This is a genomic window from Desulfocicer niacini, assembly GCF_054657595.1.
Map to the genome: position 1 here is coordinate 1 of NZ_BAAHYK010000046.1, position 42,336 is coordinate 42,336.

Annotated in this window: 33 protein-coding genes, 1 pseudogene and 1 riboswitch; of the genes and pseudogenes, 17 read left to right on the plus strand and 17 right to left on the minus strand. The window is 50.2% G+C overall.

Features of this window, described 5'->3' with window-relative positions:
* Positions 1 to 113 precede the first annotated feature (113 nt).
* The 7 genes from ACYQ2M_RS20065 to priA all read right to left on the minus strand — a co-directional run bounded on the left by ACYQ2M_RS20065 (position 114) and on the right by priA (position 7,941).
* Positions 114 to 1,136, minus strand: coding sequence for a glycosyltransferase family 2 protein (locus ACYQ2M_RS20065; RefSeq protein ID WP_459918163.1), 1,023 nt, complete (start codon positions 1,134 to 1,136; stop codon positions 114 to 116).
* 160 nt (positions 1,137 to 1,296) lie between these two features.
* On the minus strand, positions 1,297 to 2,790 hold the full coding sequence (locus ACYQ2M_RS20070) for a sugar transferase (protein ID WP_459918164.1): 1,494 nt from the start codon (positions 2,788 to 2,790) through the stop codon (positions 1,297 to 1,299).
* A 159-nt stretch (positions 2,791 to 2,949) separates the two neighbouring features.
* Positions 2,950 to 3,672 carry a sugar transferase gene (locus tag ACYQ2M_RS20075; protein WP_459918165.1) on the minus strand — a complete coding sequence of 241 codons (723 nt, stop codon included), beginning with the start codon at positions 3,670 to 3,672 and terminating at the stop codon, positions 2,950 to 2,952.
* Between the two features lie 314 nt (positions 3,673 to 3,986).
* Complete coding sequence (locus ACYQ2M_RS20080; RefSeq protein WP_459918166.1) at positions 3,987 to 4,319, minus strand: anti-sigma factor antagonist; 333 nt, start codon at positions 4,317 to 4,319, stop codon at positions 3,987 to 3,989.
* Between the two features lie 31 nt (positions 4,320 to 4,350).
* Entirely contained in the window at positions 4,351 to 4,764 is a 414-nt protein-coding gene (locus ACYQ2M_RS20085) for an ATP-binding protein (RefSeq protein WP_459918167.1), read from the minus strand.
* Between the two features lie 94 nt (positions 4,765 to 4,858).
* Positions 4,859 to 5,497 (minus strand): anthranilate synthase component II, encoded by a 639-nt coding sequence (locus ACYQ2M_RS20090; RefSeq protein ID WP_459918168.1) that lies wholly within the window; start codon positions 5,495 to 5,497, stop codon positions 4,859 to 4,861.
* A 5-nt stretch (positions 5,498 to 5,502) separates the two neighbouring features.
* A complete protein-coding gene (priA, locus tag ACYQ2M_RS20095) occupies positions 5,503 to 7,941 on the minus strand; it encodes a replication restart helicase PriA (protein ID WP_459918169.1) in 2,439 nt (812 codons plus the stop codon).
* Positions 7,942 to 8,407: 466 nt separating this feature from the next.
* Between priA and upp the strand changes: the two genes are divergently transcribed.
* Together upp and ACYQ2M_RS20105 are read left to right on the plus strand one after the other, a co-directional pair.
* On the plus strand, positions 8,408 to 9,034 hold the full coding sequence (upp, locus tag ACYQ2M_RS20100) for a uracil phosphoribosyltransferase (protein ID WP_459918170.1): 627 nt from the start codon (positions 8,408 to 8,410) through the stop codon (positions 9,032 to 9,034).
* Positions 9,035 to 9,039: 5 nt separating this feature from the next.
* Positions 9,040 to 10,296, plus strand: a complete 1,257-nt coding sequence (locus ACYQ2M_RS20105) for a uracil-xanthine permease family protein (RefSeq protein WP_459918171.1) — start codon at positions 9,040 to 9,042, stop codon at positions 10,294 to 10,296.
* A 253-nt stretch (positions 10,297 to 10,549) separates the two neighbouring features.
* On the opposite strand, the gene ACYQ2M_RS20110 is transcribed toward ACYQ2M_RS20105, so the two are convergent.
* Positions 10,550 to 11,872: a citrate synthase gene (locus ACYQ2M_RS20110; protein WP_459918172.1), complete on the minus strand. Its 1,323-nt coding sequence runs from the start codon at positions 11,870 to 11,872 to the stop codon at positions 10,550 to 10,552.
* Positions 11,873 to 12,054: 182 nt separating this feature from the next.
* Positions 12,055 to 12,306: an FmdB family zinc ribbon protein gene (locus ACYQ2M_RS20115; protein WP_459918173.1), complete on the minus strand. Its 252-nt coding sequence runs from the start codon at positions 12,304 to 12,306 to the stop codon at positions 12,055 to 12,057.
* A gap of 346 nt (positions 12,307 to 12,652) precedes the next feature.
* Between ACYQ2M_RS20115 and ACYQ2M_RS20120 the strand changes: the two genes are divergently transcribed.
* From ACYQ2M_RS20120 to ACYQ2M_RS20130, 3 genes are all read left to right on the plus strand, one after another.
* A complete protein-coding gene (locus ACYQ2M_RS20120) occupies positions 12,653 to 13,303 on the plus strand; it encodes a GntR family transcriptional regulator (RefSeq protein WP_459918174.1) in 651 nt (216 codons plus the stop codon).
* 90 nt (positions 13,304 to 13,393) lie between these two features.
* Complete coding sequence (locus ACYQ2M_RS20125; RefSeq protein WP_459918175.1) at positions 13,394 to 14,731, plus strand: efflux RND transporter periplasmic adaptor subunit; 1,338 nt, start codon at positions 13,394 to 13,396, stop codon at positions 14,729 to 14,731.
* Positions 14,728 to 17,946: an efflux RND transporter permease subunit gene (locus tag ACYQ2M_RS20130; RefSeq protein ID WP_459918176.1), complete on the plus strand. Its 3,219-nt coding sequence runs from the start codon at positions 14,728 to 14,730 to the stop codon at positions 17,944 to 17,946. The genes ACYQ2M_RS20125 and ACYQ2M_RS20130 overlap by 4 nt, the downstream gene beginning before the upstream one ends.
* Before the next feature lie 591 nt (positions 17,947 to 18,537).
* Here ACYQ2M_RS20130 and ACYQ2M_RS20135 read toward each other — a convergent pair.
* Together ACYQ2M_RS20135 and ACYQ2M_RS20140 are read right to left on the minus strand one after the other, a co-directional pair.
* Positions 18,538 to 19,527: a sirohydrochlorin cobaltochelatase gene (locus tag ACYQ2M_RS20135; RefSeq protein WP_459918177.1), complete on the minus strand. Its 990-nt coding sequence runs from the start codon at positions 19,525 to 19,527 to the stop codon at positions 18,538 to 18,540.
* A 129-nt stretch (positions 19,528 to 19,656) separates the two neighbouring features.
* Positions 19,657 to 19,839, minus strand: a riboswitch (cobalamin riboswitch).
* A 156-nt stretch (positions 19,840 to 19,995) separates the two neighbouring features.
* A complete protein-coding gene (locus tag ACYQ2M_RS20140; RefSeq protein WP_459918178.1) occupies positions 19,996 to 20,688 on the minus strand; it encodes a GntR family transcriptional regulator in 693 nt (230 codons plus the stop codon).
* Between the two features lie 360 nt (positions 20,689 to 21,048).
* On the opposite strand from ACYQ2M_RS20140, the gene ACYQ2M_RS20145 reads away from it, so the two are divergent.
* From ACYQ2M_RS20145 to ACYQ2M_RS20180, 8 genes are all read left to right on the plus strand, one after another.
* Positions 21,049 to 22,164, plus strand: coding sequence for a transketolase C-terminal domain-containing protein (locus ACYQ2M_RS20145; protein WP_459918179.1), 1,116 nt, complete (start codon positions 21,049 to 21,051; stop codon positions 22,162 to 22,164).
* Positions 22,157 to 23,452 carry a thiamine pyrophosphate-dependent enzyme gene (locus tag ACYQ2M_RS20150; protein ID WP_459918180.1) on the plus strand — a complete coding sequence of 432 codons (1,296 nt, stop codon included), beginning with the start codon at positions 22,157 to 22,159 and terminating at the stop codon, positions 23,450 to 23,452. Before ACYQ2M_RS20145 ends, ACYQ2M_RS20150 begins: the two co-directional genes overlap by 8 nt.
* Before the next feature lie 218 nt (positions 23,453 to 23,670).
* Positions 23,671 to 24,834, plus strand: coding sequence for a glutaryl-CoA dehydrogenase Acd (gene acd, locus ACYQ2M_RS20155; protein WP_459918181.1), 1,164 nt, complete (start codon positions 23,671 to 23,673; stop codon positions 24,832 to 24,834).
* A 218-nt stretch (positions 24,835 to 25,052) separates the two neighbouring features.
* Positions 25,053 to 25,187: a hypothetical protein gene (locus ACYQ2M_RS20160; RefSeq protein WP_459918182.1), complete on the plus strand. Its 135-nt coding sequence runs from the start codon at positions 25,053 to 25,055 to the stop codon at positions 25,185 to 25,187.
* Positions 25,188 to 25,235: 48 nt separating this feature from the next.
* A complete protein-coding gene (locus ACYQ2M_RS20165) occupies positions 25,236 to 26,360 on the plus strand; it encodes a sodium ion-translocating decarboxylase subunit beta (protein WP_459918183.1) in 1,125 nt (374 codons plus the stop codon).
* 161 nt (positions 26,361 to 26,521) lie between these two features.
* Complete coding sequence (locus ACYQ2M_RS20170) at positions 26,522 to 26,737, plus strand: biotin/lipoyl-containing protein (protein WP_459918184.1); 216 nt, start codon at positions 26,522 to 26,524, stop codon at positions 26,735 to 26,737.
* A 258-nt stretch (positions 26,738 to 26,995) separates the two neighbouring features.
* A complete protein-coding gene (locus tag ACYQ2M_RS20175) occupies positions 26,996 to 28,729 on the plus strand; it encodes an acyl-CoA carboxylase subunit beta (protein WP_459918185.1) in 1,734 nt (577 codons plus the stop codon).
* A 149-nt stretch (positions 28,730 to 28,878) separates the two neighbouring features.
* Complete coding sequence (locus ACYQ2M_RS20180) at positions 28,879 to 29,229, plus strand: cupin domain-containing protein (RefSeq protein ID WP_459918186.1); 351 nt, start codon at positions 28,879 to 28,881, stop codon at positions 29,227 to 29,229.
* 122 nt (positions 29,230 to 29,351) lie between these two features.
* Here ACYQ2M_RS20180 and uvsE read toward each other — a convergent pair whose 3' ends face one another.
* Entirely contained in the window at positions 29,352 to 30,254 is a 903-nt protein-coding gene (gene uvsE / locus ACYQ2M_RS20185; RefSeq protein WP_459918187.1) for a UV DNA damage repair endonuclease UvsE, read from the minus strand.
* A 316-nt stretch (positions 30,255 to 30,570) separates the two neighbouring features.
* On the opposite strand from uvsE, the gene ACYQ2M_RS20190 reads away from it, so the two are divergent.
* On the plus strand, positions 30,571 to 31,413 hold the full coding sequence (locus tag ACYQ2M_RS20190) for an EamA family transporter (RefSeq protein WP_459918188.1): 843 nt from the start codon (positions 30,571 to 30,573) through the stop codon (positions 31,411 to 31,413).
* 72 nt (positions 31,414 to 31,485) lie between these two features.
* On the opposite strand, the gene ACYQ2M_RS20195 is transcribed toward ACYQ2M_RS20190, so the two are convergent.
* Entirely contained in the window at positions 31,486 to 32,859 is a 1,374-nt protein-coding gene (locus ACYQ2M_RS20195; protein WP_459918189.1) for an HD-GYP domain-containing protein, read from the minus strand.
* 369 nt (positions 32,860 to 33,228) lie between these two features.
* Here ACYQ2M_RS20195 and ACYQ2M_RS20200 point away from each other — a divergent pair.
* Positions 33,229 to 33,966 (plus strand): annotated as a pseudogene (locus ACYQ2M_RS20200) (RNA methyltransferase).
* 32 nt (positions 33,967 to 33,998) lie between these two features.
* Positions 33,999 to 34,430, plus strand: coding sequence for a cupin domain-containing protein (locus ACYQ2M_RS20205; protein WP_459918190.1), 432 nt, complete (start codon positions 33,999 to 34,001; stop codon positions 34,428 to 34,430).
* A 175-nt stretch (positions 34,431 to 34,605) separates the two neighbouring features.
* Here the strand turns inward: ACYQ2M_RS20205 and ACYQ2M_RS20210 are convergent, their stop codons facing one another.
* On the minus strand, positions 34,606 to 36,843 hold the full coding sequence (locus ACYQ2M_RS20210; protein ID WP_459918191.1) for a molybdopterin-containing oxidoreductase family protein: 2,238 nt from the start codon (positions 36,841 to 36,843) through the stop codon (positions 34,606 to 34,608).
* 17 nt (positions 36,844 to 36,860) lie between these two features.
* The gene (locus ACYQ2M_RS20215; RefSeq protein WP_459918192.1) at positions 36,861 to 38,864 is read right to left on the minus strand and encodes an FAD-dependent oxidoreductase; all 2,004 of its coding nucleotides are present in this window, start codon (positions 38,862 to 38,864) and stop codon (positions 36,861 to 36,863) included.
* Between the two features lie 312 nt (positions 38,865 to 39,176).
* Here ACYQ2M_RS20215 and ACYQ2M_RS20220 point away from each other — a divergent pair, with 312 nt between their 5' ends.
* On the plus strand, positions 39,177 to 40,163 hold the full coding sequence (locus tag ACYQ2M_RS20220) for a GlxA family transcriptional regulator (RefSeq protein ID WP_459918193.1): 987 nt from the start codon (positions 39,177 to 39,179) through the stop codon (positions 40,161 to 40,163).
* 3 nt (positions 40,164 to 40,166) lie between these two features.
* On the opposite strand, the gene ACYQ2M_RS20225 is transcribed toward ACYQ2M_RS20220, so the two are convergent.
* Together ACYQ2M_RS20225 and ACYQ2M_RS20230 are read right to left on the minus strand one after the other, a co-directional pair.
* Positions 40,167 to 40,733: a flavodoxin family protein gene (locus tag ACYQ2M_RS20225; protein WP_459918194.1), complete on the minus strand. Its 567-nt coding sequence runs from the start codon at positions 40,731 to 40,733 to the stop codon at positions 40,167 to 40,169.
* A 705-nt stretch (positions 40,734 to 41,438) separates the two neighbouring features.
* The coding region (locus ACYQ2M_RS20230) for an NAD(P)/FAD-dependent oxidoreductase (RefSeq protein WP_459918195.1) at positions 41,439 to 42,336 on the minus strand (898 nt) is incomplete at its 5' end.

Genomic DNA, 42,336 nt, shown 5'->3' on the forward strand with positions numbered 1-42,336 from the left:
GTCCGGTTCCTATTGCCCATCGGGGGAGGGGCTCTGCTGAGGTAGACTTGAGGACTCTGTTGTCGGCATCTTATGCGTAAGGATCTCCGTCCAGGATTCTATAATCATACGAATTATCTCGAAATATTAGTTTTCAGTGCCGCAGGTTTGTTCCGCAGCGGGCAGTGGAACAGTTTTCCCCAGAAAAACCGTTTGACCCCGAAAAACTGGGGAATCACCACAAAAGAGCAGTGCAGAGCATAGACCATGGCTGGTTTACGTTTCAGGTGTTTATTTTCCATGAACCATGAAATTTTAAATAAAAACGGGTAAAACAGCAGCACCAGTCCGGGGAAAAAAAGCATCAGAAACAAGGGGTCTACAAAGACAAGGAGGATACCCGCCAGTCCAGATCCCACAAACCCACCCCCCCGCACGCAGATACGAAGCAGTTCCCGAATCCAGAAACCACCTTCGGAAAGGCCATACTTGGCTGTGACGGCGGCATAACCATACCCTGTACGATGACCCCGTTTCCAATACTGGGAAAGGTGCATCATGGCAAGGTCATGGCCGCACATGGGGGTATCAATCTGCAGAATTTTCCATCCTTTTTTCTGGATGCGACGGCTCAATTCCGGGTCTTCCCCGGCCACCAGCACCTCGTCATACCCCCCGGTGTCTTCAAGGATACTGCGCCGGACCATCACGTCTCCGCCAAAGGCGTCACAGAAGCCCGGGGCTGCGTTCCATTCCATATCTCCGATCCAGTTGAACACCGATGCAAGGGGGTGCAGTTCATAGCGGTTGCCCCGCACGGCACCGATGGTGTCGTCTTTCATGAGGGCATCAACGGCGGTGTTAAGCCACTGGGGGTCCACCATGGCATCGGAATCCAGAAATTGCACCAGCGGGGAGGTACCGGCCTTCCAGCCGTTGTTTCTGCCCAGGCCCGGAGTGGGGTATCGGGGATTAAGGGCGATGACATTTACCCCGTCAAAGGCCTGGGCTTTACGTATGCTTTGGTCCGTTGAGCCTCCATCCACATAATAGATGTTCACGATTCCCCGGGAGTAATGGCTGGCCAGGAGGTTGCGGATGCATTGCTCAATGGTTTGTTCCGTATTGATACCGATAATCACGCAATCAATGTTCATAGGTGTCATCTCTTGAATTGTTTTCTGGGGGCTGATCCCCATGAATAATAAAGATCCGGGCTTCTTTACAGTATGCCCCATGTTGTGATTAAGCCCTGACAAAGCCCAAAGATCCCGATTGGGAGAATGGGTATCCTCATCAAGGAGCTTGGCAGTTTCCTTATTTGAAGGACTTTCCGGCAAAAAAAAGGCGTGTGAAATATTGTATTGCCAGCTTTATATCACGCAAAACAGAAGGTGATGCAATGTAAATAGCTTCGGCGGAGTAGCGTTCATCGGCAGTGGGATCAGGACCGAAATGGATCAGGGATTCGGTGATAAGTCCAAGTGTCCCCCGGATGTAGATTTCCCGCCAGTCTTGATCCAGGGCCTCCAGGTCTTCCCGGGTCCGGGGAGATACCCCGGTGATGGCCATCTTTCCCTTGATTACATTGAAAAGGCCCGGGAGAAACCGTAACAGAAAATCCTTCCACCAGAATCCAGCACCCCGGGATGGGTTTTGGGGGGACAGGGTAAAAAATGAAAGATTTACCGGGGTCCAGGCAAAGGCATCCGTTGCCGTGGGTAGCCGGATGACCTGGATTGTCTGCCATATGTTTCCCTTTCTAAACAGCTTTAAAACAAGGGCCGTGGCTGCCGTCAGTGGAAGAAAAAGTGTTGTCAGAAAAAGGGCGATCAGACGTGAAATTTGGGATGAAATCCATTTTTTAATATTTTGTTCGGCCATGTCCCCCAGGATGAACTGTTCGGAAATAAAACTTTCTGAATTAAATTCGGTGTTCACAAGGCAGTTTCGGTCAAGGACGGCGTTGGTTAGCTCAAGACCCTCCCCCACATAGGTGCCAGGAAACACAACGGCATTTTTAAGGCTGGAGTCCCGGGCCACCATGGTACCTTTTCCCAGGACCACGTTGGGGCCAAGGGTTACTCCGGCTTCTATGCGGATCTGTTCATCCAGATACACCGGTGCAATGAGGTGGGCATCGGGATGAAGGGCCACGTCCCTTGCGATCCAGATGCCTTCTTCCACCTCAGTGGCGGTGCGCATGAGAAAATCAAAATCATCCTGGGAGAGCACCGTTTTGTTGGCCTCAAGAACCTCTTCGCAGGAATCACAGGAGAGCACTTCCGGCGTGGACAGGATATGGGCATTGTTTTCCATGAGCCAGGTGAAAAACTCCTCATATCCATGATCCGTTGAAAGTACGGGGTACAGATGGGCGGAAAGGATGGCCCAGCCCGACCAACAGGGCACCTGGTCATCTTTCGGGGTGCTGATGGCGGTCAATGCATGTCGGGAGGCAAGTTCTGGGAGTTGCTCCCCGGGCAGGGCAGGCAGACGATCTCCCCGGGCAAACAGAAAAAAATTGTCTGCCTTCAGGGTGTTAAAGATCCGGGGAAACTGTGACGGATTTTTCAGGAGATGGTAGGTGATTGTAACCCCCCATCGGTCACCGTTTCCAAGGGCTGCCTCTATTTTTTCGGGGTGGGCGGAGATCAGAATATCAAAGGTTTCAATGCCGCCATTGACACACACTTCAATGACGTGCTGCAGAAAGGGGCGGTCCAGCACAAATGCCAGACAGCTGGGTACGCGACTGCCCAGCAGTTCATGGGTGTTAAAGAACATGCTTGCGTCGATGATGGCTCTCATATCTCATTTTCCTTTCTGAATGAATTACGCCACTTTTTGACTCAGCAGGCAATGGGCCCGGCCCGGAACCGTAGACGGCTCAATTGGCCGGTTCCTATTACCCGTCGGGGACGGCTCTGCCGAGGTAAACTTGAAGGCTACCTTTTCATATAAAAAAAATTAATAAGCCCCTTTGCCGGAGAGTACCGCTGGAATGGTCTTAAATAAAATGCGGATGTCTGTCATGATACTTTTACTCTCAATGTAGGCCACATCCAGCTTTACCTGTTCATCAAAGGGAATATCCGAACGGCCGGACACCTGCCAGGTACAGGTAAGCCCCGGGGTGACATCCAGCCTTCGCCGGTCTTTGAGGGTATACCTTGCCACCTCTTCGGGAAGGGGTGGCCGGGGCCCCACAAGGGACATGTCCCCCTTGAGGACATTCCACAGCTGGGGCAGTTCATCAATGCTGAGCTTGCGGATGATGCCGCCGATCCATGTGATTCGGGGGTCCTTTGCCATTTTAAAGGTTAAACTGTTGGCGTGGTGGCTCTGGTCCAGGATTTTCTGGCGGATTTCATCGGCATTGACCACCATGGATCTGAACTTGGGAAAGGAAAATTCTCGGCCCCACTTGCCCACCCGTTTCTGGGTGTAGATCACGGGTCCCCGGTCGGTGAGATAGATGATAAGGGCCACCAGAAAAAACAGGGGGGACAGCCCCACAAGAAAGATCACCGCCACCAGGATATCCATGGTGCGCTTTATCAGGCTGGTGGTCCGGGTGACGATGAGCCAGGCATATTTTTTTCTCAGGTAGTTCAATGACCCCCGGGAACCGGAACGGTCATATCGACGGGTCAGTTCCTCAAGAAGTGCTTTTCGTGTATAGTTTTTCATGCTTTTTTTCCTGATACGCGATGATCCCGTTTTGTCCTGCACTTTTATAAGAAATTCCGTCCAACATGCTGCAATGATGAGCGTTTTAACTTTCGTTGTGGCAGGTGCTTATTGCCATGTATGTTATATGAAATGGCAGCCTTCAAGTTTAGCTCAGCAGAGCCGCCCCCGACGGGCAATGGGAAGCGGCCAATTGAGCCGTTTACGGTTCCGGGCCGGGCCCATTGCCCGTCGAGGGCGGCGGCATAATGCCATTTGGCTCCGCGTCTACGACCCATTGTTCGTTGTATCGGCAGGCCGACATGATCGCTTATTCAGAAACTGTCCATGGCCTCTTGCCGGGTATTGTGGATATCAACGATTTTGTGCATTCGGATCAGCTCAAATAATGTGCGGACCCGTTTGTTGGTGTTGCATATCTTCAGTTCCCCATCTTCGGCACTTACCTGACGGATGCAGGAAAGGATGGCACCGCAGCCGGAACTGTCCACAAAAGGCAGTTCTTCAAGGTCAAAGATTACCTTTTTCTGGTTTTTCAACAGGGGAAGGGTGGTTTCCTTGAACTCAGATACCTTGGAAACGTCCAGCATGTTGGCACATATTTTGATAATCAATACATCGTTTTCAGTGGTTTTTTCAATGTTCATGTGAATTGCCTTTTTTTTAAATTTTATCAGTTCAAACCCCAGGGGTTTTTATAAACAATTGGGTGCGGTTGTTGCCATTTTCATCCTGGTCATAGATGACCCTGTCCATTATTTTTTCGATGATGAAAAGACCAAATCCCCCCTCTTTGTCTTCAATTTCATCTGCTTCCGGGTTAAACAGGGTGGCATCCTCACGGTGGAACGGATGTCCCTGGTCCAGAAATTCTATGGAAATACCATTGGTTTCCTGAAGGGCAATGATCTCAAATTCACCCCCCTTGCTGTCTTTATATCCATGGCGGATGATGTTGGCTGCCACTTCATTGGCAGCAAGTTCAAGCATGTCCAGTGTCTCTTCCGGGGGAGGGGGGGCAAGGGCCAGGCAAAATTTTCTGACATAGTCCCTGACCCGGTGGAGGTTTTCGATATTGCTTGATATTTTCATGATACTCTCCTTCAAGCCGTGCAAAGCCACTTAACTTGCGTTTAAAAGGGGGGCATAACATGGTCCAGCTGTCACAATTGGCGGACCAATGGGGTCAGGCCTGTGTCAGTGAATGTTTCTCTTCCACGGGAGCACCGGTTTTTAGAAAATTTTCTATCAGGATGTCACCCCTTTCAGTTAAAAAACTCTCTGGATGAAACTGGACCCCAAATACAGGATGATCCCGAAGTTTGACGCCCATGATGATATTTTGGTCATTCCATGCCGTGGTGATCACATCGGGGTTTGCCGGCGCAATGACCAGCGAGTGGTATCGGGCCGCGGCAAAGGGCGATGGCATGCCCTTGAAGATATCCGTGTCATGGTGAAAGATGGTGTCTGTCTTGCCATGCACCGGCACCGGTGCCCGCTGGGTAGTGCCGCCAAAGACCTCATTTAAACACTGCATGCCAAGACACACGCCCAGAATGGGACAGGAGGTGTAACAGGTACGGATCATGTCCATGGACACACCGGCATGGGTGGGATCTTTGGGACCGGGACTGATGAGAAGGTAATCCGGTGCCATGGCCGCTGCATCTGATGTGCTTATTTTATCTGATCGTTTCACAATAATGTCAAGGTGAAACCGGGTAAACATCTGCACCAGATTGTATGTGAAGGAGTCATAGTTGTCAATCACGAGCAGTCTGGGAAGTAAATTATGGGATTTGGAAGGGCTGTTAGGCATCATTTTTCCTACAACATGAAATAGGGGTCTACATCAATGGAAACCTTTACCTCTTTGGATGCAAAGGCTTTCTTATCTGAGATCATCCGGGTGATCAGCTGATTGAGAGTGGTTGCCGAAGGGCTTTTCACCAGGAGCTGCCACCGGTATCGCAGGGCAATTTTAGGGATACCCGCCTCAATGGGACCAAGCATTTGAACAGCATGGGAGGGGGGTAAATTTTTCGGGATCAGGGCCTGGCACAGCTCTCCCACCATGATGGCGTGCTGTTCCACCTTGTCCTTGTTGATGCCGGAGATTTTCAACTGGATGATCCGGGAGACCGGAGGGTAGGAAAGGGCCTGGCGAAAGGGGAATTCCCGGGCGTAGAATTCCATGAAGTCCTGATTTTTTGAGGCTTCAATACTGAAATGATCCGGGGTGTAGGTCTGCATGATCACCTTGCCGGGCAGGTCTCCTCTGCCTGCACGGCCCGCCACCTGGGCCAGCAGCTGAAAGGTTCTTTCCCCGGATCGAAAATCGGGAAAGTTCAGGGACATGTCAGCACAGATGATGCCAACCAGGGTGATGGCGGGAAAATCATGGCCCTTGGCCAGCATCTGGGTGCCCACGATAATGTCAATGGTGCGGTTCTGCACCTGCTTGAGGATGTTTATGGTGGCCCCTTTCTTGCTGCCCGTGTCCTGGTCCAGCCGGGCCACCCGGGCTTCGGGAAACATCTCTTTAAGCATGGCCTCAATTTTTTCCGTCCCAAACCCCAGGGGCTTTACCCGGGAGGCACCGCAATGGGTGCATTTTTTAAAAATTGTGGTGGCAAACCCACACAGATGGCATCTGAATTCATCGGTATCCTTGTGCAGGGTCATGGTGACATCGCAGAAGCGGCACTTGATGGTTTCCCCGCAGGACTCACACACGGGAAAAGTGGCAAAGCCCCGTCGATTCAAAAAGATCAGGGCCTGTTCGCCCCGGGTGAGGCAGGCATGAATTTCCCGGGAAAGCTCCGGAGTGATTATTTTTTCTCTTCCCCGGAAATCCTTGTATTTTCTCAGGTCCACCATGTGAATTTCCGGCAGGGGGCGTTTATTGACCCTTTTTTTCAGCTGCAGCTCGGTGAATTTTCCCTGGCAGGCATTGTAATAGGACTGCATGGAGGGGGTGGCTGAACCCAGCACCACGGGAATGTCACACATTTTACCCCGGACCACGGCAAGGTCTCTGGCATTGTATCTAAGGCCCGACTCCTGTTTGTAAGAGCTGTCATGCTCCTCGTCCACAATGATGATGCCAATGGAGGCGAGGGGGGCAAATATGGCGGACCGGGCACCAATGACAATGGAAACATCCCCTTTAAGGATTCTATGCCACTGGTCCAGGAGTTCGCCCTTGGTCAGGGCGCTGTGAAGCACGGCAATGCGGTTGCCGAACCGTGCTCGGAATCTGCGTTCTGTCTGGGAAATCAGGGAAATTTCCGGCACCAACACAATGGCCCCCTTTCCCTTTGCCTCCGCCAGGCTGACAAGGCGCATGTAGACTTCTGTTTTTCCGCTGCCCGTGACCCCGGACAGGAGATAGGTGCGAAAGCCCAAGTTTATTTTGCCCTGGACCTGGTTTACCACGCTTTGCTGTTCATGGGTGAGGGGCGGCGGTGTGTCCGGGATTACGGGTTCACCCAGGGGATCTCGAAACACCTGTTTTTGAAAGCGTTTGATATAGCCCTGGCCTTCCAGGATTTTGGCTAGTTTCGGGGCAGTGGGTATCTCTTTTTTCAATTTTGAGAGGGCAATCTCACCGTCTTTTTTTACCATGGCAAGCAGCAGTTGCCGTTTGGTGGACAGCTTGACTGTATCTGGAACGCCTTTTACATGGCTGAAAAAGGTCTCCTTTTTCATTTGAATCTGATCTTTTTTCAGAGAGGAAGAAAGAAGAACAAGGCCTTGGCGGTCCATTTTTTTCACCAGGGCGTGGATACCGGTGCTGTTTTTTACGGTGGTGAATGTCTTGACGGGAAGGGGACCCTTTTCCTGCAAGGACGCCAGAATATCTCGTTCCCGGGGGGTGATGGTGTTCGCAGCAAGGGCATCAAGACCCGCTGGGGTGATGTTCAGAACGGACACATCGTATCGATTGAGTCCCACGGGCAGGGCGGTTTTAATTACCTCCCCCAGGGGGTGGATGTAATAGTTTGAGATCCATTTGAAAAAAGAGATCATGCCCGGGGGGAAAAGGGGTATGTCATCGGGGAAGTCCAGTATCAGCCTGGCCTGGTATCCGCCACTGTCCTTTCTGAACCCGATTATGTAACCTGTGATCCTGCGTCTGCCAAAGGGAACCAGCACCCGCATGCCGGTAAGGGCCGCATGTTTCAGGTGATCCGGTACTTTGTATACATAGGTGTTGTCCATGGGCAGGGCCACGGCCACATCAATATAAGTTGGCATTTCCATGGCTCTGTTTGACCACAAAACAGGAAAAAATTCAATACATGGTTGTTATTGTGTTGCTGGAAAGGCTGGCCTGCTCGGCCATTGGGGGCTTTGATGTCGGATTTTCATATAAACAGGCATGTCCTGGTGGACACAACAAATATAGGGTCGTAGGCGCGGAGCCAAATGGTATTATACCGCCGCCCCCGACGGGCAATGGGCCCGGACCGGAACTGTAGACAGTTCCTATTGCCCGTCGGGGGGCGGCTCTGCTGAGGTAAACTTGAAGGTGACCTTTTCATATAAAAAAACTCTTAGCCTGATCCCGGGCTACCAGGCAGAATCCCGGTCTATTAAAATCGGAAATACTGTTTTTTTGATCATTTCCCTTGACTAAAAGGCTTGATTTTTTCTATCTTTAAAAGATTTATCAATTGCTTTAAAACTTCAATACATAATCTAACAATTCAGCACAAGGAGACTTTCCATGGCAGTCCATGTTGCGGACCATCCCCTTATCAAGCACAAATTGGGCCTGATGCGGGAAAAAGACATTTCCACAAAAGATTTTAGAGATTTATCTTCAGAAGTGGCTCGGCTTCTCACCTATGAGGCCACCAAACACCTTGAAACGGAAACCCAGACCATCCAGGGATGGGCCGGGGAAGTTACCGTGGAGCAGATCAAGGGTAAAAAAATCACCATTGTTCCCATTCTCCGGGCAGGTCTTGGTATGATGGACGGAGTCATTGACATGATTCCCTCTGCCAAGGTCAGCGTGGTGGGTTTCTACCGCAATGAAGAGACCCTGCAGCCGGTGCAGTACTATGTGAAAACAGCCAGCGCCATGGAGGAGAGAACCGCATTGATTCTGGATCCCATGCTGGCCACCGGGGGCACCCTCATGGCCACCATTGCCCTCTTGAAGGAATCTGGCTGCACAAAAATCATGGGGCTTTTTCTGGTGGCGGCACCGGAAGGCATTGCAAAGGTGCAGGAGACCCATCCGGATGTGGATATTTATGTGGCCGCCATTGATGACCGCCTCAACGAAGTGGGCTATATTCTGCCGGGTCTCGGGGATGCCGGTGATAAAATATTTGGAACCAAATAGGAGGCATGATGTCCCAGGATTCTACTTTATCGTCCGATTATAATTTCAGACCCAAAGATTGCCTTCTGGGTGCCCAGATGCTTTTTGTGGCCTTTGGTGCCCTGGTACTGGTTCCCCTTTTAACGGGGCTTGATCCCAATGTGGCTCTCTTCACCGCCGGTGGTGGTACCCTAATCTTTCAGGTGGTGACCCGGGGAAAGATTCCTATTTTTCTGGCCTCTTCCTTTGCCTTTCTGCCCCCCATCATGTACGGCGTTAAAACCTGGGGGATCCCTGGTACCATGTGCGGGTTATGTGCCGCCGGTTTTGTTTATGTGATTTTAAGCTTTCTCATCCGGTGGCAGGGAAGCGGGGTTATAAAAAAAGTACTTCCACCGGTGGTGACCGGGCCGGTAATCATGGTCATCGGGCTGATCCTGGCCCCCGTTGCCGTTAATATGGCCATGGGCAAAACCGGGGACGGTTCCTTTGTGCTTTTTCCCCAAAGAACCGCCATGTTCATCTCGTTGCTTTCCCTTACCGCCACGGTACTTGTGTCCATCCTTGGCAAGGGCCTTCTTCGCCTGATTCCCATTTTGTGCGGCATTGTAACCGGCTATATCCTGAGCCTTTTGTTCGGCATAGTTGATTTTGGCCTTGTGTCCAAGGCTAGCTGGTTTGCCGTTCCCAAGTTTGTGTTCCCGGAGTGGAATCTCCAGGCGATTTTTTACATTGTTCCCATTGCCATTGCTCCGGCCATCGAGCATTTTGGTGATGTACTGGCCATCGGCGGTGTCACTGGCAAGGATTATGTCAAGGACCCGGGCATAGAGAATACCATGCTGGGAGATGGGCTTGCCACCTCCTTTGCCTCCTTCCTGGGGGGACCACCCAATACCACCTATTCCGAGGTCACCGGTGCCGTTGCCCTGACCCGGGTATTCAATCCCGGTGTCATGACTTGGGCTGCGATTACTGCCATTCTGTTGGCCTTTGTGGGTAAGATGGGTGCCCTGCTCCAGACGGTGCCAGCCCCGGTCATGGGCGGTATCATGCTGCTGCTTTTTGGCGCCATCATGGTCATCGGCCTGAACACACTGATGCAGTCCGGTGAGGATCTCACCGAGGCAAGAAATCTTTCCATTGTGGCCTTGATTTTGGTGTTCGGTATTGGCGGTATGACTTTTTCCGCCGGGGAATTTTCCCTCCAGGGCATTGGCCTTGCCGGTATTCTCGGGGTGGTGATGAATCTGGTTCTGCCCCGTCGTAAAGAGGAAGAATAAGGGCGTCGGAACATATCCGTTTACCGTTTTATATGAAAGTGCGATAGCAGAGACCTTCCAACGGGTGACTGTTGGGAGCGGCATCATGTCATTTTCATGCTTCGTCAGCTGTTATAAAGCCCCAAAAAAGCCATTGCCGGGGGGCACTGCCCCGGACAATGGCTTTTTATATAGAAAACCGGCACCCCCCCTGAGTCTTTAGCTCAGTTAGCTCAGGGGAGGTGACTACATGAAGCGACACAGCGGTGAAATATTATTGTCCGGTAAAAAGACCGCTCTCCGAATGGTGCGTGGGGGGTCTGTCATCAATGGGGACATAATCTCTGGTGGTTTCTCCGATGTAAATCTGCCGGGGACGGCTGATCTTCTGGTTGGCATCAAGCATATCCTCGCGCCACTGGGCAATCCAGCCCGGAAGACGACCAATGGCAAACATCACGGTGAACATATTGGTGGGAATGCCCATGGCACGAAGAACAATACCACTGTAGAAATCCACATTGGGATAAAGGTTTTTTTCCTGAAAATAGGCATCGGAAAGGGCTGCTGCTTCCAGTTCCATGGCGGTGTTGAGCAATGAATCAAGGTGTTTGCATTTAGAGAGCACCTTATCGCAGATGGTCTTCATGATTTTGGCCCGGGGATCATAGGTTTTATATACCCGATGACCAAATCCCATTAGTCTGAATGGATCATTTTTGTCCTTTGCCTTTTCAATGACCTGGGGGATACTCAAACCCTCCTGCTGGATGGACTCCAGCATCTGAATCACCGCCTGGTTTGCCCCGCCGTGCAGGGGCCCCCACAGGGCGGAGATGCCTGCAGACAGGGCCGCATATATATTGACTTTACCGCTGCCAACCACCCGCACCGCTGCGGTGGAGCAGTTCTGCTCATGATCGGCATGGAGAATCCAGAACACGTTCAGGGCATCCACCATATCGTCGTCCATTTGGTAGGGAATCACCGGGCTGTCAAACATCATGTGAAGAAAATTGGCACAATAAGAATAATCCGGCCTGGGATAAACCACCTTATGGCCCCGGGAGATCTTGTACGCCATGGCGGCCATGGTTCTTACCTTGGAGATGAGGCGAAGGAAGGTGTAATTGAGATCTTCATCCAGGTCCATGAGTTCCGGGTAAAAGCTTCTCAGTGCATTGACCATGGCAGACAAAATGCCCATGGGGTGGGCCTTTCTGGGGAAATTCTGGTAAAAGAATTTCATGTCTTCATGGAGAATGGAAAAATCACTGAGCATGACACTTGTGCGAGTGAGGGTTTTTCTATCCGGCAGTTTTCCATTGATCAGAAGGTAGGCTGTTTCCACAAAGGTGGAGTGTTTTGCCAGCTTTTCAATGGGAATACCCCGGTAGCGCAGAATTCCCTTTTCACCGTTCATGAAGGTGATGGCACTTTTACAACTGCCGGTGTTTCCAAAGCCGGGGTCAAAGGTGATCAGTCCAGTGTCCTGGCGAAGTTGTCTTATGTCAATGGCTCTTTCACCCTCGGTTCCTTCAATAACAGGTATCTCATAGGCTTTGCCATCAAGGGTCAGTGTGGCAAACTGGGTCATCTTGATCTCCTTAATAACCGCCATGTCGGCCAGCCGACACAACGAAGATTGAAACTCTCATGATTACAGTTTGTTGGATGGAGTTTTATCTAAATATACATGGCAGTATGCATCTGCCATAATGAAAAACAAAGCGCTAACTATTGCAGTCGTTTAGACGGAGTTTTATATGAAAAAACAAATTATCCTCTGCTGTCGCCTGGAACTGTGTATGTGGTGCAGGAACCACTGGAACAGTTTCGGGTCTGGGCACTGGCTTTTTGCTGACGAGATACAGCGCTTTGGCCCATGGCATAATTGGTGGAACTTACAACCCGCTCCACTGCGGAGCAGTTGCATTTGGGGCATTTAATCTCTTTCTCATCATCACCGGACATGAAGAGCACTTCAAAAAATTCTTCGCAATCTGAACATTTGAATTCAAATATAGGCATCTTGTGATCCTTAAAATTTTATGGTGGTATAGATTTTATCTTAAAAAAATAATTTATCAAAATTATGTCATTCTTTGGGTTTGTCAAGGGGTATGCCCATGCTGGCAATTTCAGGATCGTGGTCCCGTGTTTTGATTTGACCCCAAAAAGTGTAAACTACTTGTTAGCTCATATGATGGATGCCTGTTATTTTCTGTTTTTTTGTATGTCCATGGTTTGGCGTGGGATTTAATCTGAGTGCTAAATATGTTGACAGGGTTATTAAACGGCTGGTATGTTTTGAGTTTTGCACTGATGTTTCTATAGTATACAAGAGAGCTGAAAAATATATCAGGAGAATACGTTTATGAACGAACCTATCTATACCGTGATCAAAGAAAGAATTTTGTTCTTGGATTACAAACCAGGGCAGATTCTCAATGAAAATGTACTGGCCAAGGAGTTTGGGGTTAGCCGGACCCCCATGCGGGAAATTTTAAACCGTCTGGAGTGGGAAAAACTGGTCCGGGTGATTGCCCGCACCGGAACCATGATAACGGAAATTGAATTCCAGCAGATGATGAATATTTACCGTGCCCGGTTTGAAATTGAAGGTCTTGCCGGACGACTTGCAGCAGAAGGGTTTTCCCGGAAGCATGTAGAAGGAATCGAAAAACTTAAATCAGAATGTGCCATACTTGCAGAAAACAATGACCGGGAGAACGATAAAAAAAAGCTGGTTCGTCTGGATTATGATTACAGGGCAATTATATATAACGCTGTGAATAATCCTGTGGTGACGGAGCTGTCCCAGGGGCTTTACGAACAGACCTTCAGGTTGTGGTACACCACCCTGGACAGCGGGGATTGGTTAAATGAAATTACTTCTATTATTCAGGAGTTTACAATCATTAATGAAGTGCTCTCCTCCGGGGATGGTCAGAGGTCCTATGATTTGAAAAAATCATTGCTGGTGGATCATTTTGAACGTATTAAAACAAAATTTCTGGGCATCTGAGATGGATGCCGAGTGGTGAGTGCGGATTAATTTTTTTAATTTTGTGGCTGTGGGGGCATGGCTGCTATAAAAAAATAAGAGGTGCTGTCCATGGCAGGCAAAAAGGGCAACGGCCCTGGAATAAGTGTACGTATTCTTTTTAGTGTGTTGATTCTAATGGCAGGGGCCGCAGCAATGACGGGCCTTAAGGCCATGAAGGTGCCGCCCCGGGAGGCGGTGCGATCGGAGCAGGCCGTCCGTGTGAAAACCCTTGTGGCCAGGCCCCGGAATGTGGCGGTGTCCATCCAGGGCTTTGGCGAGGTGAAACCCCTGAACACTGTTTCCATTGCACCGGAGGTGGCAGGCACCATTGTTGCCGTGCATCCCCGTCTGGAAGTGGGGGAGATCATTGAAAAGGGGGCATTGCTCTTTGCCGTGGACCCGGTGAATTACCAGTCGGCCTTGGACCAGGCCCTGGCAGTGGTGGCCCAGCGGGAAAAGACCGTGGCCCGGCTTCGGGAAGAGTTCCGCCAGGAAGGTCTTCGTCTGGCCACCCTTAAGCGAAACCGGGATTTGGCCCAGGCTGAATTCGTGCGGGTGTCGGACCTGTTTAAAAAAAATCGTGTGGGCACCCGCTCCGGAGTGGACAAGGTGGAACAGACCTATAACGCTGCCCGGGACCTGGTGGATCAGATGAACCGTATGCTTACCGTTTATCCCCTGCAGATAAAAGAGACCGAAAGTGCCCTTGCCGCTGCCCGGGCCTCCCTTGACCTGGCTGCGGCCAATTTGCAGCGATGCCGGATAACAGCCCCCTTCACTGGCCGTTTGAAAACCGTGGATGTAGAAAAGGGTGCCTATGCCTCACCGGGGCAGAATGTGCTTACCTTGGCCGATGATTCTCTGCTGGAGATCCACGTGCCCTTGGACAGCCGGGATGTGAGTCAATGGCTGCAGTTTGAGGAGAATGGTGAAGAGCCAGCAACGGATCAGCTGGCCTGGTTTTCCCGGGTGAAACCCGTTCCTGTGGCCATTCACTGGACCGAAAATCCCACAGGAACGCCATGGACCGGCCAACTGCACCGCACCCTGGCCTTTGATCCGGCCACCCGTACCGTCACCGTGGCCGTGCGAATTAAGGCACAAGAGGCCATGGCGAAAAAGGCCTTTCCTCTGGTGGCGGGGATGTTCTGCAGCGTTTCCATACCCGGCAAAGCACTGACAGAGGTGATTTCTCTACCCCGGTGGGCAGTCACCTTTGAAAACACGGTGTATGCGGTAAAAGAAGGGCGGCTTAAGACCCTTCATGTTACCGTGGCCCGGACCCAGGGGGAAGAAACTTATGTGTCCCAGGGCATTGAGCCGGGAGATGAAATTATTATCACGCGCCTGGTGGACCCTTTGGAAAACGGTCTGCTTGATATCATCGATGCGGGGGATGGCGCATGAAAAAAATCCTTGCCGCTTTTGCCGGAAACACGGTGTTTGCCAATATTTTGCTGCTGTTGATTTTCATGGCCGCAGGCTTTGCCCTGAACTCCATGATCCGGGAGATTTTTCCGGAGTTTTCCCTGGACATGATCTCCATATCCGTTCCCTATCCCGGGGCCGATCCCGAAGAGACCGAAGAGGGCATCAGCCGTAAAATAGAAGAGGCCATTGAAGAAATCGAGGGCATTGATCAATATACCACCCGGTCCTCCGAAGGGGTTGCCACGGCCCAAATAGAGGTGGATGAAAATTATGATGTCCAGGATATCCTGGATAAGGTCAGAAGCCGGGTGGATGCCATCTCCACTTTTCCCGTGGATGCGGAATCACCGATTATCTCGGAAATAACCTTGAAAGAATCGGTGCTCATGCTGGCCCTGTCTGCGGACATGTCAGAACGCCGTCTTAAAGAATGGGCCTATGCCATGGAAGATGAAATTCAGGAATTACCAGAGGTTTCCCAGGCCACCATATCCGGCACCCGGGCCTATGAGATCGGCATTGAGGTGTCTGAATCCCGACTGCGGGAGTATGGCATCACCTTTGATCAGGTGGTGACCGCCCTTCGAAAGAGCAACATGAATCTGGCCGGGGGTACCCTTCGAACCCAGGGAGAAGAGATCCGGGTGCGCACCCTGGGCCGGAGATACACCGGCCGGGATTTGGCAGATATTGTGGTGCTGGCCGGTCCCGATGGTGAGCACATAACCCTTTCCCGGCTGGCGGTGATTGATGACGGGTTTGCCCAGGACCCCATCCGGGCCAAGGTCAACGGAAAACCTGCAGTGCTGGTGAATGTGCTTAAAACCCAGGCAGAAGATGCCCTGGTGATTTCCAGGGCCGTTCATCGTTTTGTGAAGGAAAAACAGCAGATGCTTCCCCCGGGTGCCCGAATTTCCGTGATTTATGATGCCACGGACATGCTCCAGGACCGCATTGATCTCTTGATGAAAAATGGGATTATCGGGCTTGCCCTGGTGTTTTTTCTTCTGTGGCTGTTTCTGGATATTCGTTTAAGTTTTTGGGCCGGCATGGGGATTCCCATTTCCCTGGGCGGCGGGGTGGTTATTCTGTGGTTTCTGGGGGGCACCATCAATATGATTTCCCTGTTCGGACTCATTATGGTGCTGGGTATTGTGGTGGACGATGCCATTGTGGTGGGCGAGGCCATCTATGTTCATCGCAATAATGGACAAGCCCCTCTCATGGCTGCCGTTGAAGGGGTGTGGGAGGTGGGCATGCCCGTGGTGGCGGCGGTGATCACCACCATGGTGGCTTTTCTGCCCCTGGCATATATCAATGGCATCATGGGGAAGTTCATTTTTGTTCTGCCGGTGGTGGTCATTGCCTGTCTTGCCATTTCCCTGGTGGAGTGCCTGATTCTTCTGCCTGCCCATTTAAGCCAGTTGCCGGACCCAGGTGTTCAAAAACCAAAGGCTTTCTTCCTTTTTGTCTGGATTGAAGCCCTTCATGGGGCTGTGGCACGGGGGCTTCAATGGTTTGTGGCAACGGTGTATCTGCCGTTTTTGACCCGGGCTCTTCGCTGGCGATATGTGTCTCTTTGTTCTGCCATAGCCCTTTTCATGGTAATCCTGGGTTTCATGCAGGGGGGGCTTTTAAAATTTGAGGTGTTTTCCGATCTGGACGGATTCATCGTTACCGCCAACGTGGAGTTTCCCAATGGAACGCCGCCGGAGATAACCCAGGCCGCCATGGAACAGGTGGAAGCAGCTATGCTCCGTCTCAATGGACGGTTAAAAACCCTGTCCGGTGAGCCTTTGCTGAAAGAAAGCTTGGTTCTTGTGGGGGTGACTGCCGGGGAGATGCCAACTTTTGGTCCCAACTACGGAAGCATGCATGCTGTCTTACTGCCCTCGGAACAGCGGGGAATTCACTCCAAAGATATCATGGTGATGTGGGAGAAGGAGGTAGGCATTCTTCCCGGTGTGAAGTCTTTAACCTTTGCCGGCATGGCAGCCGGCCCCCCGGGGGCGCCTATTGAGGTATGGATACAGGGGCATGACATGGATGCCATCCGCTCGGCGGCCACGGATATCCAGGAACGACTGGCGGACTTTGACGGAGTGTTCCAGATTCGGTCTGATTTTTCGCCGGGGAAAAATGAGCTTCGCCTGGCATTAAAGCCCGAAGCCCGGGGCCTTGGTCTCACCGTGGAAGATCTGGCCCGCCAGGTGTATGCCGGATATTTCGGCCAGGAGGCGGTGCGTCTTCAGCGGGGCAGGGACGATGTGAAAATCATGGTGCGATACACCGAAAAAGAGCGTAGCCGTATATCGGATTTTAAAGATATCCGCATCAGAACCCCCCAGGGTCGGGAGGTACCCCTTTTGTCTGTGGCCACCGTGGCCTTCGGTCCCGGGTATGCCACCATCACCCGCACCAACGGCATGCGGCGGGTGGCGGTCAGTGCCGATGTGGACAGCAACCGCGCCAATGCCAACGAGATCATGGCCGAACTTTCCGCGGGTTATTTTCAATCCCTTAACAAAAAATATCCCGGGCTCTATATTTCGCTTCAGGGCGAAAAGAAAAAGATGCGCGAATCCTTTTCCAGCCTTATGGTGGGCTTTCCCATGGCCATTGTGGGGATTTTTATCATCATTGCCACCATGTTTCGTTCCTATGTCCAACCCTTTGTGATCATGATCACCGTGCCCTTTGGTATTATCGGGGCCATCCTGGGGCATTTGGCGTTAGGGTATGATTTGTCTTTGATGAGTATTTTCGGCATGGTGGCCCTCACCGGGGTGGTGGTCAATGATGCGATTGTGCTGATCGAACGGGTAAATGAGAATCTTGCCGAGGGTATGCCCTTTGAAGAGGCTTTGTTGTCCGGAGGACAGCGCCGGTTCCGGGCCATTTTACTCACCACCTTGAGTACCGTGGGCGGCCTTGCCCCCTTGATTATGGAGACCAATCTCCAGGCAAAGTTTCTTATCCCCATGGCCTTGTCCCTGGCTGGGGGGGTGGCCTTTGCCACGGTGTTGACCTTGGTCTTGATTCCCAATCTTTTGATGATTTTAAATGATTTTCGCCGCCTTTTTTTCAAGATGCGATGGGGGACTTGGCCTGTTAGAGAGAATGTGGAACCGGCCCGGAACCGGCGATTGGACCGCATGTCCTCGGATGAGGGGATGGCCTTTCGGCAATGACAGCCCCGGCACATAAATAGGGGACAGACTGAAAGCGCCGATTAAAGTCGGTAAATGCTAGAGAATGAAAAAGTCTTATGGTGAAGATTTAGCAACTTATGCCAGCCTCAAGTCATGCGGCAATTGCAGTAATGCATTGGCTGACGCGTTGACAGAGGGAAGCACAGGCGGGTTATTGAGCTCCGAAATCACCAAATTTCGGGTGCTGATCCCGTGGTCTGATTGTGAAGGCAACGCGAGCTGTAGCGCTATGCGAGCTATGGATCGACCCGGCGGAGTCTAAGAACTTGGCATGTGAGGGCATTCTTTACGCGGAAATCGGGAGATCCGTGAGTTTTCCTTGGTATGGATGAGGAACAAAAAAGTGGCTTCAAAGAGAGAGGTCCATCTTATGAGCAACCCCATTTGGGGGTTTGATCTCAGCATGCGTTACTTGGGGAGGGGCAGGCTTGCATTAGTGATGTTTGGGTTAAAAGTTCAATAATGCAAGCTTGCCCCCGCTGGCCCAACACATATTTTGGTTTTTAATGAGGCACATTTTTTAATGGCAAATCTGAAGAACTTTTGACTGACGAGCTATTTCAGAAAGACTTACTTCAACTCAATACCCCGTTCCTTGGCAGCATCAGCAATATGATCCACAAAAATACCTGCAAAGGCATTATTGGAACCCATTCCGGAAAGAACGGGTTTTACCGTATACCCTTCTGCCGTGAGGATGGATTTCCAGGAATCTTCTTCCGGGCCTGCCATATCATTGGTGGCATGGTCACCTGCAACAATCATGAAAGGCTTTAAAACAATTTTTTTGTTTTTGGAATGCTTCAGGGCGGCCAGTAAATCATCAATGCCCGGTGCGCCTTCCACAACCCCGATGAAGGTCTTCACATCAGAATAGGCTTCACGCATTTTTTTCTGGGTTTCGGCATAAATTCCCGTTGACCAATGCTCGTTTCCATGGCCCATGTATACAAGCAGAGCCCCTTCTTTCTTTGCCATGGCCACATCATCGGCCAGGGTTTTGATGGCCGCATCCACATCGTCGTGGTAGAGATATTTATCTCCGGGCATACCCAGGGCCGGGCGACCCATGACAATATTCTTGATGGGGCTCCATTTGGCTTTCATGGTGTGGATGGAGGCAAGGGCGTTTACATATTGCTTAAGATCGTGGGCCTGCTCCATGAAGAACATGTGGGTGGGCTGGACAATGATATTGGTGTAACCGTCTTCCAGCAGATCTCCCACGGTGGCAATGAAATTTTTAACATACAAAACTTCTTTGGGAATTCCCTGATCAAGCCATTCTTTGGGATTGGCCTGGCGTTTTTTCCATACAGAACGGATGATATTGGAGGTAAAGGTGAGGCGTACTTCGGTTCCGGGATAGGCTTTTTTAACGACATCTGCAATATTAGTAATGGATTTGACAGCCGATGGAACGGTGGTGCCGAAACTTGCCAGTACAATGGCGTTTTTCCCGGGGCCGGAATTGCCCATGCCCCCGGAGGCAAATACCCCTGCTGTACTGATTATAAGAAATAAAGCCGCAATACTGATAATCTGAATACTTTTTTTCATGATTTATTCTCCTGACGAATAACATATATTGGTCCGGAAAATAAAAAAACCGGACCACAATTAAAAAATTGATCCGGGGATGCCCTTTTTTTCCCTCGTCTCTGTAATGGTCCCTTGTCCACGGGGAACATTATAATTAAGTTTCAGGCAGGTTTTCTGACTTCCGGATCAACCTAATAACTGCGCCTTCCCAATTTAAAATCAGTGACATTTATGCAGCGTTCGTCTCCGTTACAGCGGCGGGCCCGTCCCTGAATTTCACAGGGTTCCCTTTAATGCTTGAGCTCAAGCACCTGAACTGTGCAATGAAATAGTAAAAGGTCCTAAAAGTCAAGCTGTTTTTAAGTGATTCATCCAAAGGCGGGGAGCCTGAAACAAGGAGCCGCACTGGGTGCCTGTCAGGGGCGGACCATTGTCACGCTTCGTTTTGTTCATCGGAATTTGTGGCTATGGAAAGCCTGATTAAGATCAAATCATGGGAGTAGAATTGCCGTTAACCACTCGTTTAATGCTGATGAGGGCATGTTTTTTTACATTTAAAATGTGTTGCCCCAGGATGCGTTGGGCACCCTCGGTATCCTTTGATGTGATGTGCTCATATATTTTGATGTGCTGGTCATCCACCGTGTCCATGGGTGTGACAAACAATATATTTCCCCGGTATTTGAGATAAAGAAGGTCAAACAAATGTCTTAATGTGTTGATTTGAAGATTGCATTCCGATAATTCCGCCAGGGTCATGTGAAATTCTCTGTCCCGGAGCAGCCGGTCCTTGAGATAAATATCCCGTACGGCGGAAAGATGGTTGTCCAGGGCTTTTTGGAGTTTTTTTAATTTTGTTGTGTTGATTTTGTTAATGGTGCTCTCAAGCAGGGAGACCTCAATGATTTTTCTGAAATCATAAATTTCCGTGATTTCTTCTATGCTTGTTTTTTCCGTGTAATATCCACAATTGGGTTCATGGCGCACCAGTCCCTGGAATTCCAATCTCTTTAATGCCTGGATAATGGGAGTAGGGCTCATACCCAGGCGTTCTGCAAGATCCCGGTAGGATATTTTTTGGCCCGGGATGATTTCATTGTTAAAAAACATCCGGCGGATACCCATGTAGGCTTCCTGGGTAAAGTCTTCTTTTCTTTTACGTGTTTTCTTAGGGCTCATAGGGAATTCTCTCGAAAAACGCCTGATGTAACAGTCATTTTAATTTGATTATATTTTTGATTTAATTTTTGTATTTTCATGTGGATGATTATATCAAAGAATTTGAAAATGCAATAGAAAATTGATATTTGATTTCTAATATGATTTTTTATTTGATTAAATTGCTTGACTCTGGCGCAGCTCTCTGTTAGTGAGTGGATTATTCAATCAAATATTTAATCAAATATTGATTGAGTGAATGGTTTGTAATGGACTCAACTATGCCTTATCAGCACATGGATTACCTGAATAACTCGGAGTGTCCGGTCCAAAGCGGCAAGTGTTGCGGTCAGGTATCTTAAATACAACGGGAGAAAAAAAATGGCTTTATCATTCATGGAAGGAAATGAGGCGGTTGCAAGGGGAGCCATGGCTGCCGGCTGTTCCTTTTTTGCAGGGTATCCGATTACCCCGGCCACCACGGTTTTTGCCAATATGCTGAAACTTTTACCCCCCAAAGGCGGGATTTGCGTGCAGGGTGAGGATGAAATTGCGTCCATGGGCTATTGCATCGGGGCCGCCATGGCGGGGAAAAAAGTGCTCACGGCTACATCCGGCCCTGGCATCAGCCTTTATAGTGAACAGCTTTCTTTTGCAGTTGGCAGTGAAATCCCCATGGTCATTGTGGATGTGCAGAGACTGGGGCCGTCCACCGGTTCCGCCACACGGGGAGCTGACAGCGATATTCAGTTTTTAAGATGGGGTAACACCGGCGGTGTGCCGGTGATTGTGCTGGTGCCCAAGGACGCAAAGGACTGCTATGAACTGACGGTGCATGCCTTCAACTATGCCGAAGAGTTCCGTTGCCCGGTGTTCATTGCATCCAATAAAGAAATCGGCATGACCCGGGAAAGCCTGGACCTTGATGCCATTACATTGCCCCCCCTGGTGGAGCGAAAACCCTTCACCGGCGAAAACTATATTCCCTTTGAAGCCGATGCCGACAAAGCCCCGGATTTTTTGCCCATCGGCGGAAAGATCCTGGTGCGCCAGACATCTTCCACCCATGGCCCCGACGGCTACATCACCATTGATCCCGAAGTGATCAGCGCCTCCCAGAAGCGACTACAGAACAAAATTATGGCCGCTGAAGAGCGGATCTCCCTGTTTGAAGAAAAGAAAAGAGAAGGGGCAGACACCCTGGTGATCAGCTATGGAGTAAGTTCCCGGGCCGTCACAGATGCCTGTGATCATCTGGCGGAAAAAGGAAAACCCGTTTCCACCTTGAACTTGAAAACCGTGTGGCCCGTTCCCGAAAAACTCATCAAGGAAAAGGCAGCAGCGTACAAACGCATTGTGGTCATTGAAATGAATCTGGGCCAGTACGTCAACGAAATCCGGCGGGTTCTGGCAGGTAAAACCATTGATTTCTACGGTCAGATGGACGGCACCTTGATTGCACCCGGTAAGATAATGGAGGTGATTGAAAATGAGTAGTCTATTAAATAACAGCCGTCCCCCGGTGTTCTGTCCGGGCTGTACACATGAAAGAATTACCAAAGAGCTGGACAAGGCCCTGATCAAAATGGGTATCCCCGCCGAAAAAACCGTTATTGTAACGGACATCGGATGCTCAGGCCTGTTTGACACCTTTTTTAATGTCCATGCACTGCACGGTCTCCATGGACGGGCATTGACTTATGCCCAGGGATTGAAGCTTGCCGACCCTGAACTCAATGTCATTGTCACCATGGGCGACGGCGGCCTTGGCATCGGTGGTGCCCATGTCTTGTCCGCCTGTAGAAAAAACATGGACATTACCCTGATCATTTTAAATAATTTCAATTTCGGCATGACCGGTGGCCAGTATTCCGCCACCACCCCCAGTGATGCCGTTGTGGGTTCGGAGTTCCTGAATCAGGCGGAAATCCCCATTGATATCTGTGAGGTGGCCGAAAGTGCAGGTGCCACCTGGGTCAGCCGTTACTCCGGTCATGATGCCAATCTGTCGGATCACTTTGTATCCGCCATGCAGCACAAAGGTTTTGCCATGGTGGAAACCCTTGGCATGTGTACCGGGCGTTACACCAAGCGCAACAAGTTAAACATTGCCGCCATTGATGCCATGATCGAAGAAAAACCCACCAAAACAGGCTTGGTGGAAAAAAACCAGCGCCCTGAATATGGGGAACGCTACCGGGCCATTGCCGCTGAAAAAACCGTGTACCCCGAAGCGGTGACCGTGGAACAGCAGGTGACCCTTAAAAATCCCAAACGTGAAGAGATCGTTATTCTGGGAAGTGCTGGCATGCGTATTGTCACCGCCGGAGATATTGTCTGTTTTGCCGGCATGGTGGCAGGGCTCAATGCTTCCATGAAAAATGATTATAACATCACCGTTCTCCGGGGTCAGTCCGTGAGCGAACTGATTTTATCTCCGGAGACAATCGGGTATGCCGGCCTTGAAGCCCCGTCCATTGTGCTTGCTCTGAGTGACGAAGGTGTACAGCGCCGTAAGAAAATCTTTGCAAAGCTGGGACCCGATACCCTGGTGGTCCGGGAAGCCAGCGTGGAAATCCCGGAAACCAAGGCAGAGGTGATGACGGTGGATTTCAAGGAGCTGAAGATTAAACGCCATGACTGGGCACTGGCATCCCTGGGTGTTCTGGCAAAACTGGGCAGGGGTATCACGGAAGAGATGCTTATTCCGGCCCTGAAAGCCCGATTTAATCCAAAAGTGTTCGGCATGGCCATGGAAACCGTTGAAAAAACCTTGAAGAGTTGATTCGAGCTGGCAGGATAGTGCTTTAATGGGTTTTGTATACGATGATCAAACCTTGTCTTTTAAAAAAACTGTCATCGGGTTACAGGATAAATATACTGAATTTTAAAAAATAAGTAACAAATATAATAATTGGAGCTGATCCCGGTGATGGCAGAACCTGAATTCCCAGGGGCTGCTGTCGGGATCAACCCCGCACAATTTCTTACAAGGAGTAAACAATGGATTTTGAACTGTCAAAAGAACTCACTATGCTGCAGAAAGCCGTCAGAGAATTTGCAAAGAAAAAGATCGCTCCCAATGCCGATGAATGGGATGAAAAGGATTATTTTCCTTACAAAGAAGCCGTTCTGCCCATGGGAGAACTGGGATTTTACGGCACGGTGATTCCGGAAGAATACGGTGGAGAGGACATGGGTTGGCTGGCCGCCATGATCGTCACCGAAGAAATCGCCAGATGCTCAAGTTCCCTGCGGGTGCAGGTTAACATGCAGGTTCTGGGATGCGCCTTCACCATTTTTAAGTACGGCACTGAAGCCGCCAAGAAAAAATATGTCGAAAAGCTTTGTACTGCGGAGTATCTGGGTGGTTTTGGTATCACCGAAGCCGATGCCGGTTCTGATGTCATGGCCATGTCCACCGTGGCGGAAGAAAAAGAAGATCATTACCTTTTAAACGGTTCAAAAACATGGATTTCCAACGCTGACATTGCCGATGTCCTGATGTGTTATGCTTACACAGATAAGGACAAAGGCAGCAAGGGGCTTTCCGCCTTTGTCATTGAGCCCAAGAATTTTGCAGGTATTAAAACATCCGGTCTTGATAAACTGGGTTCCCATTCTTCTCCCACCGGTGAGGTATTTCTGGATAACGTCAAGGTTCCCAAGGAAAATCTGCTGGGAAAACCCGGTGACGGTGCGAAAATTCTTTTCAGCTCCTTGAACCATACCCGTCTTTCTGCAGCAGCCGGTGGTGTGGGTCTTGCCCAGGGATGTCTGGATGAAGCGATTAAATATTGCAATACCAGAAAACAATTCGGTAAAACCATCGGAACCTTCCAGATGAATCAGGACATGATCGCCCAGATGGCGGCTGAAATTGATGCGGCTCGTTTCATGGTATATCGTGCGGCAGCAGAAAAAGATAAGGGCAATCTCAACAACGGCCTTGACGTGGCCAAGGCCAAATACCTGGCTGGCGAAGTGGCCACCAAGGCCTCAAACTTTGCCATGAGAATTCTGGGTGCCTATGGTTACTCCACTGAGTACCCCGTGGCCCGTTTTTACCGAGATGCCCCCACCTACAGCATGGTGGAAGGATCAGCCAACATCTGTAAGATGATCATTGCTTTGGATGCCCTGGGTGTCAAAAAGGCAAACAGATAAGTTATCCATGGGGAAACAGGATGGGATCAGGCGTGTGATACTGGACGTTTGAAGTTTTTTATCACAAAGCCCGATCCCATACCAGAGTGGCAGATGTTGTGATCAAGCCCGGATGACTAAAAAACAGGCCTGGAATATCATTGCCCTGAATTTACATTTTTCCCGGAAACAAACCTGTTCCCGGGAAAAATGAAAAAATAAAAAATGGAGAACAACTCATGAGTAATTCGGTAACTGTATTTATTTCAGGTATCACAGGGGTTTTTGCTGGGATGGCCCTGCTTTATTTTTCCCTGAGGATTACCTCGTTTATTACGGATAAACTGACGGCATCCGGTGCCGATAAAAAATAGCAACGCACTTGAATATCATGGTGTATCTGTTTCTAAAGGATTTTTAAAATGTTTAACAGCTTGCAGTTTTTAACAACCACCACCGGTTTCTGGCACCTCACCCCCGGCATGATGTTCATGTGGGTCATTGGCCTTGGGTTGATCTACCTGGCCATTTCCAAACAGTATGAACCGCTTTTGCTGCTTCCCATCGGGTTTGGTATTATCCTTGCAAACCTTCCCTTGGCAGGTCTCATGACCCCTGAAGAAGGCCTGTTATGGAAATTCTATGAATACGGCATTCACTGGGAGATCATTCCCCCCCTGATTTTTCTGGGATTGGGAGCCCTCACCGATTTTGGTCCCCTTTTGTCCATGCCTTCTCTTATTTTTCTGGGCGCAGCAGCCCAGGGCGGGGTATATCTGACGTTTTTCATTGCCAACAGTTTTCTTGGCTTTGATCTCATGGAATCTGCCACCATCGGTATCATCGGCGGTGCGGATGGTCCCACCACCATCTTTCTGGCCTCCAAGCTGGCCCCCCACATGCTTGGCATCTGTGCCGTGGCTGCTTACTCCTACATGGCCCTGGTACCCATTATTCAGCCGCCGGTGATGAAGGCGTTGACCACGCAAAAAGAACGAAAAATCCGCATGAAAAAAGGCCGTAAGATCAATAAGCTTGAAAAACTGCTCTTTCCCATTATTGCCACCTTTGTTATCATCCTCATTGTACCGGCATCGGCTCCGCTGATTTCCATGTTCATGGTGGGCAATCTGTTCCGGGAGTCCAAGGTGGTGGAGCGTTTGACCAAGGCCTCCCAAGAGGAGCTGCTCAACATTGCCACCATTTTTCTGGGGCTGCCCGTGGGTGCCACCATGAATGCTGAAAATTTTTTGCAGTGGAAGGTGATTTTTATCTTTCTCCTGGGGCTTTGTGCCTTTATCCTGAGTACAGCGGTGGGGGTGTGCATTGCCAAGGTGATGAACCTGTTCAGGAAAGATAAAATCAACCCGCTTCTGGGTGCGGCCGGTGTGTCGGCAGTTCCCATGGCTGCCCGTGTGGTTCATAAGGTGGGACAGGAGGCGGATAAAAAGAATTATCTTTTGATGTACGCCATGGGACCCAATGTGGCCGGGGTTATCGGCACCGTGATTGCCGCCGGTATCTTTTTGACCTTGCTGCAGCCGTAATCTGAAACTGATCTTGAGCTCAAGCTACTGAAAACAGATGACTACGTTTGTTCAGGCCGGTTTTAACCCTTGAGTCACATTCGGAGAACATGATTAAGTACCGAGTACCTAAAAAACAGAACCCAATATCCAATACCAGATATAAAACAAAGGAGATTCCCATGAGTAAAGAATTGTTGGCCCCCCTGGCCGGAAAAATTGTTCAGATTGATGTAAAAGTTGGTGACAGTGTGGAAGAAGACGATGATGCCCTGGTCATTGAGGCCATGAAGATGGAAACCCCCGTCTATATTCCCTGTGACGGCACCGTTGCCAAAATCAATGTCAAAGAAGGTGATGAGGTTGAGGAGGATGATGTCCTTCTCATCGTTGAATAAGCCTTGTCCACGATGATCTGGTTTTACCTGTCAGGTTTAAATTTTCCCCCTCACGGAAACCGGATCATTGCCTTGGAAAATTTTTGATGTATGGCTCTCCCTGCTGCATTGGATGCACAAAAGGGGGAGCTGTGCCGAAAGGCCTGATTGTTTTTTTAACAGCGTAAACGGCAGAACCCCTTGCCCCAATGAAAATTGAAACCCGCATGACTGCAATTTTGTTAATTCGGGTTTAATTGAAATATTTTCGGAGAAAAAATGAGACCATATTTTGAAAAAATGCCTGAATTCGGCAACGCGCTGAAAAAAGGTCAGATCAAAAGAGGAGAAGAAAATACAAATCTCCTCAAAGAGGTGGAAGGCGAAATCGCCGCAGCAGTGGATGTCATCAAAAACGCCGGTCTGCCCGAAGCCAAAATCAATGCACGGGGTGTCATGACCGTGTGGCAGCGACTGGAGTACCTGGTGGACCCGGGTACCTGGTCTCCCCTTCACATGCTTTACAACCCTGCCGACAACTCCGAAGGCACCACCAATGTCATTGATGGTCTCGGAAAGATTTCCGGTAAATGGGCGGTGATCATCGGATTTGACAACAAGGTGATGGCCGGTGCCTGGCTGGCCGGTCAGTCTGAAAATATTTTGCGGGTCACCGATCTTGCCAAGCGGCTCAATGTGCCCCTGGTGTGGCTGGTGAACTGCTCCGGTGCTAAACTTTCCGAGCAGGAACAGTTTTATGCCAATAGACGGGGCGCAGGTGCACCGTTTTATCGTCATGCAGAGCTCAACCAGATGGGGATCCCCGTGCTTGCAGGCATCTACGGCACCAACCCTGCCGGCGGTGGATACCAGAGCATCAGCCCCACCATTTTGTTTGCCCATAAAGATTGTAACATTGCCGTGGGTGGTGCCGGTATCGTAAGCGGCATGGCACCCAAGGGCGGTTTTGACGTGGAATCCGCCGAACAGCTCATTGAATCTACCCGGCATTTCAAGAGTAATCCCCCGGGAACTCCCAAGGTCCATTATGATGAGACCGGTTTCTTCAGATATGTGTATGAAGAAGAAAAGGGTGTTCTGGATGGTCTTAAAGACTACATGAAGGATATTCCGGCCTACAATCCCAAATTTTTCCGGGTGGCGGAACCGGCTGAACCTAAGTTTGATATTGAAGATATTTACAAGCTGCTCCCCATTGATCAGAAGAAAGTCTATGATTTTGAAGAGATTTTGGCCCGCCTTGTGGACAACAGTGAAAGCATGGAATTTCGACCCGGTTATGGTCCGGAAGTCTACACCGGTCTTTGCAAGGTGGATGGGTATCTGGTGGGCATCATCGGCAATCGTCAGGGCTATCTTGGCAAGGATTATCCCGAGTATGCCGATTACCCCGGCATCGGCGGCAAGCTCTATCGCCAGGGCATGATCAAGATGAACGAGTTTGTAACCCTGGCCGGACGGGATCGTATCCCCTTAATCTGGTTCCAGGACACCTCCGGAATTGATGTGGGTGACATTGCTGAAAAGGCCGAACTTTTGGGCATCGGGCAGAGCCTTGTTTACTCCATTCAGCAATCGGGTGTTCCCCAGATGATGGTGCTGCTGCGCAAGGGATCTGCCGCAGCTCATTATCTTCTGGGTGGTCCCCAGGGCAATGATACCAACGCTTTTTCCATCGGTACGGCGGCAAGCGAGGTATATGTCATGCACGGTGAAACTGCCGCTGTTGCCATGTATTCCCGTCGTCTGGTGAAAGAAAAGGATGCGGGTAATCCCCTGGAGCCGGTGATTGAAAAGATGAATCAGGTGGTGGAAGATTACAAGACCTTTTCCCGGCCCAAATACTGCGCCAAGGTGGGGTATGTGGATGAGATTGTCAATGTGACTGAAATCAGAAACTACATGAAGGCCTTTACGGGCTCTGCCTATCAGAATCCCAAGTCCATCTGTCCCCAGCATCAGATGATTTTGCCCCGGATTATTAAGGGGTAGTTTTTTCGCTTATATCGGGTGTTTTGTTGTTTTTTCTGTTCAAAACACCCTGAGATAGAACTTGCATCATAAAAGAATCCCGGGTATGTGTGTTTTTGCACATGTCCGGGATTTTTTTGTCACACCTTCAAACATAAGGAAAGTTGGCCATGAAAATAATAAATTACAAAGAAGTTGAACCCACACGATTTGATACTGAACCGGCAAAAGGCGTCACCGGTGTCGTTGCCATTGGGAAGGCCGATGGTGCTGAGAATTTCTGCATGCGGGTCTTTGAACTTGATAAAGAGGGCCATACGCCGCGCCACACCCATGCCTGGGAGCATGAGATTTTTGTTCATTCCGGAGAAGGAGAGGTGTTCTGTGACGGCAAGTGGGTTTTCATTTCATCGGGAACGGCCATATTTATCCCGGGAAATGAGGATCACCAGATCAGAAACGCCGGTGCAGTTCCCCTGGTGTTTGTCTGTTTAATTCCTGCCGGGGTTGCGGAATTATAATCGGCAGGTCAAGTGGGTTGATAGCCTTTGGCTCCGAATGGGACGCTTCGATCAATCGCTGGGGGCTCTGCTGAGGATGCTCGGAGGTTTTATTTTCTAATAAAAAAGATAATATGCTCTATTCACTGAAGTTTCTGCATCTCCGTCATTAATTTTAAAACAGCCACTTCCTTGGCCTTGGCTTCCACTTCAACAGTCAGGTCAAGGCAAAGCCAGTTCAGGGGAAAATCCCTGATGTCGATGTAATCATGATGTTTTCGGACATCATTTTTCCCATTCCATCCGTTGATGGGAGATGAAATGTGAAAAAGGGGCTCCCGGCTCCAGGTGCGACACGCTTTTTCTGTGACCCCTTTAACGCTGAGTCCATCCGGCAGACAGCGGTGATGATGAACATCGTACACCAGGGGAATTTCCATGTCGGTACACACCGGTAATAGATCCAGGGGGCTATAGCTTCTGTCATCATTTTCCAGGGTCAGGCGTTCTCGGATCTCCTGGGGCAGTGCATCTATGGTTTGTCGAAGACGTTTCAGGGCCGAGGGTTTATCTCCATACACACCGCCGCCATGGATGTTGATCACGTCTGCGTTTACCCATTGGGCCACCTGGGCCTGGTAGGCCAGATCGGCAATGGATCGCCTGACCACCCCATCGTCCGGGGAGGAGAGGATGATGAACTGATCCGGATGAAAGGTGGTGCGCATGCCGTTTTTTCGGCAAAAATCTCCGCAGGCTTTAAATTTTTTGAGGATGCTGTCTCCAAGGGGGAGGGCTTCAATGTCATATCCGACATCCGGGTGGGTTTTCAGTGGTAGAATCTGGCTGTTGATGCGAAAACCGTAGATGCCATGGTCATGGCACCAGACAAGGGCTTCCATTAAACTTTGTGCATTGGCCAGGCAGATTTCTGACAATCGTTGGCGCTGGATGTCCTTTGGAAATTTTGAAAGGTGGGTGGCCGTGGTACGTCGAAATTTTATGGGTTGATCCTTAAAAATGCAGCATAGACCAAGTCTTATCATTTTTTTTCTCCAGCGTCATACATTGTGGGTTTATCACAAGATCGGCCGCCCGTCACGGTTGTCAGTCCAATGGGGTCAGGCGTGTATGTTTTCGGGGTATGTCTTAAAAATATAGATATATCAGATTCGGGTTGAGATTGGTATTCCCGACGGAATTGAGTTGATTTCCAATGCCGATTAATTGATAATGCCATATACTTTGGAGATGAGTTGATCATAACACCGACCCGTTTTCATAATCGTTGCATCCTTCCCAGATCGGTGGAAGTTGTGATCAATCTATTTAAAAATTTTCAAACCAGGGAGTTGAACTTATATGATGAGCTCAGAAAGCATTGCAGTCACCTGTGGACTTGGCAGTGCAGTGGCATGGGGAGCCGGAGATTTCAGTGGTGGGTTTGCCTCACGCAAGGGCAATCTAATGGGAGTTATCCTGATATCCCAGTTTTTTGGGGGGGTGCTTCTTGCCATTATGGCAATGCTGGCTTCAGAAACAATTCCTGGAACTTACGATCTTTTATATGGTTTTCTTTCCGGTCTTTGTGGCTGCACCGGTCTGACGGTTTTTTACTGGGGGTTGACCCATGGCCGTATGGGTATTGTTGCCCCCTTGTCTGCTGTTTTGACGGCCCTTGTTCCCATTGGGTATTCTGCTATTTTTGAAGGCCTGCCGTCTTTGATGCAATTTGCAGGTTTTTTTCTTGTGCTGGGTGCGGTGTGGTTGCTTTCAGCAGCAGACAATGAGTTTCGAATGACTCGCATGGAACTTGGGGTAGCTCTGGTGGCAGGTCTGGGCTTTGGGCTTTTTTTTATTTTCATTGATAGGGCCAATTCCCAGGCAGTGTTCTGGCCCCTGGTGGCGGCACGGGTGGCCTCTGTTTCGCTTTTATGCGGCATGGTGGCGGTGGGAAAGAAAACCCCCAGGCCATTAAAGGGCCAGTGGGTGTTTATTATTCTGTGTGCTGTTCTGGATGCCGGGGGAAATGCACTGTTTTCCATGGCGGCACATCTGGGGCGCCTGGATGTGGCCGCGGTGCTGGGTTCTCTTTATCCTGCATCCACCGTGGCCCTGGCCTGGTTCTTCCTTAAAGAACGTTTGGGTCGTCAGCAATGGGTTGGCGTGGCCCTGGCCTTTGTGGCCTTGTTTTTTTTCTCCTGATCCCTTCCCAGAGTGGACGTGTTTGAACCGCTCCCATGGAAGAAAAAGGCCGTGTAACTGGATTATGGGGTATTACGGTTCCATATTATTGTAAATTAAATCTCTTAAGTATTTTGGTAATTTATCGTATGCCATGACCGGGGTTATGGGGGATCTGCTATTGTCTAATGCCCATTTTTCTTTCATCTCCTTTTCTCCGAGATCGATGGGGTTGGGTTTTACCTTCAGACTGATCCCATCCTCATCTGTGAAGGGGATGAGGATGGGCCCCTTGCTTTCGATGACATAGGCCATCTGTCCATTGTTTAAAAATACAATACTCCCGGAAGGATGGATGCCGATGCATTTTACAAAGGAATGGAGAATAAACTGCAACAAGGGATCTTTTCTGGCATACTTATGAAAGATGGTTGCCACAACATTAATGGGATTGATGGCCTCTTTGTAGGATCTTTTTGAAGTCATTGCATCGTAGATATCCGCCAGTTTGCATATTTTGACGTACATGGGTATTTCATGGTGTTCTCTGCTGACCGGGTAACAGTTCTGTTCTTCACTGAACAGAGCGGCGTGGTGATATCTCACTGAATTGGTAATGAAGGGATTGTCGATATGATTTTTCTCCATAACCTCAACTCCTTTTTTAAAGGAATGGGTCTTTATAATATCGAATTCTTCCGGGGTAAGCCGTCCCTTCTTGTTCAGAATTTCAATGGGAATAAGTACTTTCCCGATATCGTGGAGAAAATAGCCTATGGAAATATTATAAATTTCATCGGAAAGATAATAGGTGAACGAATGATCAAATCCATTTCCCAAGGGAAAAGCGGCTTTTGAAATAATAAATTCGTTTAAAGAACTGCTGAAATGGTCATTGAATTGTTTTAAGATAGCGGTGGCAATGGTGCAAACGTTTATGGAATGGTTATAAAGATAATCATCAAAGGATAAGATCTCTTTTGTGAGATATGCAAAGGCGTTGTCATGGGTATTCATAAAATCCAACAGTGTTGAGATGGTTGTCTCCACACTATCGTAATCAAATTCGCCGCCGGTGTTTTTGATGTCCAGAATTACTTTTTTGATGTTTGTTTTTGTCTTTTCATAGGTGCGCGCGGCATTTTTTTTAATTTCGGTAATTTCTTTTATTTTGGTTTCCACATTATACGCGGATAGGGGGGCCCTTGTTGACCCTTTCTCCGGGGGGGTAAATAACAGTGGTTTCCCCTTTACATCCCAGAGCCCTCCCTGGTTCTGGTTGGTGATGGAAAGTGTTGAAATACCACTTTCTTTAAGATGGTGCAGGGTTTTTTCCTGAGTGACCAGGGCATCTTTTTCAAGAAGCAACACGCCCTGGGCATTGTAAATATCTACGCCTGTTCGTACTCGCCCTCCCTGACGGATAACCTTAATGAGACTATTAATATTTATGTCGTTTTTTTCCATAATCCCCTCTACATTCTCTACATTCTCTCCGCGCTCATGGGGATGAAGGGAGGATGACCCCTCAGGCATGTTGGCTATTTGTATTGTATTTGTTACGAGAATGTCTCTTTTTAAACGTAATATATAATCCCATAGTACAAAGAACAATGAAATTTTGTTGTAATCAGAAATTCATTGTTGCTTGAGTGGTATTGGAATTGTGCTTCCTGGGGTAATTGAGTTGCTTTCCCGTGGGGATCGCTATAATATTACAGTTTGATGTTGCCGGGCTATAAAATTTACTGAGCAAAGCCCAATATTTACGAACTGGATTGTTGATCGCTAAATTTGACGTGTTTATGAAATCACCCCCCGCAGGGGGGAAAGATAATGGACGGAGGCTTTGTGGAGGTACCCCCTGACTTGAACAATATTTCCGTGGTGCTTCATCAACCGGGATATTCCGAAAACATCGGCGCTGCGGCCCGGGCCATGTGCAACATGGGAATGACGGACCTTCACCTGGTGGCCCCCAGGGGATTTAACAAAGAGATCGCGGAAAAGCTTGCCACCCATTCCGCCAGACACATCATTCAGGATATTCACCACCATTCCTGCCTTTCCCGGGCCCTGGCCCCCTTTCACCATGTGGTGGGTACCACCGCCCGATTGGGAGGAGACCGCCAGGTGGTCACTCCCCGTTAGGGAGCCCTTGAAGTGATGCAACTTTTTCGGAACAATCGTGTGGCCCTGGTGTTTGGCCGGGAAGACACCGGCCTTTCCAACGAGGATCTTAAATTGTGTCATAGCCTGGTGCACATTCCCACGGCAGGCTTTTCTTCTCTGAATCTTTCCCAGGCGGTTATGGTGCTGTGTTATGAACTTTTTTCGGCGGCCCGGGTTCCCTCAACGGATATGGTGCTGCCTCGACTTGCCGGCCGGCATGAGCTGGACGTCATGTATGGCGAGCTGGAGGTGTTTTTTAGTGGGATCGATTTTGTGAATCCGGAAAAACCAGATCATTGGTTGAATCACTTGCGTCGATTTTTTAACCGCTTTCAGCTGCGGGCCGGGGAGGTGCGCTTGATCCGGACCATGGTCAGCCATATCTCAACACGTATGCGTTGAATGTATGAACAAAAAGAACAAAAAGGAATAAAATGAAAAAAATAATGAACGTAATACTTTTGGCCCTGGTGCTGACAACCACGGCATGGGCCCATGACGGCGGTACCGGTATCACCGTTGATGCACTGGCAAAAACGTCTTTCAGCTGGAATGAGGCCGCCTTGCCTGCCTATGATCAGGGAATTCCTGAGGTGACGATTCTGAAAATCACCATTGCGCCGAAAACGGAACTGCCCCTGCATCAGCACCCCGTTATCAATGCCGGGGTATTGTTGAAGGGGCAGTTAACCGTTGTGACGGAAGATAAGAAAACACTTCATCTCAAGGCCGGAGATCCCATTGTGGAGGTGGTGGACACCTGGCATTATGGGAGAAATGACGGGGATACGCCTGCCGAGATCATTGTGTTTTATGCCGGTGTGAAAGGGACTCCCATTACGGTGAAAGCCCCCGCAGTGGAATAATGCATTCTTGGCGCTTTCCCATTTTCCCGGTTTGGTCACAATATGGTTTGCTTGTCATAGTTGGTGGGACCAACGGGGTCAACCCTGACCCCTCTCTGATTAAGCGTTGAAGCGGGAAAATGAGAATGCGCCCTGCACGCTTCAAAACTTGGTCAGAAAAAACGGGCACATCAACTTAAACGGCCTCAATGCGGCAGGGCACAAACCGATGAAGCGGTGTCCCCAGAAAATCCCGATGGGTGTTGCGGGTCAATTGGTTGACGTTGATGCCGTAAATGTTTCCATCATAAAGCAGGCCAAATCCATGGGGAATGAGCACCGTTCCTTTACGAATCTGTTTTGACACCTGCAGTTCACCCACCTCACTGCCAGCATCGGTGGACACCTTTACCTGCTGGCCGTCTGTTATCCCCAGGCTGCTGGCATCTGCGGGATTTACGGCCACGGTGCAGGCCCGTTTCCCCCGGTTCCATTCCGGGTTTCGCATGAGGGTATTCATATTGTATTTCATGTGCCGTCCGGCATTCAATATCAGGGGGTATTCAGTTGGCAGTTCCAGGTCCATGGCCTCGATTGCCGCATTTAGTTCTCTTGCCTCTTTTTCCAGTTCCGGTACATAAACTTCAATTTTACCGGACGGGGTTTTGATGGCTTTAAAATTGCCCTCGGGATTTACTTCCCCCACCCACAGCCCTTCTGGGTGATCTAAAATCGCCTGGAAAATCCGGTCCCCCTGGTCGAACCCCGGTTCAAAACCGGTCCGGGCCGCATTTTTTCCAAAGGCTTTGGGGGCCGTCATGAGCACCCCCCACAGGGCAGCAAGGGAGGCGCTGTCCCAGGCTTTGCCCAGGGTTTTAGCCAGCACAAAGGGCATGGCTGCCATGGCCCGGGGTTCGGTGGCGGCCCAGGTCATGAGGGCCGCACCAAAGTTCATCCGTTTATCCCCGGCAGCTTCCTTCAATTTCTCTGGAATATCAGGAATCAGTCCCAGTTTTTCAGCCATCATGGTGAAAATCTGGGTGGCTTCCCGGCAGTTTTCCGGGGCCGGTACGATGGGTCTGCGCATCTGGAAAAAAACTTTGGGAAAGCTCCAGGGAAAAAAGGTGCCGTCCCAAGATTCATAATAGGTGCGGCAGGGCAGCACATAGTGGGCCAGACGGGCGGTTTCACTCAGGACGATGTCATTGACCACTAAGAGATCCAGGGCCTTGAAGGCTTTTTCAAAGGCCCTTGTGTCCGGGTAGGACCGCAACGGATTGCAGGCACTGACAAAGATGGCCCGCAGCCGCTGGGGGTGATCATTTAATATCTCTTCGGGGATCACCGCCGGGGGGAAGGCCCCGGCAGCGGCGGGCGGCATGTTGGTGATGACGGTGCGCCATGTTTTGGCATCGCGTTCATCGGCATGGAAGCCCATGGGCACCACCATGCCGGGGATTACATTGCCCCCGGGGACGCAGAAAATACCGCAGATGGCCCCTAAGATGTTCATGAGATAGGAGTTCAGGGTGCTTTTGCGTCCCATGTAGATCCCAAGGTCCGGATGTACACACCATTTTTTGGTGGTCATGAGACGGCACAGTTCCAACACCTGATCATAGGGCAGTTCACAAAGCTCAATGGCGGCCCTGGCATCAAAATTTTCAAACCAGGGGCGGATACGTTCCCAGCTGTCCACACGGGTGTCAAGGTAGGCTGTGTTCTCCCATTTCTGATCAATGATAATGGAGATCATGGCCTTGATTAACAGGGCATCGGTGCCGGGCCGGAGGGAAAGATGCATGTCCGCAATGGCTGCGGTCTCACTTTTTCTGGGATCAATGATGACCAAGGTTTTTTCCGGATCTTTGCTCATCTGTGACAGCACCCTGGGTCCTCTTGGCATCTGATGGCTTTCCATGCCGTTCCATCCCCAGCCCACGAGCATGTCGCACCCGTGTTCGTCGGGGATGGCCACATTGTACTGCTTGCCCAGCATGCGGCCAAAGAGCCACCAGGCACCGGAGAACTCCTGACCGGCGGAGGAATAAAAGTTCCGGGAGCCCATACCCCTTAATATTGACAGCCCAAAGGCCCCTTCAAAATGGCCTCCCTGGGAGCTTGCCCCCATGTAGGCCAGGGATCTGGGGCCGTGGTCGCTCACCAGCGTTTTCATTTTTTCGGTGATTTCCGCCATGGCCTGGTCCCAGGAGATGGGTTCAAAGGTTTCACCCACGCGCTTCAGGGGGGTTGTGATGCGATCTTTGGGGTATTGGTGATAAATAATGTTGAGCCCCTTGCGGCAGGCATATCCCCGGCTGCGGGGATTTGACTTGTCCGGTCGTACCTTGACCATGCGGTTGTCTTCCACCAGGATTTCAAGTCCGCAGTTCTGTGCGCACAGTACGCATCCTGTCTTTTTCCATTGTCCCATGATTTGTTCCTTAACTTTTAGATGTTCATGCCAGCGGCATATCCCTTATGAACGGCGTCAAAGGCCATGCCGATGGTGTCGGCATCCCCCACCACATCAAAGGGGATGTTTTTCGCTTTGATGATGTCGGCCAGGCGGTTTTCACATCGGGAGCCGGCAGCCAAGACAACGGTGTCCGCCGGAAGGGTTTCAATGCCCTGGGGGCTTTCTATCTTGATGCCGGATGGGGTGATCTCAAGGGCTTTGGAACCGGGCAGGGAAGTGATGTTATGGCGTTTGACATCCTGGAGCATGCCCCAGCGGGTGGATTTGCCAAAATCCTTTCCAATGCTTTCAAGCATTTCAATGATGGTGATCTCCTTGGTACCCCGGGTGGCCATTTCGTACAACACTTCCGGGGATTCTGCTCTGTTGACAAAAAGGAACTTCAAGGCTTCTGCGGACAGGGTCCCTTTTTCTGCCAGAAATAATGCCGTTTCCACCCCCACAGCCCCGCCGCCGATGATGACCACTCGCTTTCCGGTGAAAGCCTGGTGGGACAGCACATCCCAGGCCTGGACCACATGGGGCAGGTCCGCACCGGGGATGGGAGGTGTCAGGGGGACAGCGCCGGTGGCCAGGATGATGTGATCTGGTTTTTCCTCGTCGATGAGATCCCCATCCACGATCTGATCCAACTCCACGTGAATATCATTATCATAGACCTGGTTGCCCAGATCCCATGCCAGCTCTGCAAACTCCTCCCGGCCAGGCGGGCAGGCGGCAAGGAACAGCTGGCCTCCCATACCCCCTTCTTTTTCATACAGGGTGACCTCATGACCCCGCTGACGGGCCGCAAGGGCGGCGCTCATACCGGCGGCACCGCCGCCGATGACCATGACTTTTTTGGGGGTTTCTGCCATGTCACATGTTTTTTTGCACTCGTAACCGGCCCGGGGGTTACAAAGGCATTCCACATGTTTGAGTTTAAACAGATTATCAAAACACCCCTGGGCACAGGCAATGCAGTGAAGAATTTCATCTTCTCGGCCTCTTTCCACCTTTTGGGGCAGAAAGGGATCGGCAATGAGGCTTCGGCCCATGGCCACCATGTCGCACATGCTGTCGGCAATGAGCTCCCGGGCGATTTCCGGATCATTGATGCGATGGCTTGCAATGACGGGCACATCCACCACCTCTTTGATGCCCCGGGCCAGATAGGCAAAGGCCCCCCGGGGAACGGCGGCTGTGATCTGGGGAACCCTTGCCTCGTGCCACCCCACGTTTATGCACAGGGCATCCACACTGGCTTCATTCACCAGGGCCTTTGCATATTCGCGCAGTTCATCCCGTCCCTGGCCCCCTGGCATGAAATCATTGCCGTTCATTCTTACCATCATGGGAAAATCAGGACCCACCGCTTTTCGAATGGCCTGCATGATCTCAAGGCCGAACCGCATGCGGTTTTCAAGGCTTCCGCCGTATTCGTCGGTGCGCTGGTTGGTTAGGGGTGAAAGAAATTCACTGATGAGATAGCCGGTTCCGCTTAATACTTCAACGGCACTGAATCCTGATTTTTTCACCCGTAAAGCCGCCGTGGCAAAGTGCTCAATGATATTATGGATTTCATCTGTTTCCAGGGCCTTGGGGGTTTCCCTTGTCATGCGGGAAGCAATTGGCGATGGGGCCACTGGCTGTTTTCCCTCTAAAAAGAAGGACAGATTGTACCTGCCCGCGTGGTTCAATTGGACACAGGAGCGCGAGCCGTTGTCGTTGATGGCCTGGGCAAGTCGTGTTAATCCGGGAATGAATTCATCTTTGTGGGCTCCAATGTTTAAGGTATTGCCGGCCAGTTCATCCACCGTGGCAAACCCCACACAGATCATACCGGCACCCCCCCGGGCCCGTTCTGCATAAAATTCAATAATCTGATCGGTTACCATAAAATTTTCCGCCATGCCAAGATGCATGGCCGGAAGATAAATTCTGTTTTTGATTTCAAGATCGTTAATGCGGATGGATTGAAGTAAAGGATCTTTCATGGGGCCTCCGGATGTTAGATTGTTTGGACTTGATCAGAACATGGGCCACCCGATACAGTTGGCGGCTGGCCGATCTTGGGAGCAAGCCTGATCAGGAAATTTTAGGGCTTCTGGGTTCTCCCGGTTTGATTTTAGTTGTTGCATATATTATGCGTTGACGATGGATGTGAAAAGAGGCATATATGACTTTAAGCATGCCGAAAGGGACAGATGACAGCCGCCGGGAGAGTGAATGGAGCTGTTCACAGCATAGGCCCCCATTTATGAGGGGTGGCAAATGTTGTGAACAGGTCCGAATAAAGGAGAATAAATATGGCTCATATCACATTGCTTGCTTACCCCCATTGTTCCATGTCCAGTATCATCGGCCCCGTCGACGCCTTGGCCATGGCCAATATCTGGTACCAGCGCAGCCGGAAGCCGGACATGGACGGAGGTCCCCTGTTTTCCTGGGATATTGTTTCCCTGGACGGCGGAGCTGTTCAGGGCGAGGGTAGGATTATGGTGCAACCCCACAAAGCTATCCATGAGGTACATGAAACCGATTGCATTTTGATCCCGGGGTTTCTGCCGCCATTGGATTTCATGGGCAACATTTCTGCAACATTGATCAACTGGTTCAGGGACTGGCACCACAGGAATGCCATGATCGCTGCCAGCTGCACCGGCACCTTTTTTTTGGCGGAAACGGGCCTGCTTAATGGAAAAATGGCTACCACCAACTGGGCCTTTGCTCGGTATTTTAAGCGGTGTTACCCGGAAGTAATACTGAAACCAGAGCGCCTACTCACCCAGGATGGGGGGATACTGTGCTCCGGTGCCACCACTTCCTTTCTGGATCTTTCTCTTTTTCTCATTGAAAAATTCGGATCTGCCGAGCTTTCCAGTCATTGTGCCAAGGCGTTGCTGGTGGAACCCCATCGTCGGAATCAATCCCCCTATGTGGTTTTTGATTACCAGAAAAGTCATTGCGATGACAAGGTGTTGGCGGCCCAGGAGCGTATGGAGGAATATTTTGACCATCGCATGTCCCTGGATGCCCTGGCCGAGGATCTGGGTATCAGTTCCCGGCACTTCAAGCGGCGGTTTAAAACTGCCACAGGAGATTCCCCCTTGACCTATCTCCAGCGGGTCCGCATTGAAGCGGCCAAGCAGAAATTGGAAAGCACAAGGGAGAACATCTCCGAAATTACCTGGCAGGTGGGATATGAGGACAGTAATTCCTTTCGCCGGTTGTTTAAAAAATTCACCGGGCTGTCCCCCCGGGAGTACCGGGAGCGGTTTGCCCGGGTGTCATAAGGGTTATGCTGTAATTTGTTTTGCAAAGGCCTTGGCCTGCTCCCTTACGCTGTCATCCAGCTGATCAGGAGTGGTGCATTTGCTGATATAAAGGTTGCCCGCCGCAATGGCCATGTGGGGATTTTGCAGGCGTTCAAAGGCCGTGAAGGTGGCCTCGGCATTGTTTTCCCAGGGACCGGCACCGGTGACCAGCAGAGCCTGACGCTGTCCTTTTACCAGGGAGGCGTGGGTGGGCTGATGATAATCCACATAAAAGCTGTAGGTACGATCTATAAGGGTTTTTAATGGACCGGCAATCCCCCAAAAGTACAGGGGAGAGGTAAAGATAACAAGATCTGCCGCCACCATTTTTTCAAGGATCTCAATGGCATCATCCTTTTGGATGCAGCCAACTTCTTCCATGGTTTCCTTGCATTTACCGCAGGCAAGGCATCCTTTTATGTTTTTGTTCTGCAGATAGACGGATTCCACCTCATGCCCCATGGCGGTGAGTTCTGCTTCCACCCAGCCAAGAACGGTTGCGGTGTTTCCTTTTTTTCTGGCACCGCCTTGAAGTGTTAAGACTTTCATGTAACCTCCTTAATTGTTTGATGTCTTTTGTATAAAACTCTGTCTAAGATGCTGCAATAATTAGCGTTCCATTTTTCGATGTGTCGGCAGGCCGACATGATCGTTTATATGAAACGCCGTCTAACGATCTGGAATCATGTGCGTTTCATCTTTCGTTGTGGCTGGTAGTAGCAGCCATGAATGTTATATGAAAAGGTAGCCTTCAAGTTTACCTCAGCAGAGCCGCCCCCCCGATGGGCAATAGGAACCGGACAATCGAACTGTCTACAGTTCCGGTCCGGGCCCATTGCCCGTCGGGGGGGCGGCGGCATATTGCCATTATTCGTTGTATCCGGCAGGACATGACCGTTTTATATGAAAAAGAACTGTTCAACGTGGCCGATGTGATGACCATGCAAACACATAAAATTGATTCAAGATACTGTTCGGGAAGCGGTTTGTCAAAAAAACAAGTAAATATTGGGTCAGGACCACATCCTCACCTGTTGGGGCTTCACATGGCATTCGTATGCTATGCAACCCCAAACAGGCCAATATGGGGCATTGTCCAAACATTTACAAAAATAATGGTGGGGTACATGGGGGGGAGGAATGGATGAATGGATAAATTCGTTTTCTGGGGAAATGCCTATGGTGGCATTTCCCCTGGGAAATCGATTCAGAAAGTTATGTGGATAGCCTTTATCATCGAGATAAATGAAAATATTAAATCCGACGCTGGGCCGTATGATAAAGCCGGGCGCCGGTTTCATAAAAGAGCCCCCGGAGGTTTCTCATGAAAATGGGCTTTTCCTTCTGCAAGGGCAGGGCGATATCTTTTTTATCAGCTTCCCCCAGCACCACCTGTGCCATGAGTTTACCAAAAACCGTTCCAGGGCCGATGCCCCTGCCGTTGTAGCTTGTCACAGTGATAAAGCTTTCGTCTGGCATGTGAAATCGGGGAATATGATCCGTGGTCATGGCAATTCGTCCGCCCCAGGCATATTCCAGTTCCGTGGCGGGGATTTCAGGAAATACCTTTTTGATGCTTCGCATGGCCCAGGCCTCGTGGGTACCGTAGCCGCCATTGATCACCTGGCCCACACTGCCCACGATGAAGCGGTTGGCATCGTCAAATCGGTAGGAGGAGAGAATCAGGGCCGTATCCCAGGCCGCATGCCCTTCACACAATATTTTTTTACGGATGTCATTGGAAAGGGGTTTGGTGGCAAACTGGAAATAATTAAAGGGGATCAAGGCGTTTATCTTATCTTTAAATGCCTGTTCGGGGTATCCTTGAACAGCCAAAATAACAGATTTTGCTCTTACGGTTCCCCCCGGGGTGCTGAGTATCCATCGGCCATTTTCTTTTTTAAGGCCTGTCACCGGTGAGTTGTCAAAGAGCTTGGCTCCGGCTGCCAGGGCAGCATCTGCAAGTCCACGGACATAGGCAAGGGGCTGCACCGTTCCGGCCCTTTTATCCAGCAGGGCACCATGAAATTTGGTGCTTCCGGTTTTTTTAGCCGCTTCTTCCTGGCTGAGAAGTGTTACTGGGGCACCGCGTTTCTGCCATTGGGCTTCTCTCTGCTCCAGGGCCTTCAGGCCTGCAGGGGAGTGACCGCAG

What these genes read in the sequence shown, in the direction of transcription:
- ACYQ2M_RS20065 (WP_459918163.1), bottom strand. Translation starts at nt 1,136, where the DNA reads ATGAACATTGATTGCGTGATTATCGGTATCAATACGGAACAAACCATT.
- ACYQ2M_RS20070 (WP_459918164.1), bottom strand. Translation starts at nt 2,790, where the DNA reads ATGAGAGCCATCATCGACGCAAGCATGTTCTTTAACACCCATGAACTG.
- ACYQ2M_RS20075 (WP_459918165.1), bottom strand. Translation starts at nt 3,672, where the DNA reads ATGAAAAACTATACACGAAAAGCACTTCTTGAGGAACTGACCCGTCGA.
- ACYQ2M_RS20080 (WP_459918166.1), bottom strand. Translation starts at nt 4,319, where the DNA reads ATGAACATTGAAAAAACCACTGAAAACGATGTATTGATTATCAAAATA.
- ACYQ2M_RS20085 (WP_459918167.1), bottom strand. Translation starts at nt 4,764, where the DNA reads ATGAAAATATCAAGCAATATCGAAAACCTCCACCGGGTCAGGGACTAT.
- ACYQ2M_RS20090 (WP_459918168.1), bottom strand. Translation starts at nt 5,497, where the DNA reads ATGATGCCTAACAGCCCTTCCAAATCCCATAATTTACTTCCCAGACTG.
- priA (WP_459918169.1), bottom strand. Translation starts at nt 7,941, where the DNA reads ATGGAAATGCCAACTTATATTGATGTGGCCGTGGCCCTGCCCATGGAC.
- upp (WP_459918170.1), top strand. Translation starts at nt 8,408, where the DNA reads ATGGCAGTCCATGTTGCGGACCATCCCCTTATCAAGCACAAATTGGGC.
- ACYQ2M_RS20105 (WP_459918171.1), top strand. Translation starts at nt 9,040, where the DNA reads ATGATGTCCCAGGATTCTACTTTATCGTCCGATTATAATTTCAGACCC.
- ACYQ2M_RS20110 (WP_459918172.1), bottom strand. Translation starts at nt 11,872, where the DNA reads ATGACCCAGTTTGCCACACTGACCCTTGATGGCAAAGCCTATGAGATA.
- ACYQ2M_RS20115 (WP_459918173.1), bottom strand. Translation starts at nt 12,306, where the DNA reads ATGCCTATATTTGAATTCAAATGTTCAGATTGCGAAGAATTTTTTGAA.
- ACYQ2M_RS20120 (WP_459918174.1), top strand. Translation starts at nt 12,653, where the DNA reads ATGAACGAACCTATCTATACCGTGATCAAAGAAAGAATTTTGTTCTTG.
- ACYQ2M_RS20125 (WP_459918175.1), top strand. Translation starts at nt 13,394, where the DNA reads ATGGCAGGCAAAAAGGGCAACGGCCCTGGAATAAGTGTACGTATTCTT.
- ACYQ2M_RS20130 (WP_459918176.1), top strand. Translation starts at nt 14,728, where the DNA reads ATGAAAAAAATCCTTGCCGCTTTTGCCGGAAACACGGTGTTTGCCAAT.
- ACYQ2M_RS20135 (WP_459918177.1), bottom strand. Translation starts at nt 19,527, where the DNA reads ATGAAAAAAAGTATTCAGATTATCAGTATTGCGGCTTTATTTCTTATA.
- ACYQ2M_RS20140 (WP_459918178.1), bottom strand. Translation starts at nt 20,688, where the DNA reads ATGAGCCCTAAGAAAACACGTAAAAGAAAAGAAGACTTTACCCAGGAA.
- ACYQ2M_RS20145 (WP_459918179.1), top strand. Translation starts at nt 21,049, where the DNA reads ATGGCTTTATCATTCATGGAAGGAAATGAGGCGGTTGCAAGGGGAGCC.
- ACYQ2M_RS20150 (WP_459918180.1), top strand. Translation starts at nt 22,157, where the DNA reads ATGAGTAGTCTATTAAATAACAGCCGTCCCCCGGTGTTCTGTCCGGGC.
- acd (WP_459918181.1), top strand. Translation starts at nt 23,671, where the DNA reads ATGGATTTTGAACTGTCAAAAGAACTCACTATGCTGCAGAAAGCCGTC.
- ACYQ2M_RS20160 (WP_459918182.1), top strand. Translation starts at nt 25,053, where the DNA reads ATGAGTAATTCGGTAACTGTATTTATTTCAGGTATCACAGGGGTTTTT.
- ACYQ2M_RS20165 (WP_459918183.1), top strand. Translation starts at nt 25,236, where the DNA reads ATGTTTAACAGCTTGCAGTTTTTAACAACCACCACCGGTTTCTGGCAC.
- ACYQ2M_RS20170 (WP_459918184.1), top strand. Translation starts at nt 26,522, where the DNA reads ATGAGTAAAGAATTGTTGGCCCCCCTGGCCGGAAAAATTGTTCAGATT.
- ACYQ2M_RS20175 (WP_459918185.1), top strand. Translation starts at nt 26,996, where the DNA reads ATGAGACCATATTTTGAAAAAATGCCTGAATTCGGCAACGCGCTGAAA.
- ACYQ2M_RS20180 (WP_459918186.1), top strand. Translation starts at nt 28,879, where the DNA reads ATGAAAATAATAAATTACAAAGAAGTTGAACCCACACGATTTGATACT.
- uvsE (WP_459918187.1), bottom strand. Translation starts at nt 30,254, where the DNA reads ATGATAAGACTTGGTCTATGCTGCATTTTTAAGGATCAACCCATAAAA.
- ACYQ2M_RS20190 (WP_459918188.1), top strand. Translation starts at nt 30,571, where the DNA reads ATGATGAGCTCAGAAAGCATTGCAGTCACCTGTGGACTTGGCAGTGCA.
- ACYQ2M_RS20195 (WP_459918189.1), bottom strand. Translation starts at nt 32,859, where the DNA reads ATGGAAAAAAACGACATAAATATTAATAGTCTCATTAAGGTTATCCGT.
- ACYQ2M_RS20205 (WP_459918190.1), top strand. Translation starts at nt 33,999, where the DNA reads ATGAAAAAAATAATGAACGTAATACTTTTGGCCCTGGTGCTGACAACC.
- ACYQ2M_RS20210 (WP_459918191.1), bottom strand. Translation starts at nt 36,843, where the DNA reads ATGGGACAATGGAAAAAGACAGGATGCGTACTGTGCGCACAGAACTGC.
- ACYQ2M_RS20215 (WP_459918192.1), bottom strand. Translation starts at nt 38,864, where the DNA reads ATGAAAGATCCTTTACTTCAATCCATCCGCATTAACGATCTTGAAATC.
- ACYQ2M_RS20220 (WP_459918193.1), top strand. Translation starts at nt 39,177, where the DNA reads ATGGCTCATATCACATTGCTTGCTTACCCCCATTGTTCCATGTCCAGT.
- ACYQ2M_RS20225 (WP_459918194.1), bottom strand. Translation starts at nt 40,733, where the DNA reads ATGAAAGTCTTAACACTTCAAGGCGGTGCCAGAAAAAAAGGAAACACC.